The organism is Acinetobacter seohaensis (assembly GCF_056431365.1).
On the sequence record NZ_JBWKMK010000138.1, the window covers coordinates 1 to 41,945 of the forward strand.

Annotated in this window: 41 protein-coding genes, 1 tRNA gene and 2 pseudogenes; 31 read left to right on the forward strand and 13 right to left on the reverse strand. The window is 40.8% G+C overall.

Annotated elements, in window-relative coordinates; all coding sequences use genetic code 11:
• Positions 1–116 (forward strand): annotated as a pseudogene (locus tag AC07E5_RS13040) (IS982 family transposase); the annotation flags it as partial.
• Here AC07E5_RS13040 and AC07E5_RS13045 read toward each other — a convergent pair.
• The 7 genes from AC07E5_RS13045 to AC07E5_RS13075 form a co-directional block, all read right to left on the reverse strand.
• The gene (locus AC07E5_RS13045) at positions 107–766 is read right to left on the reverse strand and encodes a hypothetical protein (protein WP_498625619.1); all 660 of its coding nucleotides are present in this window, start codon (positions 764–766) and stop codon (positions 107–109) included. The pseudogene AC07E5_RS13040 and the gene AC07E5_RS13045 sit on opposite strands and share 10 nt — an antisense overlap.
• 184 nt (positions 767–950) lie before the next feature.
• Entirely contained in the window at positions 951–1,874 is a 924-nt protein-coding gene (locus AC07E5_RS13050; RefSeq protein WP_180168214.1) for a CysB family HTH-type transcriptional regulator, read from the reverse strand.
• 52 nt (positions 1,875–1,926) lie between these two features.
• Positions 1,927–2,988: a sulfate/molybdate ABC transporter ATP-binding protein gene (locus AC07E5_RS13055; protein ID WP_180059849.1), complete on the reverse strand. Its 1,062-nt coding sequence runs from the start codon at positions 2,986–2,988 to the stop codon at positions 1,927–1,929.
• Between the two features lie 11 nt (positions 2,989–2,999).
• On the reverse strand, positions 3,000–3,893 hold the full coding sequence (gene cysW / locus AC07E5_RS13060; protein ID WP_104851751.1) for a sulfate ABC transporter permease subunit CysW: 894 nt from the start codon (positions 3,891–3,893) through the stop codon (positions 3,000–3,002).
• Positions 3,890–4,723: a sulfate ABC transporter permease subunit CysT gene (cysT, locus tag AC07E5_RS13065; protein WP_004971748.1), complete on the reverse strand. Its 834-nt coding sequence runs from the start codon at positions 4,721–4,723 to the stop codon at positions 3,890–3,892. The genes cysW and cysT overlap by 4 nt, the downstream gene beginning before the upstream one ends.
• A gap of 87 nt (positions 4,724–4,810) precedes the next feature.
• On the reverse strand, positions 4,811–5,416 hold the full coding sequence (locus AC07E5_RS13070) for an RBBP9/YdeN family alpha/beta hydrolase (protein WP_498625622.1): 606 nt from the start codon (positions 5,414–5,416) through the stop codon (positions 4,811–4,813).
• A 317-nt stretch (positions 5,417–5,733) separates the two neighbouring features.
• Complete coding sequence (locus tag AC07E5_RS13075) at positions 5,734–6,741, reverse strand: sulfate ABC transporter substrate-binding protein (protein WP_498625624.1); 1,008 nt, start codon at positions 6,739–6,741, stop codon at positions 5,734–5,736.
• Between the two features lie 160 nt (positions 6,742–6,901).
• On the opposite strand from AC07E5_RS13075, the gene pabC reads away from it, so the two are divergent.
• The 5 genes from pabC to mtlD all read left to right on the forward strand — a co-directional run bounded on the left by pabC (position 6,902) and on the right by mtlD (position 12,256).
• Positions 6,902–7,735, forward strand: a complete 834-nt coding sequence (gene pabC / locus AC07E5_RS13080; protein WP_498625625.1) for an aminodeoxychorismate lyase — start codon at positions 6,902–6,904, stop codon at positions 7,733–7,735.
• Positions 7,728–8,792: an endolytic transglycosylase MltG gene (mltG, locus tag AC07E5_RS13085; protein ID WP_004971735.1), complete on the forward strand. Its 1,065-nt coding sequence runs from the start codon at positions 7,728–7,730 to the stop codon at positions 8,790–8,792. Before pabC ends, mltG begins: the two co-directional genes overlap by 8 nt.
• Positions 8,793–8,794: 2 nt before the next feature.
• Complete coding sequence (gene tmk, locus AC07E5_RS13090; RefSeq protein WP_207973534.1) at positions 8,795–9,391, forward strand: dTMP kinase; 597 nt, start codon at positions 8,795–8,797, stop codon at positions 9,389–9,391.
• 130 nt (positions 9,392–9,521) lie between these two features.
• On the forward strand, positions 9,522–9,932 hold the full coding sequence (locus tag AC07E5_RS13095) for a PaaI family thioesterase (protein ID WP_004971730.1): 411 nt from the start codon (positions 9,522–9,524) through the stop codon (positions 9,930–9,932).
• Between the two features lie 194 nt (positions 9,933–10,126).
• Positions 10,127–12,256, forward strand: coding sequence for a bifunctional mannitol-1-phosphate dehydrogenase/phosphatase (mtlD, locus tag AC07E5_RS13100; protein WP_498625628.1), 2,130 nt, complete (start codon positions 10,127–10,129; stop codon positions 12,254–12,256).
• Between the two features lie 178 nt (positions 12,257–12,434).
• Here mtlD and nadB read toward each other — a convergent pair whose 3' ends face one another.
• Positions 12,435–14,069 (reverse strand): L-aspartate oxidase, encoded by a 1,635-nt coding sequence (gene nadB, locus AC07E5_RS13105; protein ID WP_498625630.1) that lies wholly within the window; start codon positions 14,067–14,069, stop codon positions 12,435–12,437.
• A 336-nt stretch (positions 14,070–14,405) separates the two neighbouring features.
• Here nadB and AC07E5_RS13110 point away from each other — a divergent pair, with 336 nt between their 5' ends.
• From AC07E5_RS13110 to AC07E5_RS13160, 11 genes are all read left to right on the forward strand, one after another.
• Positions 14,406–15,788 (forward strand): Do family serine endopeptidase, encoded by a 1,383-nt coding sequence (locus tag AC07E5_RS13110; RefSeq protein WP_498625631.1) that lies wholly within the window; start codon positions 14,406–14,408, stop codon positions 15,786–15,788.
• Between the two features lie 167 nt (positions 15,789–15,955).
• Positions 15,956–16,411 carry an acyl-CoA thioesterase gene (locus AC07E5_RS13115; RefSeq protein WP_004971726.1) on the forward strand — a complete coding sequence of 152 codons (456 nt, stop codon included), beginning with the start codon at positions 15,956–15,958 and terminating at the stop codon, positions 16,409–16,411.
• A 309-nt stretch (positions 16,412–16,720) separates the two neighbouring features.
• A complete protein-coding gene (gene lepA / locus AC07E5_RS13120) occupies positions 16,721–18,538 on the forward strand; it encodes a translation elongation factor 4 (protein ID WP_498625633.1) in 1,818 nt (605 codons plus the stop codon).
• 21 nt (positions 18,539–18,559) lie between these two features.
• Positions 18,560–19,387 carry a signal peptidase I gene (lepB, locus tag AC07E5_RS13125; protein ID WP_004971724.1) on the forward strand — a complete coding sequence of 276 codons (828 nt, stop codon included), beginning with the start codon at positions 18,560–18,562 and terminating at the stop codon, positions 19,385–19,387.
• Between the two features lie 24 nt (positions 19,388–19,411).
• Positions 19,412–19,783, forward strand: a complete 372-nt coding sequence (locus tag AC07E5_RS13130) for a DUF4845 domain-containing protein (RefSeq protein WP_004971723.1) — start codon at positions 19,412–19,414, stop codon at positions 19,781–19,783.
• A complete protein-coding gene (gene rnc, locus AC07E5_RS13135; protein WP_004971722.1) occupies positions 19,755–20,456 on the forward strand; it encodes a ribonuclease III in 702 nt (233 codons plus the stop codon). The genes AC07E5_RS13130 and rnc overlap by 29 nt, the downstream gene beginning before the upstream one ends.
• Complete coding sequence (era, locus tag AC07E5_RS13140; RefSeq protein ID WP_218618915.1) at positions 20,453–21,481, forward strand: GTPase Era; 1,029 nt, start codon at positions 20,453–20,455, stop codon at positions 21,479–21,481. Before rnc ends, era begins: the two co-directional genes overlap by 4 nt.
• Positions 21,482–21,503: 22 nt before the next feature.
• Positions 21,504–21,701, forward strand: coding sequence for an NF038104 family lipoprotein (locus AC07E5_RS13145; protein WP_498625636.1), 198 nt, complete (start codon positions 21,504–21,506; stop codon positions 21,699–21,701).
• A gap of 8 nt (positions 21,702–21,709) precedes the next feature.
• On the forward strand, positions 21,710–22,423 hold the full coding sequence (gene recO / locus AC07E5_RS13150) for a DNA repair protein RecO (RefSeq protein WP_498625647.1): 714 nt from the start codon (positions 21,710–21,712) through the stop codon (positions 22,421–22,423).
• An 11-nt stretch (positions 22,424–22,434) separates the two neighbouring features.
• Positions 22,435–23,160, forward strand: coding sequence for a pyridoxine 5'-phosphate synthase (pdxJ, locus tag AC07E5_RS13155; RefSeq protein ID WP_026438307.1), 726 nt, complete (start codon positions 22,435–22,437; stop codon positions 23,158–23,160).
• 39 nt (positions 23,161–23,199) lie between these two features.
• Entirely contained in the window at positions 23,200–23,853 is a 654-nt protein-coding gene (locus AC07E5_RS13160) for a MiaE family protein (protein WP_498625638.1), read from the forward strand.
• Positions 23,854–24,134: 281 nt separating this feature from the next.
• Here AC07E5_RS13160 and AC07E5_RS13165 read toward each other — a convergent pair.
• Positions 24,135–24,210 (reverse strand) — tRNA-Asn (locus tag AC07E5_RS13165).
• A 250-nt stretch (positions 24,211–24,460) separates the two neighbouring features.
• Between AC07E5_RS13165 and AC07E5_RS13170 the strand changes: the two genes are divergently transcribed.
• Together AC07E5_RS13170 and AC07E5_RS13175 are read left to right on the forward strand one after the other, a co-directional pair.
• Positions 24,461–24,919 (forward strand): hypothetical protein, encoded by a 459-nt coding sequence (locus tag AC07E5_RS13170; RefSeq protein ID WP_180112207.1) that lies wholly within the window; start codon positions 24,461–24,463, stop codon positions 24,917–24,919.
• Positions 24,920–25,058: 139 nt separating this feature from the next.
• Positions 25,059–25,886: a DMT family transporter gene (locus tag AC07E5_RS13175; RefSeq protein WP_498625640.1), complete on the forward strand. Its 828-nt coding sequence runs from the start codon at positions 25,059–25,061 to the stop codon at positions 25,884–25,886.
• A gap of 198 nt (positions 25,887–26,084) precedes the next feature.
• On the opposite strand, the gene AC07E5_RS13180 is transcribed toward AC07E5_RS13175, so the two are convergent.
• Positions 26,085–27,320 carry a pyridoxal phosphate-dependent aminotransferase gene (locus AC07E5_RS13180; RefSeq protein WP_004971708.1) on the reverse strand — a complete coding sequence of 412 codons (1,236 nt, stop codon included), beginning with the start codon at positions 27,318–27,320 and terminating at the stop codon, positions 26,085–26,087.
• Between the two features lie 218 nt (positions 27,321–27,538).
• Here AC07E5_RS13180 and AC07E5_RS13185 point away from each other — a divergent pair, with 218 nt between their 5' ends.
• On the forward strand, positions 27,539–27,718 hold the full coding sequence (locus AC07E5_RS13185) for a hypothetical protein (protein ID WP_004971707.1): 180 nt from the start codon (positions 27,539–27,541) through the stop codon (positions 27,716–27,718).
• A 57-nt stretch (positions 27,719–27,775) separates the two neighbouring features.
• Here AC07E5_RS13185 and AC07E5_RS13190 read toward each other — a convergent pair whose 3' ends face one another.
• Positions 27,776–28,564, reverse strand: coding sequence for an A1S_2505 family phage non-structural protein (locus AC07E5_RS13190; RefSeq protein WP_004971705.1), 789 nt, complete (start codon positions 28,562–28,564; stop codon positions 27,776–27,778).
• Positions 28,565–28,816: 252 nt separating this feature from the next.
• Here AC07E5_RS13190 and uvrB point away from each other — a divergent pair, with 252 nt between their 5' ends.
• The 5 genes from uvrB (at position 28,817) to AC07E5_RS13215 (ending at position 35,018) form a co-directional block, all read left to right on the forward strand.
• Entirely contained in the window at positions 28,817–30,844 is a 2,028-nt protein-coding gene (gene uvrB / locus AC07E5_RS13195) for an excinuclease ABC subunit UvrB (protein WP_498625642.1), read from the forward strand.
• A 170-nt stretch (positions 30,845–31,014) separates the two neighbouring features.
• Complete coding sequence (locus AC07E5_RS13200) at positions 31,015–31,614, forward strand: lipocalin family protein (RefSeq protein ID WP_004971700.1); 600 nt, start codon at positions 31,015–31,017, stop codon at positions 31,612–31,614.
• 177 nt (positions 31,615–31,791) lie between these two features.
• Entirely contained in the window at positions 31,792–32,712 is a 921-nt protein-coding gene (gene rarD / locus AC07E5_RS13205; RefSeq protein ID WP_004971698.1) for an EamA family transporter RarD, read from the forward strand.
• 268 nt (positions 32,713–32,980) lie between these two features.
• Entirely contained in the window at positions 32,981–34,438 is a 1,458-nt protein-coding gene (locus AC07E5_RS13210) for a glyceraldehyde-3-phosphate dehydrogenase (protein ID WP_004971695.1), read from the forward strand.
• Between the two features lie 217 nt (positions 34,439–34,655).
• A complete protein-coding gene (locus tag AC07E5_RS13215; RefSeq protein WP_004971692.1) occupies positions 34,656–35,018 on the forward strand; it encodes a winged helix-turn-helix transcriptional regulator in 363 nt (120 codons plus the stop codon).
• A 64-nt stretch (positions 35,019–35,082) separates the two neighbouring features.
• Here AC07E5_RS13215 and AC07E5_RS13220 read toward each other — a convergent pair whose 3' ends face one another.
• Complete coding sequence (locus AC07E5_RS13220; RefSeq protein ID WP_498625643.1) at positions 35,083–36,279, reverse strand: MFS transporter; 1,197 nt, start codon at positions 36,277–36,279, stop codon at positions 35,083–35,085.
• Between AC07E5_RS13220 and AC07E5_RS13225 the strand changes: the two genes are divergently transcribed.
• From AC07E5_RS13225 to AC07E5_RS13250, 6 genes are all read left to right on the forward strand, one after another.
• Positions 36,260–36,448 (forward strand): hypothetical protein, encoded by a 189-nt coding sequence (locus AC07E5_RS13225; protein WP_178865602.1) that lies wholly within the window; start codon positions 36,260–36,262, stop codon positions 36,446–36,448. The two genes, AC07E5_RS13220 and AC07E5_RS13225, sit on opposite strands and share 20 nt — an antisense overlap.
• A 47-nt stretch (positions 36,449–36,495) precedes the next feature.
• On the forward strand, positions 36,496–37,710 hold the full coding sequence (cgtA, locus tag AC07E5_RS13230) for an Obg family GTPase CgtA (RefSeq protein WP_004971687.1): 1,215 nt from the start codon (positions 36,496–36,498) through the stop codon (positions 37,708–37,710).
• A gap of 27 nt (positions 37,711–37,737) precedes the next feature.
• The gene (proB, locus tag AC07E5_RS13235) at positions 37,738–38,871 is read left to right on the forward strand and encodes a glutamate 5-kinase (RefSeq protein ID WP_178865599.1); all 1,134 of its coding nucleotides are present in this window, start codon (positions 37,738–37,740) and stop codon (positions 38,869–38,871) included.
• A 253-nt stretch (positions 38,872–39,124) separates the two neighbouring features.
• Entirely contained in the window at positions 39,125–40,255 is a 1,131-nt protein-coding gene (locus tag AC07E5_RS13240; RefSeq protein ID WP_498625644.1) for a hypothetical protein, read from the forward strand.
• A complete protein-coding gene (locus AC07E5_RS13245) occupies positions 40,252–40,641 on the forward strand; it encodes a hypothetical protein (RefSeq protein ID WP_498625645.1) in 390 nt (129 codons plus the stop codon). The genes AC07E5_RS13240 and AC07E5_RS13245 overlap by 4 nt, the downstream gene beginning before the upstream one ends.
• Complete coding sequence (locus AC07E5_RS13250; protein ID WP_498625646.1) at positions 40,623–41,447, forward strand: hypothetical protein; 825 nt, start codon at positions 40,623–40,625, stop codon at positions 41,445–41,447. The genes AC07E5_RS13245 and AC07E5_RS13250 overlap by 19 nt, the downstream gene beginning before the upstream one ends.
• A gap of 382 nt (positions 41,448–41,829) precedes the next feature.
• On the opposite strand, the pseudogene AC07E5_RS13255 reads toward AC07E5_RS13250, so the two are convergent.
• Positions 41,830–41,945, reverse strand: a pseudogene (locus AC07E5_RS13255) (transposase); the annotation flags it as partial.

Here is a 41,945-nt window from a genome sequence, read left to right on the forward strand (position 1 = left end):
AACATCGTTCGATTGCTGGTTTTTTAGCAGGCGTATTTTCTTCACTATGTGCGTATCAACTTTGCCAAAAGAATAAGCCTAAAATTCATGTGATTAAATCTTTGGCTTATCCGTAACTGGGGTTATTTAGACGATGTTTAATTTTAGCGCGATAAGTCACTGCGGTTTTAAATGCATACTCTGGAATTTGATAACTAAATCCTGTTAACCAACCTAGGGCAGAATCACGTTCAAATGCTACGCTATAACCATTAAACACAGCATAATCTTGTCCAAAAACCTCTAAATAGCCTTTAAAGTCTTGCCAGCTAATACCTGTAAAAAAATTCCAGCGAGGGGTAGGTTGATAGCCGATTAGTGCAGTCATATTGCGACTGTCAAACTGAATATGACTGGACTCAATTTCTATTTTTTCAGCATAAATTTCAGGGGTATATTGATAATTAACCCGCCCACCAAACGGTTGGTCGAATAATAAACCAAAGGAAAGTTGTGGGCTAAGCTGTAATTTTAAGCCCGCATTGATGAAATGTTTGCTTTCGACCAAATCTCCAGTCGAAAAATCAGTAACTCCCAGTTCACGGAGTTGTTGTTGATATTGTACTTGCCCAGAAACATTCGGCTCTAAATAAAGCAAGGTTATTTCTGCATAATTATTTTCTTGTAAAAAGGCGCTTACAGATTGATGGCTTTGTTCTAGAGCTGCAGCATGACTATACACTATGGGCAGGACGTACAAGCATGCAGTGCAAAGATGATATTTCATGTGACGTCCCGCATTTGAGTGATAGAATCGTGTTTAAAATCAAATAATCATTTTTATTGTTGATTATATTTTATGCATAATTTGAATCAATTTAAAACATTATTTTCCTGTTTTAAGATAAACGAAGATCGTGGCGAAATAATGAAACATAAGAGAGCGAATGCGCTCTCTTATGTGAATGGGGTTATTCGTCAGGATAAGCAATGCGCTTTAACGCTTTAATATCGGCATTTGGTGCACATAAAGAAATAAACTCATAGCCATAGCCACGTAGTAAATGTCCTTTGCGAACCGCAATCCATGTGGTGTTTACCCCAAAAATATCGGTCTGGATTTGTTTTAGACGGTAATCGCGTTCTGCATCGTATGCCACATTGTTCACCACACCTACGCCCATGCCCAATTCAACATAGGTTTTAATGACATCTGCATCAAGTGCAGACATGACGATATTGACATCAATTCCTGCATCGGTAAATGCTTTGTCAATTTTAGAACGTCCCGTAAAGCCGCCGTGATAAGTGATGATTGGATATTCTGCCAAATCGGTCAGGCTGATCTCAGTTTTACTGGCTAAAGGATGATCTTGTGGGGTAATAATGCTGTGACACCAGTCATAATAAGGCACACTTGCTAAGTTCTCTTCAGTGGTTAGAGATTCAGTTGCAATACCAATATCGGCTTCACCTTGCAGCAGCATTTCGGCAATTTCTACAGGGCTGGCTTGTTGCAAAATCAAATGTACTTTAGGGAATTCTTTTTTAAACAAATTCACAATAGGCGGCAGCACATAACGCGCTTGGGTATGTGTAGTCGCAATGGTGAGCGTGCCTTCATCTACTTTATTAAAGTCATCAGCAAGGCGTTTAATGTTATCTGCATCAACCAACATGCGTTCGACAATACTTAGCAACGCTTGTCCTGGCTCGGTTAAACCTAGTAGACGTTTGCCTTTGCGCACAAAAAGCTGCACACCAAGCTCATCTTCAAGGTCTTTAATGTGCTTACTCACGCCCGATTGAGAGGTGTATAGTGCTGCAGACGCTTCGGTTAAATTAAAGTTTTGCCGAACGGTTTCTCTAATAATTCTAAGTTGTTGGAAATTCATAGTGGTGCAACCCTAAAAAGGATGGAGCGGGTTAGGCTCCATCTTGATGTCCTTATGCGACTTGATTTTCAAATAAATGTAAAGTGATTACACTTAACCAAACCGTTTGATTTGGGCGGAATTGGTGCAGTTTCGCTTCATCTGCGGTGAGTGCAATTTCAATCAAATTCCCTTGACGATCTTGCAATTCTGCAACTACTTTACCAGCAATCCAAACCTCACGTAAGAAGGTCGCTTGAATGGTATTTTCCTGTGGTTGGGCATGAATATGCAACTCATCTGGACGCGCAAATGCAATCACTTTGCCTTGTGGTGCATTTGGTTGATTGAGAAGTTGTACGCGATCTTCACCAATTTGCACAACCCCTTGATGATGTTGTCCTTCAAAACGGTTGGCTTGACCTAAGAAGTCAAATACAAACGGAGTTGCAGGCTGTTCATACACTTCACGCGGTGAACCAATTTGTTCGACATTACCTTTGTTCATGACAATAATTTGATCGGCAACTTCGAGTGCTTCTTCCTGATCGTGGGTCACGAAAATTGAAGTGATGTGTAATTCATCATGCAAAGTTCTTAACCAACGACGTAATTCTTTACGCACTTTGGCATCAAGCGCACCAAAAGGTTCATCCAATAACAATACGCGTGGTTCTACCGCTAAGGCACGTGCCAAAGCAATACGTTGACGTTGTCCACCCGATAATTGTGCAGGATAACGGTCTGCTAAAAAGCTTAACTGTACCAAGTCGAGTAAACGCATAACACGCTTTTTAATCTCGGCTTCTGAAGGTCGGGTTGCACGTGGACGTACCCGTAAACCAAATGCGATATTGTCAAATACGGTCATGTGGCGGAAAAGGGCATAGTGTTGGAAAACGAATCCAACTTGACGTTCGCGCACATGCACATCGGTTGCATCCTGACCCTCTAATATCACTTGCCCACGATCTGCCGACTCTAATCCTGCAATAATACGCAACAAGGTGGTTTTACCACAGCCTGAAGGCCCAAGCAGCGCCACCAGTTGGCCATCTGGAAAATCGAGGGAGATGTCTTTAAGTGCATGGAATGCACCAAAATTTTTTTCAATATTTTTAACTTGAATACTCATGCGGTCATTCCTTAAGAAACAGTTGAATCTTCATTGCGTTGGTTTTGCTTTTCTTGGCGAATTTCAACCCAAGTTTTTAAAATCAGGGTCACAATTGCGAGAAGTGCCAAGAGAGAGGACACCGCAAACGCAGCACTAAAGGTATATTCGTTATAGAGAATTTCGACGTGCAGCGGTAGGGTGTTGGTTTCTCCGCGAATATGCCCCGATACCACAGATACCGCGCCAAACTCACCCATTGCGCGGGCATTACACAGAATCACGCCGTAAATTAAACCCCATTTTATATTTGGCAAAGTGACTTTCCAGAAGGTCTGCCAACCCGATGCACCTAATACAATCGCAGCTTCTTCTTCCTCTGTGCCTTGCGCTTCCATTAAAGGAATCAATTCACGCGCCACAAAAGGTACAGTAATGAAGATGGTGGCAATCACAATTGCAGGCACGGCATATAAAACTTTGATGTCGTGTTCCATCAACCAGCCGCCCATCCAGCCTTGTGTGCCAAAAATCAGGACTAGCATTAAACCTGCAATGACAGGAGAAACTGAAAAAGGCATATCAATTAAGGTGGTGAGAATTGACTTGCCACGGAAATTGAATTTCGCCACTGACCACGCTGCGGCAATACCAAATATCACGTTTAAAGGCACGGCAATGGCTGCAGTGAGTAAGGTTAATTTCACTGCTGATAAAGTGTCAGGATGCACCAATGCTTGTGCATAGACACCAATGCCTTGTTTAAAGGCTTCTACAAAAACCAAAATCAGCGGCAAAATCAGACAGCTTAAGAAGAAAATGAAGGCAATTGCAATCAGGGTATAGCGTACCCAAGTCGGTTCACGTGTTGCATCGCGTGATTGTAGTTTTTCAGCCAAAGCATTGCTGTTGGTATTTAAACTCATCGTGCAGTTCTCCCTGTGCGACGACTTGCCCATGCTTGTAATAAGTTAATTAAGAACAGCATGACAAAAGAAATCAGCAACATCACCACAGCAATTGTGGTTGCACCTGCGTAGTCATATTCTTCTAAACGAGAAATAATCATTAAGGGTGCAATTTCAGTTTTAAATGGTTGGTTACCTGCAATGAAAATCACCGAGCCATATTCACCTACGCCACGCGCAAATGCGAGGGCAAAACCTGTAATCAGTGCAGGCAATAAAATAGGGAAAATCACTTTGGTGACAATTTGAAAGCGGTTAGCCCCTAGCGCAGATGCTGCTTCTTCCAACTCGGTTTCTAAGTCACTGAGTACGGGTTGCACGGTACGCACAACAAATGGAATACCAATAAAAATCAGGGCAAGGGTAATCCCGATAGGGGTATACGCGACTTTAATGCCTAATGGTTCTAAATATTGTCCAATCCAGCCAGTCGGTGCGTATAAAGAAGTCAGGGCAATACCCGCAACTGCAGTAGGCAATGCAAAAGGTAAATCGACCAAAGAATCTATAATACGTTTGCCCGGAAAGCTGTATCGTACCAAACACCATGCCAATAATAAGCCGAAGACGACATTAATAAAGGCTGCAATGAGCGCAGCGCTAAAACTGAGTTGCAAAGATTTTTGGATACGTTCTGAACTTAAAATTTCCCATAAACCATCCCAACCGATACCCAGCGATTTAATAAATACAGCCGATAAGGGAATAAGAACAATTAAGGATAAATACGCTAGGGTAAAGCCTAGAGAAAGACCAAATCCTGGCAGCACTTTGGATCGCTGCGACATGATGACTCCTCAAAAGAGAGAATGAGTGTTTGAAAACAAACAGATAAAAGTAAAAGATAAATTCGGCACAAGCATAATTTGCGAAGATTAAATTGCAAATTTGAATAAATACTTGTTGTTATCAGAAATACTGATATGTGATTGCATATTTTCTGCAATCAAATAATCATAAATTTCTGGAAATGCCCCAAAGCCTGATGCAACATTAATATGACCCACTCGTCCTAAATTAATAGGTGTTAATTGCCATGCTTGGGCAAGTGCCTGTGCATCTGCAAAACTTAGCCACGGGTCATTTTCACTGATCAATAAGCGTGTCGGTACAGCCAATTTAAGTTGCTGAAAATAAGCCGAATAATTGCTTTGACTGTGTTCTGCAAAACCAGATTCACCAAAACGGGCAGGGTTGGCAGGCGCAACCAAAACCAAATTTTTAATTTTCGCCTGAAGCTCAGTGTGCTGTGCTAAGGCTGCCACTGTGGTCAGACAACCAAAGCTGTGCGCCACAATTTGAATATCATTCTGAATCGGGGCAACTGTTTTGACAAATTCAGCAACCCAGTTCTGTAAAATTGGGCTATTCCAGTCTGACTGTTGTACACGCGAGCAAGACATGAGTTGTCGTTGTAACCAAGATTGCCAGTGCGCATATTCACTGCCACCTACACCTGGAACAATTACGGTATGAATCATGTCGATGCTCCTTCGCATATTTCAGCCTGAAATAATGATCTGAATAACGCTTGAATATGAATTGAACCCATCATTTTCAGCTTTGGCTGTGATCACTTGGATTCAAAACTCAGTAAGATAATGCTGTAAAATTCATGTTTTAAATAATCTGCAACAAGGATAACTAGAGTTTCTATGCAAAAAAAATAATTAAAAATGAATTTTATATGAATAAAAGAGATATATGTGAATCAGGTAAAAATGCGTTTGTGAAAACACCCGCATTTTTCAATTTGGGTGTTTTCAGCTATCGCTTTAGTATGATTTGCCTTTCAGTATTATTTGGTTTGATTGGCTTTGACAAGCTGGTCGAAAATGCCACCATTTTCAAAGTGTTGCTTCTGAACTTTGCTCCATCCACCAAACTCTTGATCAATCGTCACCAACTTCAATGGTTTAAATTGCGACTTATATTGTGCCAACACCGTAGCATTACGTGGTCGGTAATAATTCTTCGCAGCAATGTTTTGACCCGCAGGCGAATAGAGATAGTTTAAATAGGCTTTGGCTAAGTGTTGATTGCCATCTTTTTGCACATTTTTCTCTACAATCGCCACAGGCGGTTCAGCCAAAATAGATAGAGAAGGTGTGATGATCTCAAATTTACCCGGTTGTTCACGCACGGCTAAATAGGCTTCATTTTCCCAAGCTAACAAAACATCACCAATGCCACGTTCTGCAAAAGTGGTGGTTGAGCCACGTGCGCCTGAATCCAATACTTTGGTTTGTTTATAAATTTGGCGAACAAACTCTTGCGCTTTGGCATCACTGCCCGCAGGTTGATGTTTTGCCCATGCCCACGCTGCCAAATAGTTCCAGCGTGCACCGCCAGATGTTTTTGGATTTGGAGTAATGATTTCCACACCAGGTTTGACCAAATCGCTCCAATCTTGAATCGCTTTCGGATTGCCTTTACGCACCAAAAATACAATTGTGGATGTATAAGGGGTCGAGTTGTACGGAAATTTCTTTTGCCAGTCTTTAGGTAATAGACCGCGTTTGGCAATTTCATCAATATCGGCAGCCAGTGCCAAAGTCACGACATCGGCACCTAGACCATCAATCACCGCACGTGCCTGTTTGCCCGAACCGCCATGTGATTGTTTAAAGTTAATGTTTTGCCCGATGGCTTTTTTCCAGTACGCACCAAAATCTTTGTTAAAGTTATCGTATAATTCACGGGTTGGATCGTAGGAAACATTCAGAAAGTCTTTTGCAGAAACGCTCAGAGTTGTTGCCGAAAGTACGGCTGCCAGTAGTCCAATTTTCAGTTTTGTAAAGTTCATGTTTGACCTCAGGTATTAAATCTGTTGTTGAATGAGGCAAGCATATCGGTAGTCTATTTGCTGAAAAAATAATTTAAAATGCGGTGAATATCAGTAAATGATAAATATAAATTTCTTCATTGTTTTCTATATTTAGAGATAAATAACGAGTACTTCTTCCATGCAGTGTTATAAAAATGCCAAGCCTACCGAGCAGATTCATGTGTTAGATCGCGCGTTTCATTATGGTGATGGATGCTTTAGCACTGCACGTTTTCGCCAAAATCAAATTGAATTATTTGACCGCCATTTGGCGCGTTTGCAATATGCCAATCGCCAACTTTCTTTAAATGCCAATCTTGAGTTAATCACTGAAACGCTGACACTTTTAAAGCAGGCGCATGGCGAGTTAAATGGTACTTTGAAGATTGTTTTAAGTCGTGGTGTGGGGCAGCGTGGCTACAGCTTGCCTGATCATCCTGCCGATGTTTGGGTGTTTTTCTATCCACAAGTGCAAGCATCTTTAGATATGGCATATCATTATGACATCATTCAAAGTGGCGTCTTGACTCAAGCGATTGGACTGAGCATGCCGAATTTAGTTGGGCTGAAAAGTCTAAACCGAATTGAACAGGTATTGCTCAAACAAGAAGCCGATCAAAAAGGCTGGACAGAAGCTTTGGTTACTGATGTACAGGGCAGTGTGGTTGAAGGTGTGAGTAGTAATTGTTTCATTCGTATAAACAATACATGGATTACTCCGCAACTTGGTTATAATGGCGTGCACGGTGTCATGCGGGCAGAAATTTTATCGCGCATGCAACAACAGAATTTGCATTGTGAACAGCGTGATGTTCATGTTTCGGAAATTGCGCAGATTCAAAGTCTGTTTTTCTGTAATGCCTTAACGCCCATGAAAATTGTCAGCCATTTAGGGCAGCAGGTTTTAGATGTGCAGCCGTGTGTGGAACTATTTAAGCAACTTCAACTGAATCAGATTCATTCTTATGTCTAAGCGTCCATCAAAATCTAAAAAGAAAACCAAACCTATATGGTCTAAGCGTGCTATTCAGGGTGCGCTTATTTTTGTACTCGGACTGTTTTTGGTCATTGGCATGATCTTATGGTCAAGCTTATTTAAAGATTATCCTATTGAAGGCAAAAAACAATTATTGGCAATTAATGATGGTGATACCTATTCACGCTTTATTGATCGTTTGGCAGAACAAGATCATGTGAATTTTCCAATTGTTTTAAAGCTCTATCAACGGGTGATGATTCACGACAGCATGAAAAAAGGCGTGTATGAAGTTCGTCAGGGTATGAGTGTACGTCAGGTTATGGAAATGATCGCCAATGCTGAAAATGCACAAATGAACCGTATTTTGGTGATCGAAGGCACGACTTTTAAACAATTGATTGATGCGTTAAAGAAAGATGAGTTAGTCACCAAAGAAGTGTCGCATTTGCCATATGATCAAATGCTAAAAGCTTTAAATATTCCTTTTACACATCCCGAAGGTTTATTTGCGCCGAATACTTATTTCTTTGCCAAAGGTGAAACTGACCGTAAAATTTTAACCGATTTATATCAGCGTCAAATGAAATCATTGGATGATGCTTGGAATAATCGTGCAGCAGATTTGCCCTATAAAAATAAATATGAAGCTTTAATCATGGCATCTATTATTGAAAAAGAAACCAATGTTGATGCTGAATTAGAGCAGGTTTCGGGTGTGTTTGTACGTCGTTTAAAACTGGGGATGCGTTTACAGACTGACCCAACCGTGATTTATGGTATGGGAGATCGTTATCAGGGCAATATCACCCGTCAGGATTTGCGCACTCCAACGCCATACAACACCTATACCATGAGTGGCTTAACGCCAACACCAATTGCTTTGCCAAGTCAAAAAGCCATTGAAGCGGCTATGCATCCAGACCAATCTGACAATATTTATTTTGTCGCGACAGGTAATGGTGGGCATAAATTTAGCACCAATTTGCAAGATCATAACCGTGCCGTACAGGAATATTTAAACGTACTACGCACAAAAAAATCAGGGGAATAAGCATGTTTATCAGTTTTGAAGGTACTGAAGGGGTAGGCAAAACTACACTTATTCGCCGTATTCATGATTATTTTACTGCACAAGGTCAGTCGGTGGTTTTAACCCGTGAACCGGGTGGAACCTCTATGGCAGAGCAAATTCGTGCTTTGTTGCTCGCGGTCAACCATGAAGAAAAAATGTGTTCAGACACTGAGTTATTGTTGATGTATGCAGCGCGTGCTCAGCATTTAGATCAGGTGATTTTACCAGCACTTGCTGCAGGAAAAACCGTGCTATGTGACCGTTTTAGTGATGCCAGTTTTGCTTATCAATGTGCGGGACGTGGTTTGAGTGAAAGCAAGTTGCAGACTTTAAATAATAACTTTGTCACACGTATGCCTGACTTAACTTTTTGGCTCGATGCACCGATTGAACTGGGTATGACCCGTGCACGAGCGCGTGGAGAGCTTGACCGTTTTGAACAAGAGAAAGCAACTTTCTTTGAGAAAGTAAGAGGCGGCTATCAAACTTTGTGGGAGCGACATCCTGAGCGAGTGAAGCGTTTAGATGCAACACAAAACCCTGATCAAGTATTTGCACAGGCGATGGACTATTTGTAAGCGAAGGTATAACAAACAAATGCATAATAAGCCAATTGGTCATAGTTATACATTTGATTAAATGGAAAAATCTTCTATAGTGGAAATGCTTTAGAAGATTTTTTTATTTTAAAAATAGCGAATAGTAAGTATGACCAAAGAAGAAATTATTGAATTTTTAAAAGTAGAGTTTCCGCAAAGTCTGGAAAAATGTGAAATTGTGTCCATCACGCCACGTGGCGCATTGGTAAATTATCACATCGATGAACGTGATTTACGCCCAGGTGGCACAGTATCGGGGCCGACTATGATGACTGTTGCAGACTATGCACTTTATATCGCCATTTTAGGAGAGTTGGGGTTGGTGGCTTTAGCGGTCACGAGCAACTTAAACATTAACTTTTTACGCAAGCCCGCAGCAGGGCGCAATTTACGTGGTGAATGTCGCTTAATGAAAGTAGGGAAAAACCTCGTGGTCGGTGAGGTTTGGGTATATTCCGAAGGTGTAGATGATGCCGTGGCGCATGTCACAGGGACGTATTCGATTCCACAGATTGGCTGAGAATAAAGTCAGCTTTATCTTAATTTTAGTTACTTATATTTACCATGTGGTTACATATGTACACATACCACATGAAAATCAGGGTTTGATTGGTTAAAAAATAATCACAAATATTTCATTTTATGTTTTTCATATAGATCAAATCTGCTTTTGTCTAAGCTAGCAACCCGTAAGTGATAAAACAAGGGAGCTAAATGCTTAAATTTAAGAACAATATTGTTCATGGAGCAATCTTTGATATGGATGGAACAATGTTTGATACTGAACGATTACGGTTTCAAACATTGAAGCAGGCATCTCAGGAGCTCATTGGCGTTGAATTTTCAGACGTATACCTCATGCAATGTTTGGGTTTGAGTGCAAAGAGCGCTGAACAACTGGCGCAAGCAGAATATAGTGCAGACATTCCTTACCGTGAGATCCGTCAGCGTGCTGATGAACTAGAACTAGAAAGTGTGCGCAATTTTGGTGTGCCCATTAAAAAAGGTTTGTTGCAGGTATTAGAGCGGTTACGAAAGTCTGGCTTGAGAATGGCGGTTGCTACGTCTAGTCGTCGTGCCATTGCCGAAGAATATTTGATTAATGCCAATGTCTATAAGTTTTTTGATGTATTAGTTTGTGGCGATGAGGTGCAACAGGGCAAGCCACATCCTGAAATTTTTATAACAGCCGCACAAAAAATTAATCTAGAACCCAGCGAATGTTTCATGCTGGAAGATTCTGAAAATGGAATCAAATCTGCACATGCAGCGGGTGGCATAACCATACTATTTCGGGATATAAAAAAACCTAATGCTAATATGTTGTCACTCACGCAGCATTATTACGCAAGTATGCAAGCTTATTTAGATGACTTAAATCAAGTTATTCCTGTATTGGAAATGCCGAGTTTACAAGAGGCCTTCCCGCAAACTTTAAATCAGTTGAGTGTGGGGATTCATGGTTTTGGTGCAATAGGTGGGGGCTATTTGGCCCAAATTTTATCGCACTGGGATGGCTATACCCGTCCTAAACGTATTTATGCTTCTACACGGAATACCTTATATCGTTCTGCAGTAAACGCCTTTGGAACGTATTCAATTCGTTATGGACAATGTTCTTATGATGAACGAATTGAAAATATGCACATCATTGATGCGGAGAACTTGCAGCAGATGCAGCAAATGTATGTGGAGTCGAGCCTAATTGCATTATGTTTGCCTGAACATGCTTTACAGCAAGAGGCTAAAGTAATTGCGCAGGGCTTATATGCCCGTTTTATAGCGCAATTTGAACTCCATCAGCCTTTAACTATTTTGGTAATTTTAAATAAAGTTGGGGCAAAACAGCTCTTGATGACGCATATTCATCAGGCGTTAGAGGCGTTGTTGGATCCCGATACGGCAGCCAAAATTATGGCGCAGCATTATTTTTGCGATACTGTCGTAAATAGAATGGTCTCTAAATTAAGCGATCAAAACTTATATCGCCAATTACGCATCAAGTATAATATTTTTAAGCAATTTCAGTTGGATGACGAAGCAGAGCCAATTGAAATTGAAGACAATACTCGATTGCAGCCTGAGCAAGAGCGTCAAGCCACCTTATATGTAGAAGATTTAAGACGCAATTTTCAGCCCAGTCACATTTTGCAAAGTATGGATTTAATTTTATTTCATGCTGAAAGTGACATGCCTATTTATGTGGAAAATGCCAGTCCATTATTGCAACACATGCGTCAAATGATTTTGGTAGATGATATTGCCGAAATCCAACTCATTAAAAATCGTTTATGGAATGGTGTACATGCCATGATGGCTTGGTTATCCAGTTTAATAGGGCATAACAGTATTGGTGTCGCAATGGCAGACCCATTGGTTGCAGATTTTACCCGCGCTGTTTCGGCACAAGTAGCGTTGGGATTAGCTGCACAGTTGCCGCATCGTCAGCAAAACTTAAAGCATCTGGCACAGAGCTTTCTGGACTCATGTGAACATGCCTATAAAGACCCGTGTCAGCGTGTGGCACGTGACCCTTTGCGTAAACTCTCAGCCAATGAACGGGTGATGGGTGCTTTGATTTATCATCTGCAGCATGATTTAGCTGCAAATTATGTGCAGAAAGGAGTGGTGTTGGGCTATCTGTATGCAATTAAAATGCAGCAGTTGGGGGCTCAAGCAGCATTACAGCATTTGTCAAAACAATTGCAAAATGCGCCTATAGACGAACAAACACGGCAGCAATTGCAGTACATAATTAGCCACCAATTACAGCAACTATTGGCTGGTCAAGTTCGCTTAGAAGCATTTATTCAAGATGGTACTCAAGTTGCAGCCGTAATCTAAAAATCAACTTGATGAATTCTTGGGGGGAGGTTTAGTAAGTTAACGTCATCATATTCAAAATGATAAAATACCGAATCGTGTTATGGAACACGATTCGGTGCTTTCTTGCATTAGAATTCAAATGCACTTTATTCACAGATACTTTTATGCAAATGCTGTTGTGTAACAAGTAATCAGATCACTCATTCACCAATGGGGTTTCCACTTGGAAATTTGGTGGAATAAGCACAGTCTTACGCAATTCAGGTGCGAGTTCAGGATAATCTAGCGTGAAGTGTAAACCACGCGATTCTTTGCGTTGCATGGCACAGCGCACAATCATTTCAGAAACCAGAACCAAATTACGCAGCTCAATCAAGTTTTTACTGACTTGATAGTCCTGATAATACTCGGTGATTTCACGTTTTAGCATTTCAATACGGTGCAAAGCACGTTCTAAACGCTTAGTGGTGCGTACAATACCGACGTAGTTCCACATGGTTGCACGAAGTTCATCCCAGTTTTGTAAAATTACAACATCTTCATCAGGGTTGGTCACTTGAGAATCATCCCAAGCAGGAACTTCAGGTGAGCAATAATCTGTAGTGTGATGTGCTTCAATATGTTTGGCCGCTGCCATTCCATATACAAAACATTCTAAAAGAGAGTTACTTGCCATGCGGTTAGCACCATGTAAACCTGTATAAGAAGTTTCACCAATCGCATATAAACCAGCAATATCGGTTTGGCTATGTTCATCCACCATTACTCCGCCACAAGTGTAGTGGGCAGCAGGTACAACAGGAATCATATCGGTGGTGATATCAATGCCCAATTCCAGTAAACGTGCATACAGCGTTGGGAAGTGTTCCTTCACAAACTCTGAAGGTTTATGGGTGATGTCTAACCACACATGACGAATACCTAAGCGTTTGATTTCATAGTCAATTGCACGTGCTACAATGTCGCGTGGCGCCAATTCTGCACGCTCATCAAAACGCAGCATAAAACGCTCACCATCGGGTAAACGTAAATATGCACCTTCACCACGCATGGCTTCGGTGATTAAAAAGGAACGCGCCTGAGGATGATACAAACAGGTCGGATGGAATTGGTTAAATTCCATATTTGCCACACGGCAACCCGCACGGTATGCCATGGCCATACCATCACCCGTGGCAATGTCTGGGTTAGATGTATATAGATAGGCTTTCATTGCACCACCGCAGGCAAGCGCGGTAAATGGTGCAAGGAAGCTATGCACTTTTTGTGTGTTTTCATCTAGTGCATATAAGCCCAAAGCACGATTACTTTCATTTAAACCTAATTTTTGCGAGGTAATTAAGTCAATCGCAATATAATTTTCAAAAATGGTGATGTTTTGATGTTCTTGGGCACGTTGTACCAAAGTGGTCGAAATTGCGCGCCCTGTTGCATCGGCAGCGTGAATAATACGTCGCTGTGAGTGACCGCCTTCACGGGTTAAGTGCAACTGTTCTTGTTCATCTAAAGTAAATTGCACACCTTGTTTCAGCAGAAAATCTACCGAAGGTTTGCCGCCTTCTACGGTTTGCTTGACAGCATCCATTTCACATAAATGCGCACCTGCAATCATTGTGTCATCTATATGTTGTTCAATTGAATCTGTTTCATCAAGAACTGCCGCGACACCGCCTTGCGCGTAAAAGGTGCTGGCTTCAGTAAGGGTAGATTTCGCCAAAACGGCAATATTGAAATGCTGGGGTAATGAGAGCGCTAAACTCAAACCTGCACCACCACTTCCCACAATAATCACATCAAATTGATGTGTTGTGTTTAAATTAGGCATGTCCATCAGCTAATTTGAAAAAAGTTGGATAATGACACCCCTTTTTACAGAAAAAGGCAAGTGCGAAGTGGATTTGAATAATGAAAAAAAAGAATAAACTGGCAACTTTTATGGAATATCCCACTTTTATTGTGATTCGATTCCACGCTTTTCATTTCATTTATAGCACTTTGATGCGTAATTTTTGATGGGGTAAATACGAGATACTATCTCAGCTATCCTCTACAATGCCTGCCAAACCGTAATTGAAAAAGATTCAACATTTTATTACCCAAAAGCCTATTATTTTGTGCTAAATAAGGTGAGTTCAAAGTCATAATTATTATTGAGTGAATGCTATTTATGAAAAATCGCAACTTAAAAAAAGGTTTATATGCGGCTGTTTTTACTATGGCAACTGTGCAGACTCAAGCAGCACCACCAGTAGACTTTTCTAATTTGGTTGAGCAGGTCAGTCCTGCGGTGGTGAGTGTCAATGTTGTCAAAAAAATGAGTCAGGAAGAACTCTTACAACAACAAGTTCCAGAAATTTTACGCCGTTTTTTTGGCAATCAAGTGATTATTCCCCAACAGCAAATTCCACAAGAAAAAACAGGTTATGGCAGTGCCTTTTTTATCAGTAAAGATGGATACCTTTTAACCAATCACCACGTTGTTGAAGATGCTTCTAAAGTTACCATTGTACTGAATGACCGCCGTGAACTTGATGCAACTGTTGTGGGGAGCGATGAACGTACCGATGTCGCGTTATTAAAAGTGCAGGGCAGCAGTTATCCAGAACTGCGTACAGGCAATGTCGATCAATTACGTGTAGGTGAGCCTGTACTTGCGATTGGTTCACCATTTGGCTTTGACTATTCTGCATCGGCAGGAATCGTGAGTGCCAAAATGCGTAATATGATGGGTGAAACTTCAGTGCCATTTATTCAGACCGATGTGGCGCTTAACCCAGGTAACTCAGGCGGGCCACTATTTAACCAGCGCGGTGAAGTGGTCGGCGTGAACTCCCGTATTTTTAGTGGTACGGGTGGTTATATGGGCTTGTCATTCTCCATTCCTATTGATGTTGCCATAGATGTTGCCGATCAGTTAAAGCGTAACGGTAAAGTGACTCGTTCTTATTTAGGGGTGAGTTTGCAAGATATTGACCGCAATTTGGCAGAATCTTATAAACTCAGTAAGCCTGAAGGTTCATTAATTACTCAAGTTGCACCAAACTCACCTGCGGCACGTGCAGGTTTGCGCGCGGGCGATGTGATTCTTAAATACAACGGCACACCTATTTCCAGAACGTCTGAATTGTTGAACTATTTAAACCGTTCAGTGCCAAATCAAAGTATTCAGCTTGAAGTATTACGCGATGATAAACGCCGTAATATTACCGCTACGGTGAGCACAGCACCTGACGACACGCCTGCCAAAAACAACCCTGACACAGCAGCCAAAGGCCCTGTTTTAGGGGTGTCGATTCGTGATTTAAGCGTTGCAGAACAACGCCAATTAGATATTAAAGGCGGTGTGCTGATTCAGGAAGTGCGTCGTGGTGGTTCGGCAGCTCAGGCACGTATTATGCCAGGTGATGTGATTGTGCAACTGAATAACACCACTATCCAAAATGCCAATCAATTTGTTGAAACAGTATCTACCTTGAAACAAGGTACAATTGCGCGTGTGGTGATTATCCGTCAAGGGCAACGTGCGATTATTGGCATGCGTATTCAATAAGTTGATGTGGCATAAAATCGTAAATCTATCTAAAATTTAGAATCTTGCTAAACTTTAAATAGCCACTTATTTTAAGGAAGTCGCTCTTGAATTAGGGCGACTTTTTTATGTAACTCGGTATTTTTGTTAGACTAGACCGACATCGCCGTTTTAGTTAAAAGGATGACATGAGCAGCATATTTGATTTAAAAATCACCGTACAGCCAGAACATATTGATATTTTAGGGCATGTCAATAATGTGGTGTATGTGCAGTGGATGCAGGATGTAGCATCGGCACATATCGAAACATTAGGTTTAGGGGTGCTGGAATACTTAAAACTAAAACATGCAATGGTGGCGGTGGAACATCATGTGCAATATCGTAAAGCGGCACTCGAAGGTGAGGAGCTGATTTTGCGTACATGGTTAAGTGATTTGAATGCGTTGTATTCATTCCGCCAATATGCGTTTTATCGCCCTCAAGATAAAAGTCTGCTGTTTATGGGCAATACACAATGGGCTTGTGTGGAAATTGCTACAGGTCGTCCAAAACGCATGTCACCGACATTTACGCAAGCCTATCAACCCCTGGCTGCTGATGTGAATCCGTTGGATTTTAGTGAGTATGATTCATTAAGATGAGTTGAAGCACCAAGTGTAGCGTCATTGAAAGTTGCTGCATGTTATTGCTGTCGATGTTGTTAAAGAGGGTATTCACCTGTTTCAAATAGCATGAAGTATTCTTCAATTCTCACTTTAATTACGACACACATCTCTGCATAAAAAGCCTAAAACTCTCGAATAAAAAGAAAAACGCGTGAGGCTGCAAAAGGAAGTCATTATTATGGATACATTGAAAAATCCATCTGCTATAATCCTTCGCAATTTCTATTCGGCTTTTGCTCTGCATGAATTTTGAGGTGCAGAGCGTGTTATTTTTCAAGGTAACCCATGGCGCAAGCTAAAAAAACTGTTGATATTAAAAACATCCGTAACTTTTCGATCATTGCCCATATTGACCATGGTAAATCGACTCTAGCAGATCGTTTCATTCAAACCTGTGGTGGTTTACAAGATCGTGAGATGCAAGCTCAGGTGTTGGATTCTATGGAGCTTGAGCGTGAGCGTGGGATTACCATTAAAGCCACCTCAGTGACTTTATACTACAACCATCCAAATGGTCAGGAATACCAGTTAAACTTCATTGATACCCCGGGACACGTTGACTTTTCCTATGAAGTATCACGTTCTTTGGCAGCTTGTGAAGGTGCGCTATTGGTAGTCGATGCGGCACAAGGGGTGGAAGCGCAATCAGTTGCAAACTGCTATACCGCAATTGAGCAAGGCTTAGAAGTTTTACCTGTACTGAATAAAATTGATTTACCGCAGGCAGAACCTGAGCGCGTGATTCATGAAATTGAAGAAATTATTGGTATCGAAGCGCAAGATGCACCCACCTGTTCGGCTAAAACAGGTTTAGGCATCGACAATGTATTAGAAACCTTGGTGAATGTCATTCCTGCACCACAAGGTGATCGTGATGCGCCATTGCAAGCCTTAATTATTGACTCATGGTTTGATAACTATTTGGGCGTTGTGTCGCTGGTACGTATCAAGCAAGGTCGCGTGCGTAAAGGCGATAAAATGTTGATGAAATCGACAGGTCAAACGCACATTATTACCTCAGTTGGTATTTTTAATCCAAAACATACCGAAACAGGTATTTTGGAAGCAGGTGAAGTTGGCTTTGTTATTGCGGGTATTAAAGATATTTTTGGTGCGCCAGTGGGTGATACCATCACACTCGCAACTACACCAGAAGTAGAAACCTTACCAGGCTTTAAAAAAGTTAAGCCGCAGGTTTATGCAGGTTTATTCCCAATTGATGCCAGCGACTTTGAACCGTTCCGTGAAGCCTTGCACAAACTACAAATTAACGACTCAGCTTTGTTCTTTGAACCTGAAAGTTCAGATGCTTTAGGCTTTGGTTTCCGTTGTGGTTTCTTGGGCATGTTGCACATGGAAATCGTACAAGAGCGTTTAGAGCGTGAGTACGATTTAGACCTAATTTCATCGGCACCAACGGTTATTTATGAAGCCGTGATGAAAAATGGCGAAACGGTGTATATCGACAGTCCATCTAAAATGCCTGATGGTTCAACTGTAGAAGATTTACGTGAACCGATTGCGGAATGTCATATTTTAGTGCCGCAAGAATACTTGGGTAACGTCATGACCCTATGTATTGAGCGTCGTGGTGTGCAAAAAGACATGAAATTCTTGGGTAACCAAGTGTCCATTACTTTTGAAATTCCGATGGCAGAAGTCGTGATGGACTTCTTTGATAAATTGAAGTCATTTTCACGTGGTTTTGCATCGTTAGATTATAACTTTGTCCGTTTTGAAAGCTCATCTTTGGTTAAAGTCGATGTACTGATTAACGGTGAAAAAGTCGATGCCTTAGCTATGATTTGCCACCGTCAAGATGCACGTCACCGTGGTATTGCCTTGGTTGAAAAAATGAAAGACTTGATTCCGCGTCAAATGTTTGATGTGGCTATTCAGGCTGCGATTGGTGCGCAAATTATTGCGCGTTCAACCGTGAAAGCGATGCGTAAAAACGTACTTGCGAAGTGTTATGGCGGTGACGTTTCTCGTAAGAAGAAACTACTTGCCAAGCAAAAAGAAGGTAAGAAACGTATGAAGCAAGTGGGAAGTGTTGAAATCCCGCAAGAAGCTTTCTTAGCTGTACTTAAAGTCGAACGCTAAAATTATAAGGATAATAAACCCATGGATTTCGATTTTAATTTGATTCTCGTTCCTGCCACATTATTTTTTATTGCGGTGTGGCTGCTCGATAAATTTGTATTTAAGCAAAGAGCAACGAAAGGGCGAGGCAATGAAAACTTCATTATCACATGGGCTTATGATTTTTGGCCTGTTTTGGCAGTGGTGATGGTACTGCGTTCATTCCTGTATGAACCATTTAATATTCCGTCAGATTCTATGGTGCCAACCTTAGAAACGGGCGATTTTATTTTGGTGAACAAGTTTGAATATGGCGTGCGTTTGCCAATTATTAACAGCAAAATTATAGATGTGGGTTCGCCTGAGCGTGGCGAAGTTGCGGTGTTCCGTTATCCACCACAACCAAGCATTAGTTATATTAAGCGTATTGTCGGTTTACCAGGCGATCATATTGTTTATGATCATGGTCAGCTGAGCATTAATGGCGAGAAAGTAACGAAAACCCCAATCCAGTTTAGCCGTGAAAAAGACAGTCTAGATACACCTACTTCAATTTACCATCAGGAAACTTTAGGGGCGCATACATTTACCATGCGCGAGCTTGAAGGTGTAAACGTGGCGCGTCAGGCACCATTCCTGAACTATGTAGACAATGGTAAATATTCAGCAGAAAATGGTTTATATTGGGAAGTCAAAGTACCTGAAGGTCATTACTTCGCGATGGGGGATAACCGCGATCAAAGTGCTGACAGTCGTTTTTGGGGTTTTGTACCAGAGGAAAACCTAACAGGTCGTGCATTCTATGTGTGGATGCATAAAGAGCCTGGGTTTAATTTGCCGTCATTTAGTCGTAACGGCAAAATTGATTAATACAGCAGATTAGGAAAATAAAAAATGCGTCATCAACAAGGGGCATCCTATATTGCAATTTTAATTGCAATTATTGGTTTTGCATTTATGGCAAAAGTGGCAATTGCGGTTTGGGGACCATATTTCGATGATCGAATGTTGGACAATCAAATTGAAGAGCAATTGTTGAATGGGCCAAAAAACCTATCACCACAAAAGTTTATTGGTGAAATGGACAAGCGTTTAAGCATGAACAACATTCGCGATATTAAATTTGCAGATGTGGCTCAAGTGACTAACGTCGATGGTTTAGAAGTGAAAAAAGAATATGAAATAAGAAAACCTTTCTTATTGAATATTGATATTGTAATGAAGTTCGAGAAAAGTTTTGATCAAAGCTCAGTCCAAGCTAAATGAGACCCGTCTAGCCAGCCGAATCGGTTATCAGTTTAAGCAACCTGAATTGCTTAAATTGGCTTTGACTCACCGCTCGGTGAGTCATAAACACAATTACGAACGTCTGGAATTTCTAGGCGATTCGTTGTTGGGAATGATTGTTGCCAATTATTTATATGTGGCTTATCCACATGAAAATGAAGGGCGTTTAACGCGCATGCGGGCAACACTGGTGCGTCAGGAAGCCTTAGGTAAAATTGCCAATGATTTAAAGCTCAGCCAAAATTTAATTCTCAGTACAGGTGAATTGAAATCTGGTGGTCATCATCGTGAGTCTATACTGGCGGATACCGTAGAAGCGATTATTGGCGCCATTTATGTCGATAGCGGTGATTTGAATTTGCTGCAAACGATTGTGCTAAAATGGTATAGCCCTTATTTAGATCATATTGAGCCAACCGATCAACTCAAAGACCCTAAATCACGCTTACAAGAGTATTTACAAGCACGTAAAAAACCTCTCCCGGTTTACGAGGTTGTAGATATTCAGGGCGATGCACCGAATCAGCATTTCATTGTGGAATGCCGAGTCGATAGTTTGCCTGTAATGAAGGGTGAAGGTTCAAGCCGTCGCTTTGCCGAGCAGGCAGTTGCGGCAGATATTTTAAAATTCTTGGAGCAAAAGTCTGAATGACCATCCATTCCGATCACGTAGATGCTGATCACGAGTCGAATAACGACGCCAATGACCTGATTAACCAATTCTTTAGCGGTCAGGGAACTGAAATTCCATCTGATTTCCGCAGTGGTTTTGTTGCGATTGTTGGTCGCCCGAATGTGGGTAAATCAACCCTCATGAACCATTTGTTAGGTCAAAAACTATCCATTACTTCACGTAAGCCACAAACCACACGTCACAAAATTGTGGGAATTGATTCACGTGAAAAATCTCAGGCTGTGTTTGTAGATACACCTGGGATGCACAAAAAAGAAGTACGTGCCATCAACAAAATGATGAACCGTGCTGCATCTTCTGCTTTGCGCGATGTAAATTTAGTTCTGTTTGTGGTGGATGCACAAAAGTGGACTCAAAATGATGAACTGGTTTTGGAAAAACTGAAAAATGCAGAAATGCCAGTGATTCTAGTCATCAACAAACTTGATACTTTTGAAAATAAAAATCAGGCTTTGCCGATTATTCAAGAACGTGCCAAGTTAATGAACTTTGCCGAAATTGTACCTGTATCGGCATTGCGCGGCGCGAACCTAGATCATTTGCGTGACACGATTGAACGCTATTTGCCATTCCAGCCACCGTTGTATTCGCTAGATCAAATCACAGACCGTTCAGAACGTTTCTTGGCCTCTGAAATTATCCGTGAAAAGATCATGCGCCAATTGGGCGAAGAACTGCCTTACGATTTAACCGTGCAAATCGAATCATTTAAAACTGAAGATGCGGTTTTAAATGAAAAAACGGGTCGTATGAAAGCGCCATGTACCTATATTGATGCCACTATTTTTGTAGATCGCCCTGGTCAAAAAGCCATTGTGATTGGCGAAAAAGGCGCGAAGCTGAAAAAAATTGGTATGGATGCACGGGTCGACATGGAAAAAATGTTCGAGCAAAAAATTATGCTGACGCTTTGGGTGAAAGTCAAAGGTGGTTGGTCTGATGATGAACGTGCATTAAAAAGCTTAGGATATAGTGATATCTAAGTTTGACGAAAAGGGAACTGTGATGATGAAAGTGTTGGCCATTGTGGCATGTATGTTTGTCTTGCAAGGTTGTATTCACAAAGTTGTGACAGTTCCCGTAAAAGTTGCCTACAAAACCACAAAAGGTGTGGTGAAAGGCACGGCTGCTGTAGTCGGTGCTGTCATTCCAGATGGTGATGAAGAAAAATCCAAACAAGAACCTGCTAAAGAACAGGATTAATTGACGCTATCATGCGTAATGAAATCTTGCATGGTTATTTAATCCATCATCGAAAATACCGCGAACGTAGCCATATTGTGCACTTGTTTACCCGCGAACATGGGCGGGTTGATGGTATTTTAAGACAAATGCCACCACCGCAATATCAACCGATTCGTATTCAGGCTTCGGGAAAATCAGAGCTTAAAAACTTCACCAAACTGGAAATTGTCAATCAGCCTGTTTTTTTCTTTGGCGATGCATTTTTTTCAGGTTTTTATTTAAATGAAATTGTGTTGCGCTTGTGTTCGGTCGAAGTCGAAATGCCTGAAACTTTTGTGCAATATCATCAGACTTTGGCGCATTTACAACATTTATCTAGTCAAGAAAATCCCAATCTATTCTTAAGACAAATTTTACGTCAGTTTGAACATGCATTATTGGAAGAATTAGGCTATGCGATTGATTTTTCAGTCGATGCGAACCAAGAGCCGATTCAGCCCAATCTACATTATCATTTTCAACTGAATGATGGTTTTATCCCTACTACACAAGCTTCACGAGCCAATTTGCTTGGCGCACAGATCCTCAGTATGTGCGACTATGAAAAAGGTAGGGATTTTAACCCAGAGCAGTTACAATTACTGTCTCGGCTGTATCGACAAATGATTAGTTCACTGTTGGGTGATCGACCTTTAAAAAGTCGCCAATTGTGGATTCAGAATTCTCAAACCCAAGCGTAATGTAGGAACCTATTATGGCTTTACTCGGTGTCAATATTGACCATGTGGCAACTTTAAGACAAGCGCGTGGCACGAACTATCCAGACCCTGTGAAGGCCGCATTAGTTTGTGAACAGGCGGGTGCAGAGGGGATTACTTTGCATTTGCGTGAAGACCGTCGTCATATTCAGGATGATGATGTGCGTCGTATGCGTCCGTTGCTAAAAACTCGTATGAATTTGGAAATGGCAGTTACTGAAGAAATGATCGAGTTTGCCAAAGAAATTCGTCCACAGCATGTATGTTTGGTACCTGAGCGCCGTGAAGAAGTAACCACTGAAGGTGGTTTGGATGTAGTAGGCAATTTTGCAGCAGTTAAGGCCGCTACTCAGGAATTAACAGCAATTGGCTGTGATGTGTCACTGTTTATTGATGCAGATCTTGCACAAATTGATGCGGCCGTTGCATGTGGTGCACCGACCATTGAAATTCATACAGGCGCGTATGCCAATGCAGAAAATGAAGCTGCACAGCAAGCCGAATTGACCCGTATTGTTCAGGGCGTAGAATATGCAGCTAGCCGTGGCTTAGTGATTAATGCAGGGCATGGCTTGAACTTGGACAATGTAGGTGCAATTGCCGCTATTCAACACATCCATGAGTTAAATATTGGTCATGCTTTAATTGGTGATGCTGTATTTGTCGGCTTGGAGCAGGCTGTTAAACGCATGAAAGCCGCGATTGATGCAGCGCGTTAATCTGTATATTTGAAATTGAAAGATAAAATTTGAAACGTTATGTCCAGCATAAATTATGATGAATTGATGCAGCCTGTGATAGCATTTTTAGGCTGCGAAACACCCAAAGAATGGTTGAACGAAGCATTAAATAATTTAGATATTTTGATGCAAGATCATGCTAACTGTGAGAAAAAAGCAGCAGGCACAGCCATGAATCTGATGTTTCGTTACAGCTTTTTTACCGATTTGCAGGTCAAACTGGCACAGTTGGTACGCGAAGAAATGCTGCATTATGAGCAGGTGCTAGAGTTCATGGCAAAGCGTGGGCAAATGTGGCAGGGTTTAAGTGCAGGGCGTTATGCAGGCGGTTTACGTAAAGAAATCCGTACCTATGAACCTGAAGCACTAATTGATGTTTTGGTGATAGGTGCCTTTGTAGAAGCACGTTCATGCGAGCGGTTTTATGCGCTTGCGCCATTGGTAGATGAAGAATTAGGTAAGTATTACCGTTATTTACTGAAATCAGAATCACGGCATTATGAAGATTATTTGGCACTGGCTTTGGATGTAGCAAAAACAGCAAAACTGAAAAACCCTGAAGAAGATATTCAGGGGCGAATTCAGTATATACGTGAAGTGGAAAAGAATCTGATTTTAAGTCCAGATGATTTGTTCCGTTTCCATAGTGGCGTGCCTGTGCAAGCCGCTTAAAACTTGTAGATGATCTAAGATAGAAAACGGAACTTCGGTTCCGTTTTTTTATCAATCAAGTTATTGCTTAGGTATTTTGATTGTGGATTGTTGCCTAAGTCACTTAGAAATGATCAAGGCTAAGATTAGGAATTACATTAAGCTGAATTGCCCAAAACAGTTACATTCATCTTTTTGAACGATTAAGGCATGAATCGCTGCTTGGTTATTTACAGACCACATCATCCATAAATTTTAGGCAATAAAAAACCCAAGTCGTTATGCTTGGGCTTTTTAGAATTTGGCTCTCCCACCTGGGCTCGAACCAGGGACCTGCGGATTAACAGTCCGTCGCTCTACCGACTGAGCTATGGGAGAATCTGAATGCGATTATAAGCAGATTTAAGCAAGGGTCAAGCATAAATTGTCATGTTTCTTTCATTTTGACTTTATATGCTTTTTATTTGAACAAAAAACAAAATTTTATTAAAAAATCACCCACAAGACTTGCGTTACACAAAATCGGTTGTTAGTCTGAGTGACAGAACAAAGCGTTTAAGTAGCATCTTAAACAGTGTGGATTTAACCCAACTTGCCAGCACTAAAATGGCTAAATCGGAGTAAGCGAATGAATACGCTCAGCATTTCTGACATTTTTTCTCAATTTTCTTATTATCAAGAACATTATCTTTCTATCTTGTCTACGCCTGAACAATACTACATTGCTGTAGAAGGCGCATATATTCATGTCTGGCCTTTAGCACCTCAAGATTTGTATTTGGGCGATTTATTGCAATTGTGGTTTAGTGAAAAATGGCTCATTCAATCATCCTGCCAATTGCTTTCAGACCATCCAGACAACGGCACCAAAAAACCATTACAGCGTGATCATGATTTATATTTGTACCAACTGGCGGGTAGTGCGCTTTCGGGGAGCAACCGTTCACGCGTGTGGTCTGTGTCTGAACAAAAACAATTGCGTGTAGAATTAGACTCTGCTTTTCGCTATTTATGTGAATATAAAGCGACAACTCAACCTGTAGTGTCTAAATCAGAGTTGATCGCAGCATTGAAAAACAGTATCTAATCTAAATAGTATTTAATCTAAGATGATTTATCATTTCAGCCAAATAGATTTGTATTGAATTGAGCGAAATGACTTGCACTAAAATAGTGTTCTAAACTGCGATAAAGATTTGCGAACAGCTTGAAAAGGATATTCAGCCGTGTGGATTAAAATATGCATTGCCATGCTCGCATTTGCTGCAAATTCTTTGCTGTGTCGTTTGGCATTGGCTGAACAGCAAATTGACCCTATGAGTTTTAGTTTGCTCAGGGTTGGCAGTGGGGCAGTGTGCTTAGGCATATTCTATGCTGTTTTGCAGGTTCAACAACCAATTCAATTCCAATGGAAATCTGCATTAAGCCTTGCTGTATATCTGCTCGGTTTTTCGTTAGCATATTTGCATATAGATGCAGGCATTGGTGCATTGATTCTATTTGGCGCAGTGCAAATCACCATGATCAGTTATGCAATTTTGCATGGTGAGCGTATGACTTTGCCGCGCTGGGTCGGGTTAGGTTGTGCTATATTGGGGATGGGTTTGTTGCTATTGCCTGAAGCCAGTACGCCAACGTTCAAATATGCATTGATGATGTTACTGGCAGGTATTGCATGGGGTTTTTACAGTATTGCTGCAAAGACGATGCAGCATGCTTTAACCAATACTCTATCTAATTTCATTCTGGCGACACCACTTGTTGCTGTATTTTTTCTTTGGCATTTACCTGAAAGTTTTATCACTTGGCAGGGTTTGGTTTTGGCAGTGTTGTCGGGTGCATTGGCTTCGGCTGGCGCGTATGTGTTGTGGTACAGCATTGTAAAAAAAATTGATCACATTACCGCAAGTACTGTGCAACTTTCTGTACCGTGTTTGGCGATTTTAGGCGGTGTGATTTTTTTAGGTGAACAACTCACCCTGTTGATGGTCGTGGCAACCTTGATCGTGTTGTGTGGTATTTTGATGGTGATTTTAACCAAACCTCGTGTATAAAACCGTTTAGATTGCTGTTGTTTTGATTTTTTTGTATTGGAATTTTTATATCAATCAAGAAATGATCTTGAGGCTTTTTAAAAGCGTTATTTGTGATCTCTCTCCTCAGAAATGAGGAAAAATGATGAGTGAAAAAACGTAATTAAAACAAAAACCCACGATTCAATCGTGGGTTTTGTTCATCTAAACAGGTTTAGATTATTTGGCAGCTTTTTCAGCTTCGATTGAAGCAATCGCTTCATCTACACCTTCAATTGATTCTGCTGCTTTTTTGATACGTGCAAGCGCATCTACAAGCACTTCGTCTGCAGTTGCATAAGAAATACGCATGAAACCGCCTAAACCGAACGCATCACCAGGAACAACGGCAACACCAGTTTCTTCCAATAACCAAGCAGAGAATTCTGTGCAAGATTTTAAGCCTTTCGCACGAATTAATGGTTTGATGTTTGCATACGCATAGAACGCGCCATCTGCAGGTAAGCAAGAAATACCTTTGATGTCATTCAAGCCATTTACAACTAAGTCATGACGGCGTTTGAATGCTTCAACCATTGGCTCAAGTACGTCTTGTGGGCCGTTCAATGCAGCTTCTGCAGCAACTTGCGAAATAGAAGTTGGGTTAGAAGTCGATTGAGATTGAATTTTCTTCATCGCACCAATTAGTTTAGCAGGGCCCGCTGCATAGCCAATACGCCAGCCAGTCATTGCATAAGCTTTAGACACACCGTTTAATACGATTGTGCGGTCATAAAGGTCTGGTGCAACTGTTGCGATGTTATAGAACTCATCATCCCAACGGATTGGTTCATACATATCGTCAGATGCAATGAATACTTCAGGGTATTTACGTAGTACAGCAGCCAAAGCTTCTAATTCAGCTTTGGTGTAGATCATACCTGTAGGGTTAGATGGGCTGTTTAACACCACTAAACGTGTTTTGTCAGTGATCGCAGCTTCTAATTGTTCAGGCGTGATTTTGAAACGTTGTTCTTCACCACATTCCACAATGACTGGCACGCCTTCAGCAATAATCACCATATCTGGATAGCTTACCCAGAACGGTGCAGGGATAATCACTTCATCACCCTTGTTTAACAAAGCCAACGCCAAGTTAAAGAATGATTGCTTACCACCACAAGACACCAAAATTTGGTTCGCTTGGTAGTCAAGATTATTGTCACGTTTTAATTTTGCGATAATGGCTTTTTTAAGACCAGGCGTACCGTCAACAGCAGTATATTTTGTAAAACCGTTATTAATTGCTGCAATAGCTGCATCTTTGATGTGTTGTGGTGTATCGAAATCCGGTTCACCTGCACCCAAACCAATAACGTTATGACCCGCAGCTTTAAGTTCAGCGGCTTTATTGGTTACTGCAAGTGTTGGGGACGGTTTGATGGCATTGACACGATCAGAGAGACGTACGTCCACGGCATATTCCTTCTTATAGGGATAAAAAAATAAAAAGCATATTATCTTAGCTTAAATTCGATGTCTGCGTCGTTTAAAATTGCATCAAATTAATAAAAAATCACCAAATTAGACCAATTTCCTATGAAATCGTGATTAAAACTGCTGTGAGGTGGAAGTTTCTCGCATCGGGCGGCAAAAAACTTTAAAATAGTCCAAATTTTATAAGAGTGATGGTCATGAGTAAGCAGCAGCCTACTTCAAAAAAACCATTGGTGAATCTCCCATTCCCAATGCCAAATACAGCGCAGGATAATGATCAGGCGGTACATAATTCAGTGCGTCCTAAACCTGAGCAATATGCCGATAAGACTTGGCCACCGCCACGTGGTACTCGTCGTTCGATGGGTAAGCGCTAAAAAAAATGCCACAATTACGTGGCATTTTTTATTGATGGGGATTTAAAAGTATTGAAATTAACGAACATGCTTACGCGCTTTGTTGGCAGGTTTTGGCGGCGAGATTTCACGTACGCCATGCCATACATCGCTAAAATCTTGCTCGTTGATATTATACAATTCCAATAAAGCCAAAATCGCTGCACCAAATAGCATTGGGCCTTCTGAATTATTTTGGAACTCGAATACCTTACCATTTAAGTTGTGCAAAATATCCTGAATTTCAAAGACCCGATCACGCCCATTGCTGTCAGTTGGGTACATTTGTGTATTCAATATGATTTTAGCCAAGGCTTTTTCATTATCGCTCAATGCCAAGACTTCAATTAATTCATCGGTGGCAGGGGTAAAAATCACAGAATCACGGTAAATGGTGTGTAGTAATTTTTGCGTTAGTTTAGGCAATGCTTTTTCGACAAAAGGACGAAACGACGCAGGAAAAATCACATTATGGGCAATGCCTTTAAACATAGGGGCAATTTCTTCAACCGTATAACCTGCAATACCACAACCAATTGAAGTTAAAAAATACTTCATTTTAGGATGGTTTTTGGCATAGATTTTAAAGTCATCCACATAGTGCTGAATTTGCGATAGTGGCATTTGTTGTAAATGTTCATTCATGGTTGGAATGGCAAAACTTTGTCCTGCCCAACCGCGCCCGACGCCTTCAACGGCACCAAAAAATTCTTTGGCTGTTCGTGCTGCACCACCTGCATGTTGTCCTGCCATGTTACTGCCAAATACGAAAACAGTATCTTCAGGGAGGCTTTTGATAATTGATTCGTCGTGATATTGGTAAGTCATGAATGTGTGCTTTTATGGTTGTCGTCCTGAAATTTCATGTTGCCTTTGAATAGCCAGTGGGTCAAGTCTTAAAGCAGTTTCCCCGTGCTCAATTTAGTCGTAGCACATCTTCGTTCTAACAGCGTCCAATACAGAATTAAAACCGAGCAATGGCTTTGTAGCTACGCAACATCGCCACAACATATTCGGATGTCCTGAGTGTAGGCAAATCTGCTAAAATATTAGGTCGCATCAAACCTGAGAGCTGCATTTGTGAGTGATAAGCAACCTTTCGATTTAGTCACCAACTATCAACCTGCGGGTGACCAACCACAAGCCATTGAAAAATTGGTTCAAGGGATAGAACAGGGCTATCATGATCAGCTATTACTTGGGGTTACAGGCTCAGGTAAGACTTATACCATGGCCAATGTGATTGCCAGAACACAGCGTCCGACCATTGTCATGGCACATAACAAAACGCTGGCAGCGCAGTTGTATGGTGAGTTTAAAGCGTTCTTTCCGAACAACGCAGTCGAATATTTTGTCAGTTATTATGACTATTATCAGCCTGAAGCCTATGTACCATCTTCCGATACTTTTATTGAAAAAGATGCGGCTATTAATGATCATATTGACCAAATGCGACTCTCGGCCACACGTGCTTTGCTAGAGCGTCGTGATGCCATTATTGTCGCATCGGTATCTGCAATTTACGGTTTGGGTGACCCCAATGCTTATATGAGCATGTTGCTGCATGTGGTGCAAGGTGATCGGGTGAATCGTGATGATTTGATCCGTCGTTTGGTGGAAATGCAATATAGCCGTAATGAGCTAGAGTTTTTGCGCGGTACTTACCGTATTCGTGGTGAAATTTTAGATATTTTCCCTGCTGAATCTGATCAGCATGCTATTCGCATAGAATTATTTGATGATGAAGTCGATTCGATTCGTTGGTTTGATCCACTCACAGGCAAATTGGTGCGTAAAGTGCCGCGCGTGACTATTTATCCTAAAAGTCACTATGTTACGCCTAAGGATAATTTGGAACGTGCGATTGGTACCATTAAAGAAGAACTAAAAGAGCGTTTGGTGTTTTTTCGCGAACATGACAAATTGCTAGAAGCGCAGCGCATAGAACAACGTACCCGCTATGATTTAGAAATGATGCAGCAATTGGGCTATACCAACGGCATCGAAAACTATTCACGACATTTGTCTGGACGACCTGCAGGCGAAGCACCGCCCACTTTGTTTGATTATGTACCTGATGATGCCTTGCTGATTATTGATGAATCGCACGTGACCGTTCCGCAAATTGGCGCGATGTATAAAGGTGACCGATCACGTAAAGAAAACTTGGTGAATTATGGTTTCCGTTTACCTAGTGCGTTAGACAACCGTCCAATGAAATTTGAAGAATGGGAGCGCATCGTCCCATCCACAATTTATGTGAGCGCTACACCTGCACAATATGAGTTGGAAAAATCGCAACAAATTGTAGAGCAAGTGGTGCGTCCAACAGGATTGATTGACCCAGAAATTGAAATTCGTCCTGTGTTAACGCAGGTGGATGATGTGCTGTCTGAAATCAATTTGCGTAAAGAATTGAATGAGCGGGTGTTGGTCACCACTTTAACCAAACGCATGGCTGAAGATTTAACCTCATATTTAAAAGAATACGGTATTCAAGTGGCTTATTTACACTCAGATATTGATACCGTGGAGCGGGTTAAAATTATTCACGAATTGCGTACAGGTGTGCATGATGTACTGGTTGGCATTAACTTGTTGCGTGAAGGTCTGGATATGCCAGAAGTCTCTTTAGTGGCTATTTTAGATGCCGATAAAGAAGGTTTTTTACGCTCGGAACGTTCATTGATTCAAACTATTGGACGTGCAGCACGTAACTTAAAAGGCAAAGCAATTTTATATGCAGACCGCATTACGGACTCTATGCAAAAAGCCATAGATGAAACAGACCGTCGTCGTGCTAAACAGATTGAATTTAATACCTTACACGGTATTACACCTCGCAGTGCCGTGCGTCAGGTCATTAAAGAAATTGATACGGGCGAAGTGCTGAATGATGAACAGGTCGATGAAAAAATCAATGCACAAAGCCGTGCTTTGAGTGCCGATGAACAGCATATTTTGGCCGATCCTAAACTGTATGCCAAACATATTGCCAAACTTGAAAAAGAGATGTTGAAAGCATCTAAAGAACTGCAATTTGAACAAGCGGCTCGTTTACGTGATGAAATTTTGCGTTTAAAAGCGCAAATGTTGCAATCTGGCTAAATTGGGGCGAATTGCACTGTCAGTGTAAGTGCGAATTTGCATACTAAACTTGCTATGTAAAATTTGAGTTGCAAAAATTACATATCCATACAGTAAATTGAAATGCTTGCGGTTATTTTTGAAGAAGATAAACAAAATTGACTGAACATTAGAGTTTAGAGGTTGGGACAATGGCTAAAAAACTTCCGTTTGCAGGTGCGCGACTTGCCAAAATTGCCCTTGGTGGTGTGGTGCTGATTGGTTTGGGTGCTGCGACTATGGCATATTCCAAAACCAATGAACCGATGAAAACGGTAGAAAAAGTCGAATTAGATAAATATTTAGGCGTTTGGTATGAGGTTGCAAGAAAGCCTTTATATTTCCAAAACAAATGCGGTTCAAATGTAACAGCAGCATATACATTGAATGAAAATGGCAATGTGCAGGTGGATAACCGTTGTATTGCAAAAGATGGCAAACAAATGCGTGCTTTGGGCGAAGCTTTTGTACAAAATGCGCCTTTTAACAGCAAACTCAAAGTTAGCTTTTTACCTGAAGTCATTCGTTGGTTGCCTGTAGGGCGTGGTGATTATTGGGTGTTAAAGCTAGATGATGACTATCAAACTGCCTTGGTGGGTGAACCACGCCGTAAATATTTATGGGTACTTTCACGTACGCCGCATCCTGATCAGGCTGTCGTGACTGAATATCTGAACTATGCCAAATCACTCGGTTATGACTTAAGTGATGTGATTTATACCAGACATACGCAAACTAAAAAGTCAGACTAAGTTGCAGCAGCTCCAGAGCTACTTATAGATATAAGCAGACAAACGTATGCAGACCAATTGACCACGCAAAAGCTGCGTGGTTTTTTATATCCTGTCATTTTAAATTTTGAACATTCGATCAATCTCTAAAACAACGTATATATGAGTATAATGCCGACTGATATAGGGGAGAGTCGGATGTATAAAGGCATTGCACTATCGGTTTTAGCATCGGTCACTTTTGGGGTGCTGTATTTTTATACCCAATTACTCAAACCTTTAGACAGCGAAGAAACTTTTGCGTGGCGTATGTTGGCAACTTTGCCATTCCTAACTTTGTTTATGTGGTGGTCGGGAGATTTAAAACATATTTCCGCGATTTTTCAGCGGCTCAAACAACAACCACAATTCATACTTTGGCTGATTTTTAGTTCTTTTTTATGCACTACGCAATTGTGGTTATTTTTGTGGGGGCCGATTAACGGGCGTGGTTTGCAGGTTTCTTTGGGTTATTTCTTATTGCCTTTGATCATGGTTTTGCTTGGCTGTGTGCTATATAAAGAAAAGTTATCGACTTGGCAGATGGCAGCAGTTGCCTTAGCCGTGCTAGGTGTCAGTCATGAAATCTGGCGCATTGGCACGGTGGCGTGGGAAACCTTATATGTGGCATTTGCCTATCCTTTATATTTCTTTTTACGTCGGGTCTTTCAAACCGATCACTTGGGCGGGTTTTGGTGGGATTTACTGCTAGTTATTCCTGTCGCGGTATATTTAGGCTTTTATTATAGTGACAGTGTAAATGTCATCGCAGCTTTTCCATATTTAATTTGGTCGGTACTTGGATTGGGCTTTTTAAGTGCATTGGGACTTGGCAGTTATATTTTGGCCAGCCGCCATTTGCCTTTTGTGATTTTTGGTTTACTGAGTTATTTAGAACCTGTGCTGTTGGCTTTTGTGTCTATGTTGTTAGGTGAACGAGTTGAAGCAGGGGAATGGCTGACTTATATCCCAATTTGGTTGGCAGTTGCATTATTGGTGGTTGAAGGGTGCTTGCATTTAAGAAAGCAAAAAATGAATCAGCAAGATTTACAGCGGAAAATTCAACAGTCATCTGAATAATAAAAGCCGTCGTTATGGTGAGATATTCAAATTTCCAAGAGGATAATGAGGTTTGGCATCATCCTCCTTTTCGTCTAAAAAATTGAACTTTTGTTGAAAAAACTAAAATCACAAAAATAATTACAACTATTTTATGAATTTATAGTGAATATATAGGAAAATATTCGGGTCAGTACCAGCTTTTGATTCAATCTTGACGACAATTCCATTACAATTATCGGGTTTTGAAATTCATGCCTAGATATACAATTAATTAGAGGACGTATCTGTGAGCAAAGAGACTATCATCGCCCTACACGCAGAGCACCAAGGTCGCTGGAAAAACCGTGAAGAAATCGCGGAACGTATGATTGCTTTACTCGGTCAGTTGTACCGTGAAAAAAATATCATGGTTTCAGTTTTTGGTCGTTCTTTAGTTAACCGTTCTGTGATTCAAATTTTGAAAGCACACCGTCGTACTCGTATGATGGACGTAGAACTTTCAGTTGTTCACACTTTCCCATTGCTTGAAGCTTTGGCTAAAGTAGACAACATCGGTTCAGCAGAAATCGACTTAGGTAAACTTGCTGTTGAATATAAAGAAAAAGGCGGCGATGTAAATGCATTTGTTGCAGACGCTGTGAAATCTTTAGCGGGCAATCCAACAACTGTAGAAAGCAAAGATGTTGTACTTTACGGTTTTGGTCGTATTGGTCGTATCCTTGCGCGTTTAATCATTGGTCAATCTGGTCTTGGCCGTGGCTTAAACCTTAAAGCAATTGTGGTACGTAAATCGTCTGATGGTGATTTAGAAAAACGCGCGTCTTTATTGCGTCGTGACTCTATTCACGGTCCATTTGCAGGCACGATTTCTGTAGATGAAGAAAATGAAGCAATTATCGCAAATGGTAACTTCATTAAAGTGATCTATGCGTCTAACCCATCTGAAGTAGACTATACGGCTTATGGCATCAACAATGCATTGGTGATTGACAACACAGGTAAATGGCGTGATGCAGAAGGTCTTGCACAACACCTTCAATGCCCAGGTGCTGCACGCGTAATTTTAACTGCACCTGGTAAAGGTGACATGAAAAACGTGGTGTACGGTGTTAACCAAGCAGACATTCTTGATGAAGATACCATTATTTCTGCAGCAAGCTGTACAACAAACGCAATTACACCAACTTTAAAAGTGTTGCATGACAAGTACACTGTTGTGAATGGTCACGTTGAAACTGTTCACTCATTCACTAACGACCAAAACTTGATTGATAACTATCACAAGGCTGATCGTCGTGGTCGCGCAGCAACATTGAACATGGTTATTACCGAAACAGGTGCAGCGAAAGCTGTTGCGAAAGCATTGCCTGCATTACAAGGTAAATTAACAGGTAACTCTGTACGTGTTCCAACGCCAAACGTATCACTTGCAATCTTGAACTTAACGCTTGAGAAAGAAGTAGATCGTGAAGAAGTGAACGAATACATTCGTCAAATTTCAATTCACTCTAATCTTCAAGGTCAAATTGGTTATACCAACTCGACTGAAGTGGTTTCAAGTGACTTCATTGGTTCGCGTACTGCAGGTGTATTTGATGCGCAAGCAACCATTACTTCAGGCAACCGTTTAACTGCTTACGTTTGGTATGACAACGAAGTGGGTTATAGTTGCCAAGTATTGCGTATTGCTGAACAAATGGGCGGCGTAAGCTATCCTAAAGTTCCTGCTGAAACAAATGCATAATTTGTAGATACAGAATTTAAAATCAAAAAGAGCTTCAAATGAAGCTCTTTTTTTTGCATTTATTTCATTCTTAAATATAAGGATGAGTGTTGAAATTTCCACCTAATACGCTATCCTAAACTTACCAAAATAAAGTCTATGCTAAAAAGTAAGTAGATTTGATTTTGCTTTCAAGCTTTCAAAGCCTGAACAATAGAAATAACAGAAGGATACCGTTATGCAATATGCAACCAGTCACTTACTCGGGCAAGTCCTTGCTAAAGATTGTCCATCACGGATTCGTTTAGAACATTTAGCCAATAAATGGTCAATGTTGGTGTTGCATTGTTTAAGCGAAGGTTTGCATCGCTTTAGTGAGCTAAGACAGCGAATTGAAGGGGTGAGTGAAAAAATGCTGGCGCAAACCCTGAAAACTCTTGAGCAAGATGGGTTAATTTTACGTACAGTTTACCCAACGGTGCCGCCTAAAGTGGAATATCAACTCACTTTTGAAGGCTCACAAATTGCAGCAAGAGTGAATCAACTGATTGAGTATTTAGAACAGCATTTGCCTGAAACTTCACAGCAATCTTCTCACTAATGGATTACTCATCTTTTAGGGAAGTCGCTGTAGATGTTCCTACTCCAAAGCACATTCTGGATGATTAAATAGTGCGTCGATGTGAAAAATCATAACGATCAATCAGCAAAATCCCGATGGCAAATACCAAAATACTGACAACACAACCCATCCAGCCCCGGTGTTGCCATGCGTAGACCGCCGTTAGTGAACCAAGTGCTGCACCTGAAAAATAAATAGTCATATATACCGCATTAATGCGGGAACGTGCGGTGGCATCAATTCGGTACACCAAGTTTTGATTCAATACGTGAAAAGCAGTTAGACCAAAATAACTCATCAATACGCCAACGGCATAAGCCACAATATTCTGCTGTGCAAAAAAGAGTGGAATGCAAGAAAACAACATCAAGCCAATACATAATATTGCGACAAAATTCTCACGACCTTTGCCGACCGTTTTACCCGACCAACTTGACGAGAAAATTCCAATCACACCCAATAAACCAAAAAGCCCAATTTGAAAATCACTAAAATAATAAGGCGGATTGGCTAAAACAAAAGTCATGGAAGTAAAAACCAAGGACAAAATGGCAAAGCCCAAAGCGCCCGCGCACGCTCTACGAATTAAATGTGGTTGGGTTATAGCCAACTGAATTAAAGAACGATAAATGCCTGCCACAGTCAAATTTTTATTGGCAGCTGTAGAGGGAAGTTTTGTCCACATTAAGCCTGCAAAAAGTAGGGTGATGATGCCGCTGCTGAAATAGACAGCTTGCCAAGACCAATAGGTCGATACAAATCCTGCAAAAGTGCGCGATAAAATAATCCCCATTACCAAGCCACTCATCAATTTGCCGACAATGGCAGCACTCGATTCAGGTGGACTGATGCTAGATGCAAATGGAATAAGCACTTGTGCAGAAATCGCACCAAAAGTGGCACATACGGTAAAGAAATACAGCATGGCTAAATTGCTGCTAAAAGACAGCAAAATTTGCGAAAACGCAGCAAAAACCATCAGGCTGACAATCAATTTACGCTTATTCAGCAAGTCACCCAAAGGCACGAGTAACATTAAACCTAGTCCATAGCCTATTTGTGCCAAAACCACAGCAAAGCCTGCCTGACTGGTGCTAATTCCTAAACTTTTTTCAATTGAATAAATTAAAGGCTGATTAAAATATGCCGACCCTGCACACAAGCCACAGGCGGTTGCCATGAGCAAAATAAATTTAGGCGATAAAGCAGGCGTAGTTGTGGTGGCAACAGCATTAGACATGGCGGCAGAAAGCAAACAAGGGTTAAAGCACTATAAGAACTTAGATGAGGAAGGAGAAATAAGAAAAAACGATCATATCATTGCTAAAAGGAATGAGTGTTTTGAACAATCAGCGATAAAAAGCAGCTCTGTATACGATTGCATAAATATAATTCGAGAAATTCTCTAAAATATGGCAGAATATACGGCTTTTAAAGTTTTTAGAGGATTGGCAAGATGCGCTTTGTTGATGAAGCAGTCATTACCGTAGAGGCTGGCGACGGTGGCAATGGCGTAGCCAGTTTTCGCCGAGAGAAATTTGTACCATTTGGTGGGCCAGATGGCGGTGATGGTGGTCGTGGCGGCAGTATTTTTATTCAAGCCGACGACAACGCAAGCACCCTTGTAGATTATCGTTATACCCGTAAATTTCGCGCTGAACGTGGTAAAAACGGGTCGGGCGCAAACTGTGCAGGTCGTGGTGGTGAATCTGTCGTTTTGACCGTTCCAGTGGGCACAACCATTGTAGATACAGACTCTGGCGATATTATTGCAGATTTAGTCGAAAGCGGTCAGAAAGTATTGGTCGCTCAAGGCGGTGATGGTGGTTTAGGGAATACTCACTTTAAATCATCTACCAACCGAACACCGCGTAAATTCACGCATGGTACCAAAGGTGAATTCCGTGAAATCCGTTTGGAGTTGAAAGTCCTTGCCGATGTAGGCTTGCTAGGCATGCCAAACGCGGGTAAATCGACCTTTATTCGTGCCGTGTCTGCGGCAAAACCAAAAGTTGCTGACTATCCATTTACCACCATGGTGCCAAATTTAGGCGTGGTGGATGCAGATCGTCATCGTTCTTTTGTCATGGCAGATATTCCAGGACTAATTGAAGGTGCAGCAGAAGGCGCAGGTTTGGGGATTCGCTTCCTGAAACACTTGGCGCGTACTCGTATTTTACTGCACATTGTGGATGTTCAACCTATTGATGGTTCTGATCCTGCGTACAATGCCAAAGCAATTCTGCAAGAGTTGGAAAAATTCTCTCCAACTTTGGCAAAGTTACCAATCGTGTTGGTGTTGAATAAACTTGATCAACTTCCTGAAGATTCACGTGAAGAATGGTGTAAACACATTCTTGAAGAATTGCAGTGGGATGGTCCTGTGTTCAAAACTTCAGGCTTAATGTCTGAAGGTACACAGCAAGTGGTGTATTACTTGATGGATCAAATTGAGCAACAACGTGAACGCGAAGTTGAAGATCCTGAGTACGCAGCAGAAATGAAAGCATTCCGTGATCAGCTGGAAGCTGAAACACGTGAACAAACCATTGCCGCGAAAGAAGCGTATCGTGAGATGCGCCGTCAGCAACGTCTTGCAGGTATGTTGGGCGATGACGACGAAGACGATGATGGAGAAGATGGCGAAGTAGAAGTGTACTACGTACGCTAAGCGCTACAAAAAGTGACTGAGGACAAGATGATAGAAGTGGTAGATGGGCAACGTCAGCTCAAGGGTTGTAAACGAATCGTTGTTAAAATCGGATCATCTTTACTCACAGCCAATGGGCAAGGTTTAGATTTGGATGCAATCTCGCATTGGGCGGGACAAATTGCAGATCTACACAATGCTGGACACGAAATTATTTTAGTGTCATCGGGAGCTGTGGCTGAAGGTATGGTGCGAATGAAACTTGAGCATCGACCCACCGATCTACCCAGTCTTCAGGCATGCGCTGCCATTGGTCAAATGGGCTTGATTCAAACTTGGTCAAGTGTGCTGGAAAAACACCAGATTCAAACTGCACAAGTCCTATTAACCCATGATGATTTGGCAGATCGTCGTCGTTATTTAAACTCATGTGATGCTTTGCAAAACCTGATTGAATGGCGCGTGATTCCAGTTATCAACGAAAATGACACAGTGTCTACTGACGAAATTCGCTTTGGTGATAACGACACTTTGGCTGCGATGGTGGCAGGGCAGGTACATGCAGATTTGTTGATTATTTTGACCGATCAGCAAGGCATGTTTGACTCCGACCCACGTTCTAATCCAAACGCAAAACTGTTCCATACTGTACGCGCTTTGGATGAAAGTCTGTTTGATATGGCGGGTGGTGGCGGCAAGTTTGGGCGCGGTGGCATGCTGACCAAAGTCCGTGCAGCGCGTTTGGCGGCTAAATCGGGTTGTCCAACTTTAATTGCCAGTGGTGAAAGTGACAATGTGCTTGCGCGTTTAATGGCGGGCGAAATGTTGGGTACGCTGTTCATTACCGACAATGACCGTATTACGGCGCATCAACAGTGGTTGGCGGCACACTTACAAACAGCAGGACGTTTGGTGATTGATGATGGCGCAGTCAAAGCCATTAAAGAAAACCACCGCAGTTTATTGCCTGTGGGTGTTAAAGCCGTAGAAGGGCATTTTGAACGTGGCGATGTGGTGGAGTGTGTAGATACACAGGGTCATCGTGTCGCTGTGGGACGTGTTAATTTTAGTTCGCGTTCAGCTGACTTGGTCAAAGGCTTGGCTTCTGACAAAGTGCATCAGGTGTTAGGCGAGGCACGTTCACTAGAAATGATTCATCGCAATCATATGGCGATTTACTAGTTTGAGTCTTTTAGGAATGTATTCCTTGAGAAAAACTTGAAAATGAATTTATAAAAGTCCATTTTAAAATGGGCTTTTATCTTATGTAGTGGTGATCAATCTACGATTTCTTTGTAGTTAGGATGAAGTTCATAAAAATGTATAAATGCTCTGAATAAGTCAAAAGGAAAGGACTGTTATAAGTCAGAAGTGGTGATGGAAAATTTCAGTGATTCTTATATAATGTTTTAAAATCAAAACAATAAGATCACCTATGACTAATTATTATTTACCCGAACGTGAAATTTTAAATTTCAAACCTTATCAGTATAAACTCGCTAGTTGGGCATCTTTATCTGCTCTAATCCTCTTGGTCTGTTTTAATCTAAAGCACATCCTAGTCGGAGAATTTCAAAATATTGATTATTTTGATTTTGGCCTTTTTATTATTGTCTTTGTAATTTCCAGCTCAACAAAACTCATCCTCACAACACATTATTTGGAGCTGGCATATACACCTCTATTCCGGAGGAGAATCGCACGAAGTGATATCGAGAAAATGCATATTACACTACCTTTTAATATGGCATTTAAGCAAAAGCACCCCATACTGACTAAAAAGTTATTCAGTCGTAAATCTGATGATAAGCAAGACTTGAATCTAAAAGAAATTGGTCTTTTACAATTCATTCCATTGCATACTCAATCCAATATTTCAGCCATTCAGAAATTCTCTGTATTAAAACAGATTAATCTGCAAGAGCTTTCTAAAGAACAAAGCGAGAGCTTGTTAAGACATTTAAAGCAGGATTGGTATTTTGATATTCCGGTTGTTAATCAACCCCATCAGTCCACTAAACCTGAGCTTCATCAGGATATTGGTAAAACTCCTCTTATTCTAATTTTTATAGCGATGATTCTTGGTTTTTTATGCGTCTTTCTACCAATGGATGGTCTACATTTTGGTACTGAATCTTATCTAGGATTAATTCCTGCCACTCTTTTCACTTTTATTCTTGGTTATATAGTGATTCGTGCAGAGAGAAAAGCATATGCATTTATCACGACTTTAATATGTAGTGTAGTGCTCGGGCCGTGTTTGTATTTTGTCGGTTTACAAGCAAATCGCCTTTACAATGAAGCTCAAGCTCCCATCACACACACTCACATACTTCAACTGATTGCAACCAATGCGCGTTATCAGACTTGGCAACTCCCACTAGAACTCACTGAAAAAACTGGTCTAGATGAAATTTATATCAATCAAAAATGGGCAGGATTTAATCATAACTTAAAATCTGGGCAATCCTACCCAGTTGCCATTAATGAAGGATATTTTAAAGATTTTTGGATTCAAAAAGATGCCTTTAAACACTTAGAAGTAATACAGGGGCATCAGCCATGATGATACCTGATTCCTTAGTTCAACATAGTATTTGCACTAACAAAGAGGAGAAATCACTATTTGAATTTCAACTTTTAAAGCAGGCGAAACTTGATTATAAACATTCAAAAATCAATGCATTTTTAGTTCACAAAAATACTTTTCCTATACTCTTCCTGTTGGCTTTGATACTTTTGTTATTTGATAAAAATAGGCTTTTTTTAGGGCTTACAATCAAACATTATATTTATATTTTGTCTGTACTCATGATTTGCCAATCGGCTTATCAAATCTGGATTGACTATAAAATCAAGCAAAAAATAAACCTGAGAATGAGAAATATACATATTTTTCTTCAACAGGCATCATCAGAAAAATTATTTCCCATATGCCTAAAAAAAATCTGATTGAGTTTGAGATTGAATATTTGAATCGAGAATTTCAAATTCAAACACGTATTTTTAAACATTTTTACCAAATTGATATTTTTAATCCTGATGATTTTAATGACAGAGAAAGCGCTATCTACGCTTTAATAAATCAGTCTGTCATTCTTTATTTATCTTCTGAGTCTGAAACTTTGCTTCAACTATATTTAAAAGATCATGAACTACAAAACGTGAAGTTTAAACCTAGCCGTTTTTTCTTTAATTGCCAACCTTTTTGGCTATTCACCCAAGGCCCGCTCCCGCTGCCTATAGTAATTCACCCTGATGATCTACATAGTATTGAAATTCAATATTTGGCACAGAGTGAGACCTGGTCGTATATATTTAAAGGGCAGATTTTTGAAGACATTTATCTGTTGAGCCAGATTGAAAATATCCACGATTTTGAGCTAGCGTTATCTTCCAATTTGGCTGATTTTGATCATCAAAAACATAAAAAAATCAAACTAAGCAAATGTGAATATGCACAGCAAATTTGGCAAAATCCAAAGCCTTTGAATGAATTAAAAAAGACGCGAAAGCGCAAAAAATTAGCAATTCAATTCACCAGTTTTCAACTTATCTTGATCTTCACTAGCTTATGGCTTGCTTATCCATTTAAAGATTTTTTTCACATATCATTTGCCATTCTTTTTATTTTAATCACAAGTATACTTATGATTTTTATCTATATGTATTTATGTCGTCACTTTAAATACATGATTACGACTGATCAAGTTGCTTTATTTCAGATTCATCCGCGTAAAAAAGGTGGAAATCTATGACTGCTCTATTACGTCTACATATTAAAAAACTGCTCAGTGATGAACGTCGAAAATTATTCAAAACACAGATTACTTTATTGTGCAGTCCCACATTTATTCATCACTATAAAGTCAGGTATCACCGTTATATTGAAATATGCGAGAAAATAAATTGGTTTATTCTTTTACTATTACAAGCTTTATTATTATTCGGTCAAATTTCACAGGAAAATATTCAAACAAACCGATGGGTATACATCATCATAGCGATTTTTTATTATTCCTATATGGTTTTGTTGCACAAACCTGTCCGTAACAGCTTATTCAGCAATATAATTCTTAGATGAATAAGCCCACACCTAAAATCTATCGTACAACTAATTGGTCCTCTTATAAGCTGTCATTAAAAAGTAAACATGTATTCTTTTCCGAATTGGTTTGATACTCTCTCCACCCATTGCTCTATTTTATCAGCTGTCATGACTTGAAAATCTCGCCAATAATATTTCATCTGCTTCC

Excerpts from the sequence above, each read along its gene's own strand:
- mtlD (WP_498625628.1), top strand. The coding sequence starts at position 10,127 with ATGCTTAAATTTAAGAACAATATTGTTCATGGAGCAATCTTTGATATG.
- AC07E5_RS13160 (WP_498625638.1), top strand. The coding sequence starts at position 23,200 with ATGTCCAGCATAAATTATGATGAATTGATGCAGCCTGTGATAGCATTT.
- AC07E5_RS13185 (WP_004971707.1), top strand. The coding sequence starts at position 27,539 with ATGAGTAAGCAGCAGCCTACTTCAAAAAAACCATTGGTGAATCTCCCA.
- AC07E5_RS13245 (WP_498625645.1), top strand. The coding sequence starts at position 40,252 with ATGATGATACCTGATTCCTTAGTTCAACATAGTATTTGCACTAACAAA.
- AC07E5_RS13170 (WP_180112207.1), top strand. The coding sequence starts at position 24,461 with ATGAATACGCTCAGCATTTCTGACATTTTTTCTCAATTTTCTTATTAT.
- AC07E5_RS13200 (WP_004971700.1), top strand. The coding sequence starts at position 31,015 with ATGGCTAAAAAACTTCCGTTTGCAGGTGCGCGACTTGCCAAAATTGCC.
- AC07E5_RS13045 (WP_498625619.1), bottom strand. The coding sequence starts at position 766 with ATGAAATATCATCTTTGCACTGCATGCTTGTACGTCCTGCCCATAGTG.
- AC07E5_RS13250 (WP_498625646.1), top strand. The coding sequence starts at position 40,623 with ATGCCTAAAAAAAATCTGATTGAGTTTGAGATTGAATATTTGAATCGA.
- proB (WP_178865599.1), top strand. The coding sequence starts at position 37,738 with ATGATAGAAGTGGTAGATGGGCAACGTCAGCTCAAGGGTTGTAAACGA.
- rarD (WP_004971698.1), top strand. The coding sequence starts at position 31,792 with ATGTATAAAGGCATTGCACTATCGGTTTTAGCATCGGTCACTTTTGGG.
- cgtA (WP_004971687.1), top strand. The coding sequence starts at position 36,496 with ATGCGCTTTGTTGATGAAGCAGTCATTACCGTAGAGGCTGGCGACGGT.
- AC07E5_RS13215 (WP_004971692.1), top strand. The coding sequence starts at position 34,656 with ATGCAATATGCAACCAGTCACTTACTCGGGCAAGTCCTTGCTAAAGAT.
- AC07E5_RS13055 (WP_180059849.1), bottom strand. The coding sequence starts at position 2,988 with ATGAGTATTCAAGTTAAAAATATTGAAAAAAATTTTGGTGCATTCCAT.
- AC07E5_RS13095 (WP_004971730.1), top strand. The coding sequence starts at position 9,522 with ATGACCAAAGAAGAAATTATTGAATTTTTAAAAGTAGAGTTTCCGCAA.
- AC07E5_RS13050 (WP_180168214.1), bottom strand. The coding sequence starts at position 1,874 with ATGAATTTCCAACAACTTAGAATTATTAGAGAAACCGTTCGGCAAAAC.
- AC07E5_RS13190 (WP_004971705.1), bottom strand. The coding sequence starts at position 28,564 with ATGACTTACCAATATCACGACGAATCAATTATCAAAAGCCTCCCTGAA.
- mltG (WP_004971735.1), top strand. The coding sequence starts at position 7,728 with ATGTCTAAGCGTCCATCAAAATCTAAAAAGAAAACCAAACCTATATGG.
- pabC (WP_498625625.1), top strand. The coding sequence starts at position 6,902 with ATGCAGTGTTATAAAAATGCCAAGCCTACCGAGCAGATTCATGTGTTA.
- AC07E5_RS13220 (WP_498625643.1), bottom strand. The coding sequence starts at position 36,279 with ATGTCTAATGCTGTTGCCACCACAACTACGCCTGCTTTATCGCCTAAA.
- era (WP_218618915.1), top strand. The coding sequence starts at position 20,453 with ATGACCATCCATTCCGATCACGTAGATGCTGATCACGAGTCGAATAAC.
- AC07E5_RS13130 (WP_004971723.1), top strand. The coding sequence starts at position 19,412 with ATGCGTCATCAACAAGGGGCATCCTATATTGCAATTTTAATTGCAATT.
- lepA (WP_498625633.1), top strand. The coding sequence starts at position 16,721 with ATGGCGCAAGCTAAAAAAACTGTTGATATTAAAAACATCCGTAACTTT.
- AC07E5_RS13115 (WP_004971726.1), top strand. The coding sequence starts at position 15,956 with ATGAGCAGCATATTTGATTTAAAAATCACCGTACAGCCAGAACATATT.
- cysT (WP_004971748.1), bottom strand. The coding sequence starts at position 4,723 with ATGTCGCAGCGATCCAAAGTGCTGCCAGGATTTGGTCTTTCTCTAGGC.
- AC07E5_RS13110 (WP_498625631.1), top strand. The coding sequence starts at position 14,406 with ATGAAAAATCGCAACTTAAAAAAAGGTTTATATGCGGCTGTTTTTACT.
- AC07E5_RS13070 (WP_498625622.1), bottom strand. The coding sequence starts at position 5,416 with ATGATTCATACCGTAATTGTTCCAGGTGTAGGTGGCAGTGAATATGCG.
- AC07E5_RS13145 (WP_498625636.1), top strand. The coding sequence starts at position 21,504 with ATGATGAAAGTGTTGGCCATTGTGGCATGTATGTTTGTCTTGCAAGGT.
- tmk (WP_207973534.1), top strand. The coding sequence starts at position 8,795 with ATGTTTATCAGTTTTGAAGGTACTGAAGGGGTAGGCAAAACTACACTT.
- nadB (WP_498625630.1), bottom strand. The coding sequence starts at position 14,069 with ATGGACATGCCTAATTTAAACACAACACATCAATTTGATGTGATTATT.
- AC07E5_RS13240 (WP_498625644.1), top strand. The coding sequence starts at position 39,125 with ATGACTAATTATTATTTACCCGAACGTGAAATTTTAAATTTCAAACCT.
- cysW (WP_104851751.1), bottom strand. The coding sequence starts at position 3,893 with ATGAGTTTAAATACCAACAGCAATGCTTTGGCTGAAAAACTACAATCA.
- AC07E5_RS13075 (WP_498625624.1), bottom strand. The coding sequence starts at position 6,741 with ATGAACTTTACAAAACTGAAAATTGGACTACTGGCAGCCGTACTTTCG.
- lepB (WP_004971724.1), top strand. The coding sequence starts at position 18,560 with ATGGATTTCGATTTTAATTTGATTCTCGTTCCTGCCACATTATTTTTT.